Origin of the sequence: Lentzea jiangxiensis (assembly GCF_900104175.1) — a bacterium.
GTDB classification, from domain to species: domain Bacteria; phylum Actinomycetota; class Actinomycetes; order Mycobacteriales; family Pseudonocardiaceae; genus Lentzea; species Lentzea jiangxiensis.
The window spans coordinates 1-57,671 of the sequence record NZ_FNIX01000027.1 but is presented as its reverse complement, the minus strand read 5'-3'; the positions used below and the strand labels follow the sequence as shown (position 1 = coordinate 57,671).

The following is a 57,671-nucleotide window of genomic DNA, read 5'->3' as shown; positions in this document are numbered from 1 at the left end:
GTGCGAGGACGCGTCAGGCGAGGCCGCCGGGGCGTCCACCTGGTTCAGCACCTGAGCCGACGAGAAGAGAACCGTGGAACTCAACAGCTCCGGGTCGTGCAGCGACTGCACCGACCACCCGCGAATGTCCGGCTACACCGGTCCGGTGCAGCGGAGTCAAACGCACCTGGGGTTGACGAAAGCTGCTCCCGGGTAATGGAAACCCATGGAAGCCGACGCGTCCAAGGACTTCGACAACCGGTCGCCCTTCACCTGGAGAGCTACGACAACGGCGGCGATGTCCCTCATATCGGCGATAACAGGCATCAGCATCGTCACCTCCAGCGGTGAGGGAATCGGGTGGTTGTTCCTGGCGCTTGCACTGGTCGGCGCTCTGATCGCCGCCTTGATCTTCCGCCTCGCCCGGAAGTCCCGTCAGGTGCGGAGCGGAGCCAACGGGCTCTGAGCTCGACTCGGTCGGTGATCTTGATTTCGCCCAGTCGGCCGCAGTCCGCGCGCTGCCGTTCTGGTCGGTCTGTCCGACCGGCAGGCTGCCGAGGCGGTGCGCTGTCGCGCCGACGACGAGGGCCGGCTGCCATCCTCGTCCCGCGCGATCATCCCTCCCCACGACCCCACCGCCCGCTGCGCACGCCGGGGACGGAACACCCGCGCCAAGGATCGCCGAACTCAGCGCGGCCAGCAGATTCGTCGCGACGTCATTGCGATCCTCGCGCTCCGAGACTGGATCACGTGGGCCAGGCCCGAGCACGACACGGACCACGGGATCGCCGCTGAGCCGCCCCGGTTGCCCGTGGCTGGGACGACCACCGCGTTGGGCTTGCTACGGTGAAATGATCTAGGTCGAATCCAGGTGGAGGCGAGGGCCCGGCATGTCCAACTTCCTGGTGGGCGGTGACTTGCGTGCGCGTGAACACCATCGGATCGAGGACGCTGCGCGCGAAGCAGGCCCGCTGCACGCGGTGACGTTGCCCAACGGCGTGAGGATGCAGGTGCTCACGGTCGGGCTTGACCTCAGCCGTCAGTTCCTCGCCGACCAGCGGCTCTCCAAGGACAGCGCGCGGCTGCAGCGCGAGATCAAGCGGCAGCTCGCGGAGCTTGGCCGCGCGCAGGAGAACCTGGGCGGCTTGCTCGGGCCGAGCATGATCAACAGCGACAACCCGCAGCACGCGCGGCTCAGGGCGCTTGCGGTGAAGGCGTTCAACGGCAGGGCGGTGCAGCAGCTGGCGCCGCGCATCGAGGAGATCAGTGCCGAACTGGTCGCCCGGCTGCCCGAGGGCGTGGAGGTCGACCTCGTCCGGGAGTTGGCCGTGCCGATGACCCTGCACGTCATCGGCGAGGTTCTCGGGTTGCCGGTGCAGGATCGCGCACGGGTCCGTGCGTTGATCGAGGCGATGATGTCGATGGAACCCGAGGTGTCGCAGCCGGCCAGCGACGAGTTGGGTGGCTACTTCCACGCGTTGCTCACGAGCGGCGGTCTCGACCCGCGGTCGTTGTTCGGTGCGCTGGCCGCGGTCGACGAGGCGGATGGCCTGAGCCGCGACGAGCTGATGGCCATGGCGTTCCTGCTCGTGGTCGCGGGTCATGAGACTTCGGCCGGACTCATCGCGAACGTGCTGCACGACGCGTTGGACAACGACCTGTGGGCGAAGGCCGCCGAGGATCCCGGGCTCGCGCCCCTGCTCGTCGAGGAGACGTTGCGGCACAACTCGCCGGTTCGCAGCGCCACGTACCGCATCACGACCGAGGCGGTCGAGATCGGTGGGGTGACCGTGCCCGAGGACACGCTGCTGCTGATCAACCTCGGTGCCGCGGGGCGTTGTCCGCAGGCGCACGAGAAGGCCGGCGAGTACCGGCTTGACCGCAAGACCACCGGTCACGCGACTTTCGGGCACGGTCCGCACTTCTGCCTCGGTTCCGCGCTTGCCCGGCTGGAGACCGAAACCGTGCTGCGGCAGCTGACGCGCCGGTTCCCGCGCGCGGTCTACGCGGGTCAGGAGCAGCCCGAGGTGACGCACCACGACGTCATGGCCAGCCTGAAGTCGCTGCCTGTGGTGCTCGGGCGCTGACGGCGACCGCGGCCGAACACGGCCTGCCCACGGAGCCGAAGGCGCTCAACGCCGTGGCGGATGCCGTGAACGCCTTCCGCGCCGCCGACGCGTGGATCGACGAGCACGCCACCCTGGTCGCGACGCGTCGCGAAGCCGACCGGACCGCCGAACAGGCACAGCGTTCTCGGCTCACCGCCGAGCAGCGGGAGGACGAGGCGGACGAAGCCGCAGCGTGCTCGGTGCCCTGCTGGTCGAGCTCGACCAGCTCAAGCAGCGAGCGGGCAGGACACGCAAGAAAGGCGAGCCACGTCCAAGGCGCACACCGGCATTCGGCCGTACCTCGCTCGCCGAGCACAACCGGCCATCGGTTACAGCGCGTTGTCCACTTCGACTCACCCACGTCCGGTTGTCGCAGCCTCAGCACTGGATCGGAGCTAGACCTCGTCGCCGGGCTCCGCGAGACTCTGAATCGTTCGTTCCCTAACGATATCTTCAGGGAGTTCGCATTGAGCAAGCTGCGCGACATTGCTCTTGGGATCGCCGTACTCGGCGTATCGGCTCTTGGCGGGACCGCGCCCGCTCAAGCGCTTCCCGCCGGCGAGCAGGTGGCAGGTCCCGTAGGCGCGCAATGCACCCAGGTCTGGCAGTACGTCGTCATGGACTACGGCGACATGACCAACGCGGAACGCGACGGTTCCTTCGTCGGCTGGGCCGACCCCGGCCACACGTTCAACGTTCGAATCCAGGGCAACCCCCGCTACTACGGGTTCAACGTCTCGAACGGGAAATGGGGATGGATCCTTTCCAGCAAACTGCAGTACACCGGCAACACGTGGTGCGCGTGATCTGACGAACACCCGCGTCTCCAGGCCGGAGGCCCGGAATCAGGAATGGTTCCGGGCCTCCGGCTTCGCCGTGCCTCAAGACCTCGGCAGCCAGCCCTGACCACTTCGGGGCAGCACCGTTGCTCTGTCCGGACCATTTGCGGGCCGAGTGGAACCTGTCCGCGCGGCGCTGCGTCATCCTGTGGACCGAGTACGTACCGCTGCGTTCGGGGGAAGGACGGCACGGTGCCCGAGGACATCGCCGGTTCGGCGTCGAGGATCTCCGGCCGGGGTCGCGCCAGGCCTTGTCGAGTGGTGGCCGGGAACGTCGCCGAGACCTTCGGAGGCAAGTGATGTCGAACCCCCTGGTGGTCCAGCCCGACGCCGCGCCGTCCGGGTTCGTGAACGCCGGCACCGGTGACAACGGCTGGATGACGGGCATCTCCATCGCCGAGTCGGCGATGGACACGTACAACGGCATCAAGGACGGCAACTGGGTCGAGGGCGGCCTGGGCATGGTGGGGCTGGTCGCGGACGCCGCTTCCATGGCGATCGACCCCTTCGGGACGCTGTTGTCGTCCGCGGCTTCGTTCCTGATGGAGCACATGCAGCCGCTCAAGGAGGCGCTCGACTGGCTGGCGGGGGACCCGCCGGTGATCGAGTCGTACTCGGCCACGTGGAACAAGGTGTCCGAGGAGCTCGGCAAGATCGCCCAGGACTACCAGCAGGCGGTCCAGCAGGGCACCGCGCAGTGGGAAGGTGCCGCGGGCGACGCCTACCGGGCCGCCGCCGGCGCCCAGGGCGACGCGCTCGCCGGTGCGGCCTCCACCGCCGGATCCGTCGGCACCGTCGTGGGTGTCATGGGCATGGTCGTCGCGTTCGTGCGCGAGATGGTGCGCGACCTGATCGCCGACCTGGTGGGGAAGCTGATCGCGTGGGTGCTGGAGGCCGTGTTCACGCTCGGTTTCGGCACGCCGGTGATCGTGGCGCAGGCCGTGACGGCGATCTCGAAGTGGGCCACGCGGATCGGTGAGCTGATCCAGAAGCTCATCAAGACCATCAAGAAGGTCTCGCCGCTGCTCGGCAAGATCGTCGAGGTCTTCACGAAGATCATGAAGGTCGTCGGCAAGCTGGTCGGCAAGGTCACCGGGCTCGACGTGATCTCGACGAGCTCCATCAAGCCCGGTGGGTTGTTCCACCGCACCGACGCACCGGACATCTCGCCCTCCGGTGGGCGTGGCACGCCTTCGTCGCCCGACTCGTCACCGTCGAGCCCGGACTCCTCGCCGTCCTCGTCCTCGCCGTCCTCGCCTTCCCCTTCACCGTCCTCACCGGACGGTCCCAGCCCCACTTCTCCTTCTGCGGGCTCGCCGTCGGCTTCGCCGCCGTCCTCGTCCTCGCCTCCCTCCGCGCCGAGCGGGCCTTCGCCGTCGCCTTCCTCGAACGGGCCTTCGCCTTCGTCGTCGCCGGGTCCGGACGGGCCTGGTTCGCCGAGCGCGCCGTCGCCCGGGTCGCCGTCGTCGCCTTCGGCCGGGTCGCCGTCGAGCGGCGGGCCTTCCGGCGGGCCGCCTGCGGGTGGGCCATCGGCTCCGAGTGCGAACGGGCCGGGATCGACGCCGGACGCCCCGGCGGTGCCGCGCAACACCGGTCAGACGAGCCAGGCGGGTGTGGCCACGCCGGAGGCTCCGACGCAGCACGCGCCTTCCGCACCGCGTGACGGTGGCCCGTCGACCGGCTCTCCGTCCACCGCGCAGCAGGGGCCGATGGGTGGTCCCTCGGGAGCGCCCGGCGGAGGCGCGCCGGGCGGTCAGCCGGCTGGTGGCGGTGCGCGTCCCGGGGCCGGTGGCGGGTGGACCGGTACGCCGGGCTCGCGCGGTGACCTCGGGTCGGGCCTGCCGTCGCAGCGCACGCCGGACGTGTCGCCCTCGTCGGCTCGGCCGTCGGCGCCGTCGCAGCCCGGTTTCGGGCCGTCCGGGTCGCCGAACGCTCCCAGCGCACCTCACGGTGGGCCGTCCGGACCGAATCCGCCTCACAGCCCGAGCGGGCCGTCCGCGCCTAACGCGCCGCATGGCGGTCCAGGTGCACCGCACAGCCCGAGTGCGCCGCACGGCGGTCCCAGCGCACCGCACGCGCCGTCCGGGTCCCACACGCCGCACGGTCCCGGTGGGGGTGCCCCGCACTCTCCTGACGGGCCGCACGGCCCTGGCACGACTTCGCCGGCGGGCCGGACGGACGCGCCCACGCGTCCGCAGTCGACCACATCCCCCACTCACGCGGACGGCCCGTCCGCGCCGCACACGAGTCCGAACGCGCCCAACGCTCCCGGCTCGCCGCACGTGCCGCAGCAGCCCGGCTTCACGCCGAGTCCGGGTGGTCCCGGCGCACCGCACGCGCCGGGTGGTCACGGTCCCGGCGGGCGTCCTGACGCGCCAGGGCACAGGCCCGACGGACCGGGCTCGCGTCCTGACGGCCGGCCCGACGCCTCGCGGCCCCGCACGGACGCGCCCGGCGGGCACCCCGGTGGTCCGAGCCGGCCCGACGCCGTCCACCACAGGCCCGATGCGGACGGTGCCCGCCCGCGCGGCGCGGACAGCCCCACCACGCACCCCGGTCAGCGCCCCGACGCGCCCGGCCAGCCGCACCACCGCCCCGACGGCTCGCGGCCCGACACGGCTCGCCCCGACAGCACCAGGCCAGACAGCACCAGGCCGGACAGCAGCAGGCCCGACAGCAGCAGGCCCGACGCACCCGGCACGCACCGCGACCCCGACGGTCCCGGCCGCCACGACGCCGACGGCCGCACGGACGGCGACACCCCGGACAACCCGAACACCCACGCGGACGAGCGCCCGTCGCCGGAGCAGGCCCACGAACGGCACGCCGAGCAGACGCCCGCCGGTGTGTCGCACCACGGTGGCGACCCCGACATGGGCGACCTGCCGCACCGCGTGCCGGACGACCCGCGGTTCTTCACCGCCGACGTGCACGTCACGCCGGACGGCCGGGCGCGCGTCGGCGGGCACCACTACACGCCGGCCGAGTACGCGGACATGTTGCGCCGCAGCGGGTACGACGGCAGCAGGCCGGTTCGGCTGATCGGGTGCGACGCGGGCAGCAACGACTTCGCGCAGCAGCTGGCGCGGAACCTCGACGCACCGGTCGTGGCGCCGAACAGGCCCGCGTGGACGGACAGCAGCGGGCGTGTCTTCGCCAGTGACGCGGAAATCGGCCCGGACGGCACGCGCTCGCCGCGGATCCCCCCGAACGGCGAGTGGGAGACGCACCACCCGGACGGGTCGAGGACCAGGGCCGGCGAGGACGGGTACGCGCCCGGCAGCGACCGGAACACCGACGGCGACGGCGCCAGGGACCGCGGGGACTCCGACGGCCCGGAGAACAGCGACGCGGAGAACAGCGGCGCGCCGGAGAACCAGGACACCCCGCGCAGGCCGGATCCCGAGCACACGCCGCTCCCGAAGGACCGGGTCATCGAGCCGGACGACCCGACCTACAACGACCGGTTCGTCGAGTACGACCGGCCGACGCACCAGCCGGCCGACCCGGGCAACCCAGACGCCCCGCCGCGACCGCTCAACCGGAACGAGGAGATCTACGCGCCGCACCGCGACCGGGAGACCGTTCCGGACGGCAACACCCAGCCCGACCGGCTGCAGCCGGTCGAGGCCCCCGACCCGGTTCCGGCACCGCTGCGCGACCACCAGCCGCTGCAGCCGTGGACCGAGTACCCGGTGCGCAACGAGAACGGCACGCGCACGACGTTCATCACCGACGGCGACGGCAACGTCAAGTGGGTCGAGGCGACACCCGGCCGCCAGGACATGTCGATCGACGGCAAGGGCAAGTGGTCCGGGTTCAACCCCGACCTCAGCCACCCGTTGCTGCCGGACGCGCAGTACCAGGTGCCGAACACCCACAACCCGGACAAGGTGCTCTCGTTCCACACGAACGAGCACGGCCAGACCGACGCGATGACCGGCGAGGTCGAGGCGAAGGGGCAGAACGCGACGTACCGCGACGACGATCCCGGCAAGGGATCCCAGCAGCGCGCTTACCAGGAGGGCGAGGCCGCGTACCCGAGCAATCCGCCGGATCGCGAGCTCACCCCGCAGGAGCTGGAGAACTCGCGCGTCAAGTGGGCCGGTGGTCACCTGCTCGCCAACGAGCTCGGCGGCCTCGGCGAGTACATCAACATGCACCCGCAGATGGCCGCGTCCAACTCCGGCAACATCCGCGACGGCTGGGTGCACGCCGCGTCGTGGCGGGAGAAGGAGAGCTACCTCGTCGAGTTCGCCTCCAAGGACCACCAGGACGTCCAGAACTACCAGGTGCGGGCCACCCGCGGCGCCGACGGCGTGCCGGACGAGGTGACCATGCGCTGGCAGGAGGTCACGTACGAGGTCGACGCGAACGGCAAGCCGAAGCTGGACGCGGACGGCAATAAGATCGTGGAGAACGTGGTGACCAAGGAACGGGTCTTCCCGAACCGTCCGGAGGTGAACTATGGACCCACGAACCGATACGCGAAGCGCTGAGATCTGCGCGCTGCTGGAGGCGGGGGCCCCGCCCGGGTGGAACCGCGTGACGCTGGACGTCTGGGCGAACGTCCACGCGTACGAGCTGGCCGCGTCGGCGAAGACCGCGGAGGGCAGGTTCGCGGGTGAGGTGCGGCTGGCGGACATGGTCGAGCGGCTGCAGGACCTCCGCGAGCAGATGTACCGGGAGGACCGCGGCGCGTGGTTGTCGGCGCGGTTCGTGCTGCACCGCGAGGCCGCGCCCGAGGTGACGTTCAACTACGACGAGAACCCGCGGTGGTCGCCGGACCTGCACCCGATGATGTTCGTGCGCGACCTGGAGGCCTTCCCGAGGGCGGACGAGCACGTCCCGGACTGGTTGCGCGAAATGGTCGAACGCGGTGAGGAGCTCCAGCGCGAGCAGGAGGCGAGCCCGGCCGATCAGTAGGCTGGCCGGGTCCGACCGCGATCTAGGAGGAAGCGACACCATGGCGAACTGGCCGGCGCTCAGCCCGACCGAGCAGCAGGAGAAGCTCGCGGAGATCACGCAGGAGATCCTGCCGACTCTGCCGCACGGCTGGGTGCGCCTGGTGGTGCGCGTCAAGATGATCGGCATGCACAGCGAGGCGGACACGGGCGTGAAGATGCCCGACGGCACCGTGCGCGGCTGGTCGTTCACGCCGGACGCCTGGCGGAAGTTCCAGCAGCTGCGCAAGGGCATGTACGCCGAAGGGCTCGGCTCCTGGATCGGCTTCGAGTACGTCCTCGACCCGCCCGGCAGGTACAGCATCACCTACAACCGCGACGAGGCCCCGAAGTTCGACGAGACGCCGTCGGCGGAGGACTTCGCGACCGAGCAGGACTGGTTCCCGCGGTCCGAGGAGCAGATGCCGGAGTGGTTCCGCCGCGGGCTCACGGGCGCCGGAGCCTGACTCGACGACCGGTGGGCGGTGTGTGCCGCCCATGCCCGTGGCGGGGGCGATCCCTTTTTCCCACGGGCTGCACCGTCAACGGCGTGCCCTGCGGCGGCACCACGCCGGGTCTGCCGAACGGGCGCGGGAACACCTGGCGCGCCAACCGTTCGAACCTCGGCGGCGTGGGCCGGTACGCCGTCCACGTCACCTCGGTGTCGAAGTGCTCGGCGCTGCCCAACGTCGTGCACGCGTCGAACACGGTGACCGGCGCGGTCGGGGGACTGACCAACGCGCCGGTCACACCATGACCCGATGAGCACCCGGCAGCCCGCGAAGGCCGCCGGGCCTCAGCTCGCGGTGCTCTGCCGCTGCTCGGCGCGGTCGGCGTTGTCGACGTCGACCAGGCTCAGCAACGACTCGACCTGACCGCCGCGGAACGCGGTGCGCTGGCGGTCCGCGCCGCCGCCCTGCGTGTCGAGCAGGTGCAGGCCTCGTTGCACGGCAGGCAGGTCACCGTTCGCCTCGAAGATCGGGGTCAGCCGCCGCACCAGGTCGTCGAGCTGCTGCCGCACGGGCCTCGGCTCGCCGGCCAGCACGTCGAGGACGGTGCCGCGCAGGCCTTCGTTGGCCGCGCTCCAGCACGCCTGGCGCAGCGTCTCCTGGGGAACCGGCTCCGCCTCGACGCCGCGCCCGACGTCGACGACGGCCTGGGCCACCAGAGCGCGCACCAACGCGGCCAGCAGCACCGCTTCGTCCACGGTCGCCGCGACGTCCGAGACCCGCACCTCGACGGTGGGCAGCTCGGTGGCGGGGCGGACGTCCCAGTAGACCATCGCGCGGTCCAGGGCCGTGCCCGCCGTGATCATGGTGTCGCAGAGCTCTTCGTAGTGCTGCCACGACTCGAAGACCGGCGGCGGCCCGGACACCGGCCAGCGCGACCAGACCGTCGAACGCCAGCTCGCGAAACCCGTGTCCTCGCCGCCGGAGAACGGCGAGTTCGCGGTCACGGCGGCCAGCACGGGAAGCCACGGGCGCATGTGGTTGCACACCTGCACCGCGGTCTCCCGGTCGGGGACGGCGACGTGCACGTGACAACCGCAGATCAGCTGCTGCTCGGCCAGAGCACCGAACTCGCGGGCGATGCGCTGGTAGCGCCGGCTGTCCGTGACCTCGCCGATCGCCTCACCGAGCGGAGGCGCCCCGACGGCGACGGCGCGGCACCCGGCCATCCGCGCGGCCTGCGCGACCAGGCGACGTGTGTCCAGGAGCTCCTGCCGGGCCTGCTCGACGTCGCGGCAGATCGTCGTGTTGATCTCCACCTGCGCGCCGGTCAGCTCGTGCTCGAGCTCCAGACCGAGCTCCTCGCGCGCGATGGTGACGACCTCGTCCGCCAGGTTCACCGGCGCACCCGTCTCCGGGTCCACCAGGAGGAACTCCTCCTCCACACCTACCGTCGGACTCCACGCGTCCTTCGAGGGCGCCTTTTCCACGTCTCACCGTCCTGCTCGGGGCGCCGACACGCCGCGGATGTTCGGGGAACCGGCGAATACCCGTTCCGCGCAAGGAGAAACACCGTCTGCGTTCCGATCCGGTAGCCGCCTGGTCACTGTCCGGCGTTCTTCCACCACAACCGGAATTGTCAGACCCCGTTGCTAGCGTCCTGACCAGCTGATCAACACGAGGGGGAAGACCGTGGCCGCCACCACGTACCTGGAGCTGTCCGAGACCGGTGGGAGCGCCCACAAGTTCTACGAGGTGGTCGTCGACGGCACGACGGTGACCATCACGTTCGGCCGCATCGGAGAGCGGGGTTCCACGCGCGAGTCGACGTTCGCCGACGAGACCAAGGCCGTGCAGGCCGCCCAGAAGAAGATCGGCGAGAAGGTGCGCAAGGGCTACGCGCCCGCCGTGAAGGGCGAACGGCAGCGGCGCCCCGTCACCCGGCGCGAGATCACGAGCGTCCGGTCGACGGCGCGGCAGGCCCCCGTGCTGTGGCGCTTCCACTCGGGCGCGCCCGCGTTCGGCATCTTCATCGGCGAGGACGAGGCCTGGGTCGGCAACGAGCGCGGCGACGTCTTCACCCTCGCGCACGACGGCCGGGTGACCGGGCGCTACGGCCTGCCGGACGGCGTGAAGTGCATCGTGGCCGACGACTTCTGGATCTACGCGGGCTGCGACGACGGCCGCGTGTACGACCTCGGCGGCAAGGTCCCGCGCGTGGCTTACGAAATCGCGAGCGACGTCGACATCTACTGGCTCGACATCGACGACGGCGTGCTCGGCGTGTCCGACCGGCAGGGCGGCATCACGCTGGTCGACCACGAGGACGAGTTCCAGTGGTCGCGCCGCAGCACCGGCGACAGCGCCTGGATGGTGCGCTGCGCACCGGAAGGCGTGTTCCACGGCCATTCGCGGGGCGTGACGCACTACGCGGCCCGCAGCGGCGATCCCGTGTGGCACACCGACACCGTGGGCGCGGTGCTGTTCGGCTGGCAGGAGCCGGCGGAGGTGTTCGCCGGCACGAGCCGCGGCTACGTGCACCGCCTGTCGCGCGCCACCGGCGCCGAGACGGCCCGCTACCGCTGCGACGCGGCGGTCTTCTCGTGCGCCACCTCCCCGGACGGCGACTACGTCTTCGCGGGCGACAACCACTCGTCGGTGTACTGCTTCGCCGCCGACGGCACCCGCCTGTGGAAGCTCGGCACGGGCTGCGGTTCCGCGTACTCCATGCAGCACCGCGACGAACGCCTCTACATCGTCACCACCGACGGCTCCCTGGCGTGCGTCGACGCGAGCCCGGCCGCGATCCACGCCGCCGAGCAGGGCGAGCTGCCGAAGCCCAGCGACATCAAGGCCGACCACTGGCAGCGCGTCGAGGCCACCACCGAGGTGGAAACCGTTGTGGCGAGCGCGGTTCCGCCGAGCGGCGGCGTGGTCGTCGAGTGCGTGCAGGAGAACGGGCGCCTGCGGGTGCACGTGGTCTCCGAGGGGTACGACCGGGCGCGGGCGGTGCAGTTCCCGAAGAACATCCGGGTGCCGGGGGCGCGGTACCTGGTGACGGAGGTCCACACCTCGGCCGGCGGCGGGTTCTACCGGGCCCGCGGTGAGATCAAGCGGTTGCTGTGACGCCGGTCCGGTCCTGAGTGGACACCCGCGGTGGAAGGCGGGCGGGCGAGATCCCGCTCGCCCGCCACCGGCGGTTGCCTCCCGGTGACGCGGGTCAGCCGGTCGCCACGGGCACCCCCGCCACCGCACCACGGGGCGGCACCGCCCGGCGGGCACCCGCCTTGCGGCGCTCCAGGATCCAGTCCGTGAGCAGCAGCAGGAGCAGAGGGCTGAGCCAGACGCCGATGCTCGTCGCGGTGTTGCGCATCAACACCTCGTTGCCGCCGAACGCCGTGTCCACCTGAGGCGTGAGCACGATCATGGCCGGGACGTTGATGACCCGGCTCAGCGCGATCGACATGGCGAGCGCGAAGCTGCGCGACATCCACCTGCGGTGCTCGTCGTAGCGGCGCCTGCGGGCCATCCAGAGCCCGGTGGCCGTGGTCACCACCCACAGCGCCGATCCCACGAGGTTGGCCACCAGCACCGACGGGCCCGCCGTCGTGTGCCAGCCGATGTAGAGGCCGAGCACGCCCGCCGGCAACGCGCCGGCGTAGACGTAGACGCGGCCGGTGATGCGGTGCCCGGTCCGGTGGCGTGCGCGGAACGCCGGCCAGACCTGGAAGCAGGCGGTCGCCATGGCGACGGTGCCGCAGAGGACGTGCGCGACCAGCAGCGGGTAGTAGAGGTCGTTGCCCGGCGGCGGTTCCAGCCGCGAGTGGGCCGGGTCGAGGGTCAGGTAGGGCGGCACGGAGAACGCCAGGAACGCCGCGACCACCATCATCAGCGGCGCGATCCAGGGGCGGCGCCACCAGGTCTTCTGGCGGGGCGGAGCAGTCGAGGTCATGGAAGTCCGTTCGTCGGAAAGAAACTACGTACACCATACATAAAAACGTATGTTGTACGTAGTTTTATGATGGCATCCAGCTGACGAACGGGATGGCGGATGACGGCACGGCAAGAGAAGGACCCCGACCTGCAACGGAGCCTCGCGCTGCTGTGGGCGGGACGGCGCAGGGGCAGCCGGGGACCCCGGCCCAAGCTCAGCGTCGAGCAGATCGCGCAGGCCGCCGTGCGGGTCGCGGACGCCGACGGGCTGGAGGCGCTGTCGATGCAGCGGGTGGCCACCGAGCTCGGCTTTTCCACGATGTCGCTCTACAACCACGTTCCCGGCAAGGACCTGCTGCTGGAGGTGGCCGCCGACGTCGCGGCGGGCCCGCCTCCCGACCTCGCCGGCGCCGAGGACTTCCGGCAGGCGGTCCGGCTCTGGGCCGGCGCGCTGTGGGCCGGTCTCCGGAGCCGCCCCTGGCTGCTGCGCGTCCCGCTCGACCACGCGCCCGCGGGCCCCAACCAGCTCGCGTGGCTCGACCGCCTGCTCCGCCCGCTGCTGGCGGCCGGGCTGGTGGGCGGCGAGGCCAGGAGCGCGGCCCTGCACCTCACCGCCGTCGTGCGCGGCACGGCGCAGATCAGCCTCAGCACGAGCAGCGAGCGCAAACGTGCGGACGGACTCCCGCACGCCGGTCTCACGCACGCCGTCACCGAGTTCCTCGACGAGGAGGAATACCCGGCGCTGACGGCGGTGCACGCCGCCGAAACCGGCGATCAGCAAAGCCCGGACGGGGACGGGCTGCCGTTCGAGCTGAGCTTCGGCGTGGACCGGTTCCTCGACGGCATCGAGGGCTGGGTGGCCGCGCGCACGAGCTCCGGCTGAACGGACCGGCCGCACCTCGACCGGCCACTGTGGACGATCACCAGCGTTCGGAGTGGCCGATCTTCACCCGCTGCGCGCCCCGATCGGCGGTCTACCGCGGGCCGCTGGTCGTGGTAATACTCCAGCGCCCCCAACGACGGGGAGTGGGAGCGCGGGCGACACGGGGTGGTGAGCGCGGGCGATGCTGCAGGAGAGCGGAGAACCTCCCGTGGTCAACCCGTTCCTCGTTCCAGGTTGGGAGGAATCTCCGCTGCGGCCGTTGTGCCCGTGGCGGCACCAGGCGCACGACAAGCTGTACGTCGACGTCAACCACACGCTCGCGGCGTTCCAGAAGTACACGCGGCGGATGACCGCGGTGGAGAACCTGCGCGAGGACGGGCGGCTGGTGCTCGTCACCGGCGAGTCCGGGTGCGGCAAGACCGCTCTGATCAACCGGTGCGCGCACTGGACGCGCGACCAGCTGGCCGGGCACGGGGTGCGCGGGGAGATCGTGGACCTCACCAGGGACGGGTCGCAGCAGTCGGTCGAGGAGCGCATGGGGCTCGTCGCCGAACGGCTCGTGGACGAGCTGGCGCACAACGGGGTGCTGCCGCCCGCGGTGCACGAAGGGGTCCGCGGGTTGCCGCCGAGCCGGTTGTACGCCGGGCTCGGCAACGCGCTGCCCGACGACGTGGTGCTGATCGTGCTGCTGCCGCCGGCGGAGGTGGTGCGGGAGGTCGTCGCCTACGCGGCGCTGGCGCGCAGGAGGTTGCTGTTCTTCGCCGAGTCGTCGTACTTCGACCGCGCGCAGATCTCGCGGGTGCGGGAGTCGTCGCCGGAGCCGCCGGTCCTGCTGTCGGTCGGGCCGCTCAACCCCGGTGACGTCCGGCGGTTCATCGAGGACCGGCTCGACCGCAACCGGCGGCGCGGGCGCTACCCTCGGATCAGCGTCGAGACGATGGACCGGGCGGCCGGGCCGTTGCGGTCGATCGCGCAGCTCCAGCGGATCCTCTCCGAGGTGTACGAAGAGCGGGGCAGGCAGGACAGCGGGTACACCGACAGCGACTGGGTCACCTACGAGGACATCACCCGGCTGTTCTACGAGAAGTTCCTCGACGACCTCAGGATCCGCTGATGACCGTGAACCCGTTCAACGCCATGGCGGTCACGCAGATACCGGACACGACGAGCCCCGGTGTCGAGACGGACCCCATCCGCGCGGCCAAGGCGTACCTGGACGACTACATCGCCGCACCGAGCACGGGCAACGTCATCGCGGTCGTCGGCGACTACGGCACCGGCAAGACCCACCTGGCGGGCGAGCTGCTCAAGCACGCGCACGGCCGGTGCGAGCAGATCTACGTCGAGGCCACGCCGAACGCGATCGCGGAGCCCCGCAACAGGTTCACCGGCCTGTACCGGCGGTTCGTGGAGGCGCAGGCGGACGAGAAGGTGTTCGCACGGCTCACGGAGGTGTACGCGGGGATCGTCGCGGACCACCTGCACTCGACCGGGGCCTCGCCGCAGACCGTCCAGTGGTTGCGCGACGGCGCCCTCGACCCGCAGGTGGTGGTCGAGAAGATGCAGCTGCAGTCGTCGAGCCTGCTGGGGCGGCTGAAGACGAGGCTGCTGGAGATCACGCGGCACCAGGCGTTCAGCACGGCGCTGACCCTGCTGCTGCGCGAGGAGCTCAAGGACTTCGTCTGGGGCTGGCTGCGGGGCGGCGCGCCGCAGCAGGTGCTGGTGGACCGCGGCATCGAGGTGCCGCTGACCACCGACGACGCCGCGCTGGCGGTGATGGGGGCGTTCGTGCGGCTCCACGCGCACGGCGACCGGCGGTTCCTGCTGGTGATCGACGAGCTGCACAAGACCGTGGCCGGCGGGCCCGACGACGTCGGCATGAGCGCGTTCCAGACGTTGCTGCAGCAGTTCGACTCGGCGGGCGCGTTCCTGGTGCTGACCGGGTTGCCGGAGCTCACCACGGTGCTGCGCAGGGACGTCCGCCAGCGGATCACCCACGAGATCGGCATGTCCCGCTTCGGCGCCGGCCACGTGCGCCAGTACATCGAGACCGCGCAGGGCGGTGCGGGGCTGGAGCCGTTCAGCACCGACGTCGTCGACTACCTCGTCTCGCTCGCGAACGGCACGCCGCGCACGGTGATCAGGCTCTGCCACCACCTCTACCGCCGCTGGGCGGCCGACGGCACGCCGATCACCCACGACCTCGTCCGGGAGGTCGCCCGCGACGTCGGGCTGTCCAGTTTCGACGACGTGGAGGCGGCGACGACGCGGCTGCTCGACGCCGAGAACTTCAGCCACCTGCGGCACCACTTCCTCGGCCAGGGCGTGGACACCCGCGTCGACTTCTGGGTCACGTTCGCGGAGGGCACGGCCGGCTGCGCGATCGTGCTGACGGACTCGGTGCTCGACACCCGGGACGCGGAACGGCTGACCGCGCAGGTGCTGGCGCTGCGCAAGATCGTGCTGAACTGCCGGGTGCTGCTGGTCGTGAACGGCGTGCTGGCCGCGGAGCCGGAGGACCGGCTCGCCGGTGTGCTGAGCCGTCCTCCCCTGGTCTACGAACGGCTCTCCTACGCCGATCACATGACGGCGTTGCTGCGCGCCATCGAGAACGAGGTGCGCGCGGGTTCCGGGCACGACCCGATGACGCTGCTGCAGCAGGCGATGGAGCAGCTCACCCGGCAGCAGGCGGGCATCCACGGCTTCATCGAACGGGTCGCCGCCCAGCTCGACGAGGTAAGGTCCATTTCGGACGGACGACTGGACGCGCTGCAGGCGCAGCTCGACGACATCGCGGGCGACCTGCGGACCCTGCGCGACGGCGGCCTGGCCGGGGGTGGCGAACGGCCGGTGCGGCTGCCCCCGCTGGTGGAGAAGGAGTTCACCAGGGCGCTGGACCGGCTGACCGAGGTGCTCGACGTCGACGCCGCGCTCGCCGGCGACTTCGCCGAGGGCGCCACGGGTCAGCGGCTGCCGATGTTCCTGCGCCAGGGCCTCGAGTCGACCGCGGTCGCGATCGTGCTGCGCCCGGTCGTGCTGGAGTTCCGCGGCGCCGTCAGCGCCTGGTACACCGCGGAGGTGCTGGCCGCGTCGGGGCCGGTGCCGCAGCGGGCCTACGACCGCCTCGACGAGCTGTGCCACACGTTCGACCGGATCACCGAGCAGGTCCCGATCGCGCGGCTCGAGGAGCTGGCCGCCGGCAGGAAGCTCGACCTCGTGCGGACCTTCTACAACCTCAGCGTCAACGTCCGCCACGGTTTCCGCTGACGACCGGGCCCCACGTCCCCGAGCACCCTTGCGGCACGGGGCAGGACCCGCCGAGCTCGAACCCCGGCGGCCACGCGCGGGTCGCGTCGGCCGGCACGTCGATCCGGGCGGTGACCTCGTCGAACCTCAGGTCCGCGCACCGGATCCCGTCGAACACCACCTCCCCCGCGAAGCACGCCCCGGTGAACCTCGCCTGCTGCGCGAACCCGACGCCGTCGAACGACGCCAACCGCCGGAAGACCGCACGGGAGAACCGGGTGTCGCGGTGGAAGACCGCCGCGTCGAACGACACGTCCCCGCCGAAGTCGACGCCGACGAACACCGCCTGGCCCGTGCACTCCAGGCGGTCGAACCGCGCCCTGCCGCGCAGGACCGCGCCCTCGAACATGGCCGCGCCGGCGAACCTCGTGCGCTGCCAGGACGACTCGCCGTCCACCACGAGCTCGTCGAACCACACCTCGTCGGCGACCACGGCCTCGTCGAACGTGATGTCCGTGAACGAGGCCTGCCGGAACGTCGTCCTGCCGGTCAGGTGGCCGCCCCGGAAGACGGCGTGCCGCACGACGCACCCGCTGAGGTCCAGCTCCGTCAGCCGCGCGCCGCCGAGGTCGAGGTCCGTGTCCTCCCAGAACAACGCTCCGGCACCCGGCCGCAGGTGCTTGGTGAGGATCGCCTGCGCCGTGGTGCGGACCTGCGTTTCCGTTCCGTCGTCGGCCGGCGGCATCCTCAGGTACGCGCACAGCACGTTGACGATGGTCTGCCGCTGCTCCGGCATGGTCTGCGCCAGGCGTTCCAGGGCGAACATGCCTCCCATGCGCACCGCGGGCTTGTCCGACCCCAGCTGTTCCACGGCCTTGCCGTACAGCTCGGTCAGCAGCCGTTCCACCGCGTCGGCGCGGTTGTTCTCGGCGGTCTGCTCGTTGAGCCGGTGGGTCCTGTCGATCTGCGACTGGTCGTGCTCCTTCTGCCGCAACGAGATCTCGGTGGTGCGCTGGCGGCGCGCGGCGAGCCACAGCGCCCCCGCTCCCCCGGCGCCGACGACGAGGGTGCCGGCGGTCCTGATCGCGTCGAGCTTGTTGCGCTCGGCGTCGGTTCCCCCGCCGTACGCCCAGACCAGCAGCACCGCGAGCCCCACGCCGGCCACCAGCAGGACCACGCCCGCGATCGTGATCGCGCGCGGGGACAGCACCGTGTACCGCGGTCTCTCATCCGCCATCGGCGCACACCTGGCGGATGAGCGCGGCCATGTGCAGGTCGGCGTGCATCACGCGGCTCTGGTCCAGCGTGACACCGATGAGGTACCGGCCCGCGTCCAGCCGGTAGTAGTAGATCGCGCCCTGTTCGACGTCGAGGACGAAGCGCAGCATCCGGCCACCGGGAACCGGGGTCATGACGCGGCTCAGCGACGTGGCGGACGCGGCCAGCTCCCTGCTCAGCGAGAGGTAGAAGCGGCGTCGCGCGTCCACGGCGATCTGGGTGAAGAACGCGTCCAGCTCCGGTGCGGCGAACGTGTCGCCGGACACCGCGATCTGCCCGTCCACCTGGTACGCGACGAAGTGGAGCTCCCTGTCCCGCAACGCTCCGTCCACCAGTTCCGCCGCCCGCTTCACGCCGCGGGCACCCGGCACCCGCACCAGGAGGTGCGGGTGCACGGCGGCGCCGATCAGAGGCTCGCTGCCGTCGGCCGTCTCCCAGCCACCGGGGTTGTACGACGCCTGCCGCAGATGTGCGCGCAAGCGGTTGGCGAGCGTCGCCACGGCGATGTCCGCGGACTGCACGGAGGACGTGCCCGGTGGCTCGTCCGCGTCCACCGGGGCGAGGACGACGCCGACGAGCAGGTCGCCCGGCTGCACGGAGGCGCAGATCGCCGCACCCTCCTCCGACTGCACGACCACCCGGACCAGCAGCCCGGTGCGGACGTCGAGCACGGCTCGTTCGAAAGCGGCGTGCCGCAGGGACAGGGTGCGGCCGAGCGCCACGAACTCGTCGCGCCGCCGTTCCTCCCCGCCCAGCCGGTCGACGGAGAAGTTGTGCAACCCGTGGCTGTAGTGCGCCAGGTGCACGAGTTCGGGAGCACGGGTCAACGCGCTCCCGCACTCGCGGATCATCACCCGGAACAGGCCGCCGACGTGGTCGGCGACACGGGTGGTGATCGGGTGCTCGTTCGCCACGGTGCCGCCTTCACGTCTGCGGGACGTCGATGTCGAGGGGCTGCGGCGCACCGTCCTCCAGGTCCCTGCGGGTTATCCCGGTGTACGGGTGGGACGGGCCGAGGTACTCGACGCAGTCCTCGTGCAGTTCGGCGACGAGCGCGCGTCCGCGCTCGGGATCGCCCTGCGCCCGCACCACCGCCGTCTGGTGGTACCGGGCCGCCAGCGTCCACGGGTGCGCTTGACCGAGTTGGGCGAGCTCGTCGCGCCCGTCCCGCAGGAGCTCCTCCGCGGTCTCGACGTCGCCCTCGTCCAGCCGGATGCGCCCGAGCGCCAGGCGGCACACCACGACGAACGGGTGGTGGCCGTCCAGGCCGACGTCGCCGGTGAAGCCCGCCAGGCACGCCGTGGCGTGCCGGGCGGCGCTCTCCAGGACGCCGAGCCGGCGCAGGTCGTGCGCGAGGCTCAACCGGCAGCCCAGCGTCCAGGGGTGCTCGGGCCCGAGCCATTCCGCGTAGTCCGCGAGCGTTTCCCGGTTGCGGTCGGCGGCGACCGACACCCTGCCGGTCTGCCGGTAGGTGATGGCCTGGTTCCACCGGATCCGCAGCTCCAGCAGGTTGGTCTCGGGCCGCAGCGACAGCACGTGCTCGCGGGCCGAGCGCAGTGCCTCCAGGGCGTCCTCGAACCGGCCGAGCTCCCTCAGGTACGTGCCGATGCTGCACATCGACCACCACGTCTGCAGCTCGTTCGGCCCGAACAGCCGCATGCGGCGGTTGTAGTTGTCGCGTTCCACGCGCAACGCGGCGGAGGGCTCGCCGGCGAGGTAGTGGGACAGGGCGAGGTTGTTGGCGGCGGTGCGGGTGTGCGGGTGGTCCTCGCCGAGCGAGCGCCGCAACCCGGTGTAGGTCACCTGGTCCTCCAGCACGGCCTCCGCGAACTGCCCGAGGCCGCGCAGGTCGGCGGCACGGCCGCGGGCGGTGATCAGCGCCTGCGGGTGCGACGGGGACAGCAGCCTGCGCTGGCGGGCGAGCACGGCGTCGTCGAGGGCCAGCGCGGAGTGGTTGTCCCCCAGGATCCGGTGCAGGTTCGCGACCTGGCCCCGCAGCCGCAGCAGCAGGCCGTCGTCCTGGCCGAACTCGGCCGACCACCGCTCGATGAGCCGGCCGGCCACGTCCAGGGCCACGCGCCACCGCCCGGTGTTGCCGTCGTGGTAGGTGTGCCTGACCTGGCTGACGAGCCAGCGGCGCACCCGGTCGTCGCTCGACTCCAGCGCTCCCGAGAACACGACGTGCTTCTGCAGCTCCGCGTACCGCCGCACGCCCGAGGTGTAGTCGTTGTCCACATCGGACGGTGCGTACGCGGCGAGGGCGGCGAGCAGCTGGCGGCGGCGTTCGGCCCGTTCCTCCTCCGGCATGAGGTCGCGCAGCACGGCCTGGACCACCCGGTGCATGCGCACCAGCGGCCGGCGCCCCCAGTCGACGTCGAGCAGCCCGTACCGCGCACCCATCCACAGCACCAGGTCCAGCTCGTCCGCCCCGCCCTCGAGCAGCGCGGCGTCGTCGCCCGCCGCGGCGACCAGCGCCTGCCAGACCGCGCTCGCGCGCAGCATCCTGATGTCGGCGCCCTCCGGGGACAGGAAGGCGCACATCTCGGCGAGCAGGACGGTCACCCTGCCGAGCGCCGTGGTGCGCAACGTGGTCACGAGCAGCCCGACGACCTGCTCGTCCACGGCGGCCTCGTGGTCCGGTGGTTCGTCGGCGAGCTTGCCCAGCAGTTCGCGCACGGCCCACGCCGTCTCGCCACCGGTCTGCACCACCTGGCTGAGCCACGCCCCGACCAGCTCGACCGCGAGCGGCTGGTGCCGCACCGCGTCGGCGACCGAACGGGCCTCCTCGGCGGACAGCGCGCGGACGTGCCGGCTCAGCAGCAGCGTGCTCTCGCCCGACGAGAGCTCGGTCAGCGTCAGTTCCTCGCCCGCCAGCGGGTGCAGGCGCGTGGTGGTGACGATGACGTGGCCCGCGCCGACCGCCCCCGCCATGCTGTCGATCACGGCGGGGTCGTCGGCGTTGTCGTAGACGACGAGCCACCGGTTGGCCGGGTCCGCCGCGAGGGCACCGAGGACGTCGCCGCCGCGCACGCCGACCACCTCGCGCACCCGCGCGGTCAGGTTGCCCATGTCGTCCGACAACGCTTCCTGGTCGTGCGCCGCGACCCAGTGGACGAGGTCGTAGTCGTGCGCGAAGCGGTGCGCGAACTCGCGGGCGAACTCGCTCTTGCCGATCCCGGGTGGCCCGGTCACCTGCACCTGGGCGCTCTGGCCCGGCCGGAGCCGGTCGCGGAGGTGTTCGAGCTCGCGGTCGCGGCCGACGAAGTCCTGGTTGCGCGGGGGGAGCACCCGCACGCGGGTGTTGCTGCCGGGGTAACGGCTGCCGCCGAGGTCGATCGCCTCGTCCGGGCCCACGAGGCCGAAGCGGTTGAGCAGGCGCAGCCGGGCCCGCATCTCGCTGATGTCGGCGAGCGACAACGTGAACGCCTCGTCCTCGGCCTCGCTGTCCGAGTCGCTCGTGACCAGCAGCCTGGTCACCTCGACCACGGCGTCGCGGCCGGCCGCTCCGGCCAGAACCTCGTCCAGCGCCGCGTGCACCCGCGGGTCCGGACCGCCGTCGGTCTCGACGTACGCGATCTGCAGGACCTCCTGGTCGTCCTCCGGCGCCGCCAGGACGCGCATGCCCGCGACCTCGACCTGGCCGCGGATCCAGTCCGCCCAGGCCCGTCCCCGCGAGTCGTGCAGCAGCACCAGCGGAGGTGGCTCGACGCCCTGGTCCAGGCCGAACAACCGGCGGCGGCGTGAGGCGACCAGCGGCGTGACGCGCGGAACGGCCACGACCGCCTGATCCGTCACGGCCGCCACCAGCTCGCCGTAGGCGGAGTGCAGGCGCGACTCGGGTGACGGCCGTTCGACGAGCACCGTGAGCAGCGGCTGGAACGACGAGAACTCCACGTACGGGATGGCGACGGCGCCGCGGGGCACCAGCCGGCGTCGCTGGTCCAGCAACAGGTCCGCGAACGAGGCACGAATGGGACCGAGTGTGTGTTCGGCCTGGTAGAAGCTCTGCTCCCCGTGGACCGTGACCACGAGGACGAAGTCGACGTGCCGCGGTGACCGCCGCCGCACCGCCTGTCCGAGCTCGGCGGCCTTCTGCGGCACACCGGGCCGCACCGGGAAGCAGAACACGACGACGTCGCACAACGCCGCCATCGCGGCCGGGACGGCGTCGTGGTGCGTCGGCGTCGGCGCGTCGATCAGGATCTCGTCGTAGTCCGTGCCCAGCAGCAGTTCGCGCAGCCTGTCCGCCGTGCTCCCGTTCTGCGGGGCGGGGTGCGCGTCGACCTTGAGCACGTCGACGACACCGGAGGGTTCCGACAGCGCGTACCGCTCGACGCTCGCGTCGGGCAGCTGCCCCAGGTTCGCCGCCAGGGCCGCCACGAGCCGCGAGCCGAGCACCTCGTCCAGCGGCAGGTAGTCGGCGAGCAGCGGCCTGAGGTACGCGGACGTGCGCGGGAGGTCCGGCACCCAGTCGATGACGAGGACGCGCCTGCCCGACCCGGCGAGCACCACGGCGAGGTTGGCCAGCGTGCCGGTCTGCCCCGCGCCCACGCCGGGGGAGAGGAAGGCGACGACAGTGCTCATCACGGCTCCCCCGCGAGTTCCTGTGGTGGCAGGAAGGGCGGTTCACGCTACTTCGCCCGGGACCTCCGGTGGATCTGCTGAACAGGTGAAGATAAATGGTCACAAACGGTTCTGGAACGCCGCGTACTGCCCCGGTGTCGACGGGTCCTCGGCGAGCACGCGCCGCAGCGCCCGCCGCAGCACCGACTCCGGCATCGCGTCGAGCCGCTCGAAGTCGATCCCCGAGAGGTCGACGAGCTCTGACCTGAGCTCGGGATCGTCAGCCACGTCGTGCTCCTCGCCCGGCAGTCGGGAACGCGTGCCGCGCAATCATAGTCGCGCAGGCAGTGGGCAGAGCCCGAATCCCCCTACCGGTGGACTTACCGGTGCGCGGTCCGCGTGCCACGATCTCCGAGCCGACCGGACGGAGCACAGATGGAGCACCCACCGCCCCCGTGCGCGCGGGAGTTCGTGGTGAAGGTCCACAGCCGCTGCAACCTCGCGTGCGACTACTGCTACGTCTACGAGATGGCGGACCAGCGGTGGCGGGACAGGCCGGTGCGGATGTCGGCCGAGACCTTCGAGCGGACAGCGTTCCGCCTCGGCGAACACGTGCGAACCCACTCCCTCGACCGCGTGGACGTCGTGCTGCACGGCGGTGAACCGCTCCTCGCCGGCGTCGAGGCGATCCGCGGGTTCGTCGCGGCGTGCCGGGCCGCCACCGGCGGTGTCGCGCGCTTTTCCTTGCAGACCAACGGACTGCTGCTCTCCGAAGAGGTCCTCCAAGTGCTGCTCGACCTGGACGTCCGGGTGGGCGTGAGCCTCGACGGCACGGCCCCGGACCACGACCGGCACCGCACCCGGCGGTCCGGCAGGGGCAGTCACGCCGCTGTCGCACGCGGGCTGGAAGTGCTGTCACAGCCCCGTTTCCGGCCGATCTACGGCGGCCTGCTCTGCACGGTCGACCTCGCCAGCGACCCGGTGGCGACCTACGAGGCGCTCGTCGCGTTCGCTCCACCGGTCGTCGACTTCCTCCTGCCGCACGGGAACTGGACGTCGCCGCCGCCCGGTGTCGGTGACTACGCCGACTGGTTGATCACCGTGTTCGACCGCTGGTACCGCGCCGCGGAGCCGGAGACGTCGGTCAGGATGTTCAGCGAGATCATGAACGTGCTGCTGGGCGGGACCTCGGCCCTCGAGGGCATCGGCACCACCCCGACCGCGATGGTGGTCGTGGAGACCGACGGCGCCATCGAGGGGCCGGACCAGCTCGCGTCGGCGTTCCACGGCGCGGCGGTGACGGGCCTGCACGTGGCGAGCGCGTCGTTCGACGACGCGGCCGCGCTGCTCGCGCCCGCCGGGCTGCCGCTGCCGTGCCACGACTGCGAGATCCGCTCGGTGTGCGGCGGCGGGCTGCCCGCGCACCGCTACCGCGCCGGTGCGGGGTTCGGGAACAGGACGATCTACTGCGCCGACATGTTCCGGCTGATCCAGCACGTCCGGCAGCGACTGCGCTCCGACATCGCGGCCCTCGCCGGGCGCTCATGACGGCACACGGCATGTCCTGGGAGCTCTTCCGCGCGCTGGCCCGCGGAGGCGGTGGCGCGGAGGCGGTCCGGCTGCTGTCGTCGGCGCGGCGCAGCAGGACCCTGATGATGATCTCGCTGGTCGCCCGGCGGGCCGCACCGGACGTCGTGGCGGCGTACCAGGCGTTGAAGGAGGTGTCGGCGGCTGCTCCGGAGACCGCCGACCTCGTCCTGGCGCACCCGATGACCGGCGTCGTGGTCAGCCGGGCCTGCCGGGCACCGGGCACCGTGCGGCCGGACCTGTTCGCCGGTCTCGCGTTGGCCGTGGGGTTGCGGGCGGGCCTCGACCTCACCGTCGAGGCGCCGTGCGAGGAGCTGTTCCTGCCCGGCGTGGGGCATGTCCGCGGCGGCACGGAGTATTCCGTCTCGGGTGGGCTGTTGCGCGTGGAGGGCGTGCCGCACCGGCCGCGCCGTCCCACCCGGCTGGCGCTGGGACCGCTGCGGCTCGAGCTCGACACCGACGTGGACGTGCCCCGCTGGCAGGACGTGATGGCCGCCGGGTGGGACGAGCTGGTGCGCCACCACCCCGAGGTGGCGCAGGAGTGCGCGGCGGCGATCACCGTGCTGTCTCCGATGCCGACGCCCCCGAGCGGCATGGCGAGCGCGACGCTCGCGGACGCCTTCGGGTGCGTCCACCTCTCGCTGCCACCGGACGCGCGCACCGCCGCGCTGACCCTGACCCACGAGCTGCAGCACGCCAAGCTGGCCGTGCTGCTCGACCTGTTCGAACTGACGGCGGCTCACCCCGGCGAGCTGTTCTACGCCCCGTGGCGCGACGACCCGCGCCCGCTGGTCGGTTTGCTGCACGGCACGTACGCCCACCTCGGCGTCGCTTCCTTCTGGCGCCGGTACGACGACGAGCACGCCCAGGTCGAACACGCCCACTGGCGCACGGCCTCCCGCCGCGCCGCGACCACGATGCTGGAGAGCGGCAGGCTGACCGAGCTCGGCACGACGTTCGTCACGGAGATCGCCGGCGTGCTGGAGGGCTGGGACGACCGCGTGTCCCCCGCCGCCCGGGCCGCCGCCGAGGCCGCCCTCACCCGGCACCGCGCGCTGTGGGAGGGCGCCCACCACGTCCACCCGGGCTGACCGGCCGCACCCCGGCGGCCGCCGCTGCCGGTGGTCAGTCGCGGTGCAGCGGGTTCGGGCAGTCGACGTACCGGCTCGCCGCCCCCTCCGCGCGCGTCCAGCGCAGCAGAAGGTTCGCCTTGGCGGGCACGAACCGGTTCTCCAGCAACGACAAGACCTGCTCGGCTCCGTGCTCCCGCGCACAGGCGGCGAACACGGTGCGCGCCTCGGCCCACACGTCCAGTCCGGGGTGGCGGTCCAGCACCGCGCCGGCGATCTCGACGAGGTGGTTGACGACCAGGCAGTACTGCAGCCGCTCCCAGCCCTTCGCCTCGGTGACGCCGCGCGCCGACCCGGGACCGTCCATCGAGGACAGCAGCGGGGCGTGCCGCGGCAGCAGGCGCATGCCCTCGGGATCGCGGTGGATCGCCTGCACCGGCACACCGGAAGCGTCGACGCCCACCAGGACGTTCTGCAGGTGGCACTCCATCACGACGCCGTGCGCGAAGAACGCGTGCAGCACCGGGGGAACGACGACCGACACGTACCGGCGGAACCAGTGCAGCGCCGCCCCGGCGTCCAGGCCGTCCAGCGGGTTGCCCTCGAAGCCCTCGCTGATCCCGGCCGCCAGCAACGGGGTGACGCCGGGCAGCAGGTGCCTGCGCAGGCCGTCGCGCACCACGACGGCCAGGCCCTCGAACTCCTGCGGCGACGTCCGGTAGCCGCGGTCGACCAGGAAGGCCGTTCCCGGGAACACCGAGGCGATGTCGTCGAACACCGGCTCGAGCAGCGCCGCGAGCGGCGGGATCCAGCGCAGGTCGTGCGCCCACAGCCGCCGCACGTCGTTGGTGATCCGCACGTCCAAGCTGAACTTGTAGAACAGGTCGGCCACCGGGTCGTGGACCGTGCGCACCGACGACGTCGGCCACACCTCGGGGCCTGCGGCGTTGCCCTCCCTGCCCAGCAACGAGAGCTGCCACGGGTGCGCGGGCAGGACACCGGCGGGCAGCGGCACCTCGCCGTCGTCGACGAACTCGCCCTCCAGGCGGGCCAGGGAGAAGGTGGCGTGCACCTCCGGCGAGTACGGCAGCCACTGCGACGGGGGCAGGCCGCCGCGGTCCTTCGGCGCGGGGTGGTAGCGGTGGCCCGCGACCAGCGCCTGTTCGGAGCGCCGGTAGAGGTCGGCGGGCGGGGCGGGGCGGGCGTCGAGGATGGCGGCGACGGCCGACCGCGACGCCGCGATCTCGTCGAAGAAGCCGGCCGGGGGGTCGCCGAGCTCCTGGGCGACGAGCACGGCGAGCTCGTGCCACGCCAGCGGCTGCCACGACCCGGTGAACACCTCGGGGTCCGACAGCCAGCGCCCCTCCCGCGCCCGCAGCACGACGCCGGTGCGGGGCAGCCGCAGCGTGCCGTCCGGACCCCGTTCCCCGACCTCGCGGCGCAGGCAGTTGAGCAGCGCCGTCGACGTGACGCCGTCGGGGTCCGTGATCGCTTCCACCGGTGTCCGCTTCCCTCGGGCGATGTGTCAGGATCGGATCATTCTGACGCACACACCGGTCGAGTCCGAGTTCCTCGCCGCTCTGGGTGAAAGCCGCGCCGAAAGGTTCACCGCGGCGTTGCCCGGCGCTCGTGCGGCCGTGCTCGCGCGCCTGCGCCGAGCCCTGGCCGTCGAGCCGTTGCCGCAGGTCGACGTCGATCCGTCCGCGTACGAGCACCCCGTCGACCTCCTCACCGCGCTGCGCTGGCCGGGCTCTGAGAGCCTCGTCACGGAGGTCGCCCACAGCGTGGCGGGACTGGCCCTGTCGCGCACGACGAGCCCGCTCACGACCCCGTTCGCGGACAGGTCGCTGGAGGAGCACGAGCAGAGCGTCGTCGACGGCCACCCGTTGCACCCGTGCTGCCGCAACCGCACCGGTTTCACCGCCCTCGACCACCTGGCGTACGGCCCCGAGCACCGCCCGGTCGTCCGGCTCCGGCTGCACCCGGCGGCGAGCCACGTGGTGTTCGGCGACTGGCCCGACGAGCTGCGCGACGGCGAGCGGATCCTGCTGCCCGTGCACCCGTGGCAGGCCGACCGGCTCGGCGTGACCGGCGCGGGCACCCTGGACGCGAGCCCGCTCATGGCGCTGCGCACGCTCTCGGCCGGCGCCTGGCACGTCAAGACGACGCTGAGCGCCCAGATCACCTCGGCCGTGCGGGACATCTCCGGCGGCTCGATCGCGACCGCGACGACGATCTCCGACTTCCTCGGCTCGGTCGTCGAGGGCATCGAGCTGCAGCACAACCGGGCGTCGGCGGCCGTGCTCACCGACGGCGAGCCGGATCGCCGGCTCGGGGTGGTCCTGCGCGACAGACCCGTCCCGCACGACGGCGAGAACCTCCTGCCCCTGGCCGCGCTGGGCGCTTGGCGAATCCCCGACCCGGTCGGGTGGTTCAGGGAGTTCGCCGAGCTGACCGTGCCGCCGCTGATGACGTTGCTGGCGCGCGGTGTCGCGTTGGAGGCGCACGAGCAGAACCTGCTGATCGGCCTCGTGAACGGCAGGCCGCACCGGGTGGTCTACCGCGACCTGGCCGACATCCGCGTCAGCCCGCGCGCCGGGCTGCCCACGCGGCTGCACGCGAGTCCGGAGGCGTTGCGCGCCAAGACGTTCGCCACGTTCTTCGCCACGGCGCTGACCGGGTTGATCGGTACCCTCGACGCCCCGGACGCCGAGCTCTGGGACGTGGTGGCCCAAGCCCTCCCGGACACGCCGGACCGGCACGCGTTGCTGCACGACCCGTTGCCCGCCAAGCCCCTCACGCTGATGCGGATCGACCCCGGCACGACGGCCTGGGCGCACCTGCCGAACCCGTTCCGGAGCTGAGCAGCGAGACCACCCTCACCCCGGCTGCGCGAACAACTCCGCCAGGTCCTGCCGGGAACTGATCGCGAGCTTGCGGTAGGCGGCGGCGAGGTGGCTCTCGACCGTGCGCACCGACAGCACCAGCGTCTCGGCGATGGCCCGGTCCGTCATCCCGGTGGCCGCGTGCCGCACCACCTCGAGCTCCCGCCGGGTCAGCCCGAACGTCCGCCCGTGGGCCAGCGACTCGAACTTCTCCGCCTCGGCGCGCAGCCCGGCCTCCCGGTGGGCCCGCGCGGCAGCCAGCAGGTCCGGGCCGGAGCGCGACGCACGGGCACGGATCCCGGCAGCGCGGGCACGGGCCTCCGGCGCCTCGAACGTACGGTCCCCGAGCGCGCGAACGGCTTCGGCGGCGGCACCGTGCTCGGCCGCGGCGGCGAGGTAGTAGACCGTGCACCGCACCGAACCGACGTCCGCGGCTTCGCGGGCCGCGGCCAGGTACAGCTCCGACGAGGGTTCACCGCGGGCGGCGCGAGCGGCGGCGGCCACCCACGTCCTCAACGCGGGCAGGACGGCCACGTCGTCCGGCTCGTGGCTGCTCGGCAGGCCCGCCGCGGCCTCGGTCACGGCCAGGGTGGCCGCGGCCTCGGACCGGAACGCTCCCCTGCCGGTGGTCTGCGCCAGGTGCGCCTCGCGCAGCACGGCGAGGTCCGGGGCGTCGGAGTCCGGCCGGAGCAGGCTCGCCACGGAACGCGCCAGCCCCTGGTAGTACGGCGACACGTCGGTGGAGGAGGTCAGGCGTGCCATCGCCTCGGCGGCCTCGTGCGGGCGGTCGGCCATCACCAGGGCCGCCACGCTCACCAGCGTCGCCCTGCCCCACGCGGTCGGCGGCGGATCGGCGGCGAGGACCCTTTCCGCCCGCCGCAACGCATCCGCGGGACGCGCCGAGAACAGGACCGCGACCGCGGCGGCCGATTCCACGTCGGCTGCGAAACGCACCGGCAGATGGGCTTCCTCCAGCAGCTCGACCGCCTTGGACGGCGTGCGGTCGCACCAGATCGTCAGCGAGGCCTGCGCGAGCAGCACGGCCAGCCGGTCCTCGTCATCGCGAACGCGTTGCGAGGCAACGCTGTGAGCACGCCACGCCTCGGCGACGGCGCCCAGCTCCGCGTGGGCGTCGGCGAGCACCAGCGCCGCGTGCGGCCCGGGATCGGCGGGCAGCGCGCGTTCGGCGAGCTGCACGGCCAGCTCCGGCCGCTCCAGCACAACGGCGCGCGCGGCCGCCACGAGCACGTCGGGATCGGTGACGGCCGAGTCGAGCAGGAGATGAGGGCGGACCACGTCCGCGGCGAGGAGGCGGTCCGCGAGCCTGCGTCGGCGCAACGGCGTGAGGTGCGGCGCGGCGGCCGCGGCCAGCATGGGGTGCGCGAGCCGGACGGTGCCCGCGGTTCCGGTGACCAGGCCGCGTTCCTCCACCTCGGCGAAGCCCTCCGGCGACACCACGCGGGTCAACGCGTCCACGGACACCGGTTCGGCCAGCACCAGCGCGCACAACGCCTCCGCGCCCGCCGCCGACAGGCCGCTGACGGGCTGGGCCGCCGTGGGCGGGACGGCGGTGTCACCACGCCACGTCCACACGCCGTCGAGCTGGTCGAACGAACCGTGCGCCATGCCGTGCTGCACGAGGTCGGTCAGGGCGCGGGCGTTGCCGCGGCTCCACCGCCACAGCAGCTCGGCGGTGGCGGGGGCGACCGGTCCGCCGATTCCCTGCGCCAACGCCCCGGCGGCGTCCTCGCGGCCGAACGGCCGCAGGGTCAGCAGGTCGAGGAACCCGTCCTTGGCGAGCGCGAGCACCGCGTCCGGCACGGGGCCGGTGAGCTGGGCGGTGACGAGCAGCCGCGGGAAGCCGGAGGCGAGCGCCAGCACCGTCGTCGCGGAGGCCTCGTCGAGCAGGTGGGCGTCGTCGACGACGAGCAGCGTGCGCGGGCCGAGGCCGCGGCGCAGGGCGGCGAGCACGGTGATCGGGTGCAGCTCGGTCAGGTCGGGCGGCAGCAACGCCGTCAGCGCGCCGAACGGGATCGACCGGCTCGTCTCCGTCGCGACGACCCAGCGGACCTCGAACCCCGACAGCGCGGCCACCACCCGCGCGAGCCACGTCCTGCCGACGCCCGGCTCGCCGGTGACCAGGACCCCGCGCCGGCCCATCCGGTCGAGCGCGAAGGTGATCTGCGGTTTCCGCCACCGCTGCCCGGCGATGGGGGAAGCCGTCGTCGGGCAGCCGCTCAGGGCCCGCTCCTCGGCAAGGGTCATGCGCGAGATGGTGACAGCCCGGAAGATCCTCAGCGAATGAATTCACGCCCGCCGACCAGTCCTCAGTGGAGCCCAGAACCCCTTGGGGCCTCTGGGCTCCGCCGGGTTCTGGGCTCCGCTGGGTTCTGGGCTAAACCGCTCAGTTAGCGCAGATCTGCCAGTTGTTCAGGCCCCACGAGTTCGTGGTGCCGTCGTCGTCCTCCAGCGCGCCGATGGAGACCTCCTCGCGCAGGACGTTCTGCGGCAGCAGGGACAGCATGTGCGCCTGGCCGAGCGATCCGGTCAGGTCGAACATGGGACCGAGCACCTTCTTGCCCGCCGGGCACTCCAGCGTGGTGATCTTGCCGCTCGAGTGCACCGGGCCCGCCTTGTTCACGATCTGCCAGCCGGCCGGCTGGAACGCGCAGACCGCGTAGGCGTCGAGGAACCAGTTCTTCGTGGTGCCGTTCTTGCCCTCGAACGCCTTCGTCGAGACGGTGCTCGTGCCCGGCAGCAGCTCGTCGACCACCACGTCGCCCGTGGCGCCGCTCAGCGCGAAGCCGCCCCCCATGACGGACTTGCCCGGCGAGCAGGTCGCGACCGCCGTCTTCTCGTGCTCCGAACCGATGACGGCGCTGCGGCCGAGCTTGATCTCGTAGCCCGGCAACGGGTTCGCGCACACCGCGAAGACCGTGACACCCCAGTTCTTCGAAGTGCCGTCGGCGTCCTCGTAGGCCGTGCCGCTCACGAAGGTGTCCCCCATGAGCAGCTCGTCCATGACGACCGACCCGTCGTTGCCGACGCCGGTCGCCGTGCTGAACCCGCCCCCGGTGACGACCATGCCCGCCGGGCAGTTCGCGGTCGCGCTCTTCGGTTCGTTCGAGTCGATCTCACTCACGGCCTTGACGTGCACCGTGGTCACGGCCTGCACGGACACCGGCGCGGCCTGGGCCGGCACGACCTGGCCGGTGGCGGCGACCATCGCGGTCGCGGCGAACGCGGTGCCGAGCAGAGCGGTGAACTTCCGCATCTGAATCCCCCTCGGATCTGAAATGTGACTTCGCCATTCCAGCCGCGGGAAGGGGGTGCGGACATCCGTGGAGCGGTACGGAGATTTGCGGGAGAAGGTACGGAGGCGGCACGACGCCCCCGGAGGAAGCCGGATGACCGGACCCGCCCAGGGCCCGGTCTCCGCTGCTGTGAGGGTGTCAGGCCCGCCAGCGCCGTGACGCCTGCACGACTTCGCCGACCGCGCGGGCCAGGCTCCCGTCCGCGTCCACGTGGCTCTCGTGGTGCGCCGGAAGCGGCTGGGCCACCTCGGGCGGCGCCTCGAAGCGGTCGTCGTCCTCCCAGCGCAGCCTGCGCGCCGCCTTCACGAACGCGACCGCCGCGGCCAGCAGCACCACCCCGAGCACGACGGGCCACAGGACCCTCTCCGCGATCGCGATGGCGAACTGGACTTGGGCCACCACGACGAACACGACGGTCAACCCGACCACCGGCCACGGGGCCGATCTACCGTCATGTCTGCGCTTGGCGGCACCGGTTGCCCCCATTGGCGTCACCTCCACCGATGTTGCCGTGGACATCGGCGATTGATCGCAAGGAGTTACACCACCAAGCGTACTCTCCGATCGTTTGGTTGCGACCGTGCCGTTGCGCCCTTCAGCCGACCGGGGGCCTACTTGTGCGCGATTCACCCGGTGGTGTGATCATCGGCGGGTGTCAGCTCAGCACGCGGGCGACCCCGCGACCTTCGCCGCCGACGTCCTCGACGAGGGTCCGGCCGAACTCGAGCACGAGCCGGGAGTGGCGTCGAGGCGTGCCGTGAAGACGTCCGCCGGTGGCGCCCTGATCCGCGACTCGCGGGGACGCGTGCTGTTCGTCGTGCCGGGTTACAAGGCCGTGCTCGACATCCCCGGCGGCATGACCGAGGACGACGAGTCCCCGAGAGCGGCGGCCCTGCGCGAGATCCGCGAGGAGCTCGGCCTCACCCTCCCGCTGGGACCGCTGCTGGTCGTCGACTGGACGCCGCGCAACGGCGTGTGGCACGACTGCCACCAGTTCGTGTTCGACGGCGGTGTCGTGGACGACGCCGTGGCGTGCGATCCGGAACTGGAAGGCGTGGTGTACCTGGCGCTGGACGAGGCCCGGCCGCGGATCCACCCGTCGCTGCACCGGCGGCTCACCCTCGCCCTCGCCGCTCTGGAGAGCGGTGCCCCGCGGTACGCCGAGTTCGGCCGGGAGGTCTGACGGGAGTCGTCTCGCTGCTTCCCGCCGGAACGCACCCTCCCGGGAGGGAGGCGGTTAAGCTCGCCCCGTGGATCTGAGCGCGTTCCCCCGAGTCGCCCTGGGCAGCTGGCCGACCCCGCTCGACGAGGCCCCCAGGCTCGCGGCCGCCCTCGGCGCGCCCCGGGTCCTGATCAAGCGCGACGACGTCAACGGCCTCGGCGCGGGCGGCAACAAGCTGCGCAAGCTCGAGTTCCTGCTCGGCCGGGCGGTCGAGCAGGGCGCGGACACGATCATCACGTTCGGCGCGCTGCAGACCAACCACGGCCGGCAGACCGCGGCGGCGTGCGCGAAGCTCGGCCTGCGGTGCGAGCTCGTGCTCACGGCCAAGGTGCCGATGAAGGGCGACGCGTACGAGAAGTCCGGCAACGTCGTGCTGGACCACATGTTCGGCGCGAACGTCCACGTCTGCGCCGACGCCGACGAGACCGTGAAGGCCTACGAGAGCGTCAACCACGACAAGGCCGTCACACTCCCCGTCGGCGGCTCGAACGGCCTGGGCGCCCTCGGCTACGTCAACGCCGCCGCCGAGCTCGTCGGCCAGCTCACCGAGCGCGGCATCGGCACCGCGACCGTGGTCGTGCCGGACGGCAGCGGCGCCACGGCCGCGGGGCTCGCGCTCGGCATCGAACTGCTCGGCTGGCCGGGCACCGTCCACGCCGCGAGCGTCTCGCACCCCGCGGCGGAAGCCGGGCGGGAGCTGCACGCCCTCGCCGCCGAAGCCGCCGCGCTGCTCGGTGAGCCCGCCCCCGAGCTCGCCCGCGTCACCGTCACCGACGACACGATCGGGCCTGGTTACGGCGTGCCGACGCCGGAGATGTGGAGCGTGCTGAAGCTGTTCGCCGAGACCGAGGGCGTGGTCCTCGACCCGGTGTACACCGGCAAGGCGGCGGTGAAGTTCCGGGAGATCGCGTCGCAGAGCGACGTGCCGGTCGTGTTCCTGCACACGGGTGGCCTTCCCGGTTTCTACGGCTACGCGCCGGAGGCCGTCGCCCAGTTCTGAGCGCGTCCCCCCGTCGGCGGATCCCGTCCGGGCCTCCCCGGGCGAGCAGCCGTGACCGGTGTCGCTGCGCGTGACCGCCTCCGAGGCGTGGCGCGCGTGATCAGTACGCTGGAGTCGTGACCGACTTGGCCGACGACCTGAGCCTGCTGCGCGACCTCGAGCGGCGCCTGCTCGTCCACAAGTTCGCGATCGAGGAGCTCATGACGAAGCTCCGCATCCTCAGCGAGGAGTTCGACTCGGTCCACCGGCACGACCCGATCGAGCACATCACCAACCGGGTGAAGAAGCCCGAGGGCATCCTGGAGAAGCTGCGGCGCAAGGGCTTCCCGCTCGACCTCGACTCGATCGGCGACTGGCTCGACGACATCGCGGGTGTGCGGGTGATCTGCCCGTTCGTCTCGGACGTCTACCGGGTCAAGGAGATGCTGGCGCGGCAGCACGACGTGGAGATCCTGCGCACCAAGGACTACATCGCCTCGCCGAAGCCGAACGGCTACCGCAGTCTTCACCTGATCGTGCGAATTCCGGTGTTCCTGTCGAACCGCGTCGAGCACGTGAAGGTCGAGGTGCAGCTGCGCACCATCGCGATGGACTTCTGGGCCACCCTCGAGCACAAGCTGTTCTACAAGTACGACGACAACCCGCCGGCGGACTTCGTGGGCGAGCTGATGTCGACGGCGATGATCGCGGCACAGCTCGACGAACGGATGGAGTCGCTGCACCGCCGCATCCACCGGGACGACGTGTGAGAACCGTCCTGCCGCTGTGCGCGGCGGGGTTCGTCACGGCGTTCGGCGCCCACAGCGTCGCCTCCGGGCTGGGTTTCCCGCAGACGAACCTGCTCGCGCTCGGCCTGCTGCTGGCGGTCCACGACGGCGCCGAGGTCGTGCTCAAGCCGGTCTTCGGCTCCCTCGCCGACCGCGCCGGTCCCGCCCGGTGCTGGTCGGCGGCCTGCTCGCGTTCGCGGTGGGGTCCAGCGCGTTCGTGCTCGTCGACAACGTCGCCGTGGCCCGCTTCGGCCAGGGCGTGGCCGCGGCGGCGTTCTCCCCCGCGGCCGGCGCCCTGGTCGCCCGCCTGACCCCGGATTCGGCGCGCGGCAGGGCTTTCGGCCGTTACGGCGCCTGAAAGGGCATCGGCTACACCGCCGGCCCGCTCCTGGGCGGCGTGCTGGTCCACCTCGGCGGTTTCGACCTGTTGTTCCTCACGATGGCCGTGCTCGCCGCGGTCGTCGTCGTGTGGTGCCTCGCGGTTCCGCGGCTCGATCCCCTTCCACGCCAACGGCAAACCGTCCGGGACCTCGTGAAGCGCCTGTCCCGCAGCGACTTCCTGAGGCCCACCGCGGCACTCGCCGCCTCCACCGCCGCGTTGGCCACCGCGATCGGGTTCCTGCCGGTGAAGGCCGCCGAGCGCTGGCCCGGTCCACTCCGCAGGAGCGGACGGGTCAGACGACGGGCAGCGCCGAGGCCGGCCGCGAGCTCGGTGACGCGGGCAGCCCGCTCCTGGTGGGCGGGCTCGCCGTCGTCGCCTCGCTGCCGTTCGGCCTGCTCGGGCTGGCCGCCGTCATCGCCCTCGCGGCTTGGTGATCTCCAGTTGCAGCTCGGTCACCCAGTCCGACGGGTCGCCCACGCCGTAGTTCAGGTACACCTCGCGGGCGAACCCGTTCTGCCTGTACCCGTGCGCCTCGATCCACGCCGCGACGGCCTGGTACGACGTGTCGACGTCGTCCATCGTCCCCCGGTGCACGAGGGTCGCCGCCTCGGCCAGCGCCGGCAGGTCCACGACCTCGAAGTCGTGGCCCGGCGAGGGGTCGACGGCCACCTCGACTCCGGCGTGCACGACGACCTCGTCGCCCCCGGCGGGTTCGTAGGTCGCGATCCCGCAGCCGGACGACTCGACGCCGGCACGCTCCAGCCGTGCGAAGAGCTGCGGGTACAGCGGCTGGATCACCGGGCCGACGTCCTCGGGCCCGTAGGACGCGGCGGTCGCCGTCAGCCGGGCGACGCGGACGGCGGGGACGGTTTTCACAACGATGTCGTCGGTCGGCATGGCGCCTTCCCTCTCGATGGCGCGGAGACGTGCCTCCACCCGGCGCAGCCGGGACTCGTCGGCGAGGATCTGCTGTCTGAGCTCGGCGCGCCGCAACGACAACATGCCGTGCAGCTGCTCGACGGACAGCTCGTCGTCGAGCACCACGCGGACCTGGTCGAGCGTGAGTCCGAGGTCCTTCAGCGCGACCAGACGGTTGAGCCGCTGCAGCTGGGCGGCGGTGTAGAAGCGGTAGCCGCTGGACGGGTCGACGTGCGCCGGCGGCAGCAGCCCGACCGCGTCGTAGTGGCGCAGCATCCGCACCGACACGCGCCCCAGGTGGGCGAAGTCTCCGATGGTGAACATGACTGCTCCTGTGTAGGGGCTGACACGGTGTCAGGGTCAAGAAATGATGGGTTTGAGCAACGCCCGGCGAGCGCATCCTGGGATGTTGACGAGAGGTGGCACATGACGTTCGCACATCCGGCGCTGTTCTACTCCGACGAGGACTCCTACATCGACGGAACCGTGCCGTTCGTCGTGGAAGGTCTCGCCGGCGCCGAGCCCGTCGCCGTGGCGGTTCCCAGCAGGAACCTCCAGCTGCTCAGGGAGGCGCTGAGCGGGTTCGCCCACCTCGTCACGTTCATCGACATCGCCGAGACTGGCCGCAACCCCGGCCGGATCATCCCGGACCTCCGCTCGTTCGCCGACCGGCACCGCGGAGCCGTCCGGATCATCAGCGAACCCGTGTGGGACCTGCGCACCGAGGTCGAGTACCCGGCCTGCGCGCTGCACGAGGCGCTCGTCAACTACGCGTTCGACGGCCGCGACCTCAGCATCCTGTGCCCGTACGACACCTCGGCGCTCCGCCACGACGTGCTGGCCGACGCCGAGAAGACGCACCCGGTCGTGATCGACGCGGGCGGCCACCGCCCCAGCGACCACTTCCACCCGGCACGGGTGGTCGTCGCGGCGCACTCGCTGCCACTGCAGATCCCGGCGGACGCGGTGAGCACCTCGGCCGAGGCGGGGGCGATGGCGGCGGTCCGGGCGTTCGCTCGCGAGCAGGCCGTGCAGCTCGGTCTGGCACCGGAGCGCCTCGACGACTTCGCGCTCGCGGTCACCGAGCTCGCGACGAACAGCGTCCGGCACGGCGGGGGCGAGAGCACGGTCCGCATGTGGGCGGAAAGCAGAAGTATTGTTTGCCAAGTCAACGACAACGGTCACATCACCGATGTTCTGGCCGGACGCACTCCCGTTCACGCAAACGAACCAGGCGGTCGCGGTCTGTTGCTTGTCAACCGTTTGGCGGACCTCGTGCGCACCCAAACGACGTCGTCGGGCACCGCGATCCAGGTCAGATTCGATCTGGGTGACAAAAAGACAACGTGATCGACATACATTTGGGCGACTTCGTTATAGCTTGGGCACGTGCACGACGAAGGAGCGACGGAAATCGGTTACACGGGAGCCCGATTCGGGTCTCCCGCGACCCGTAGACGGCTTCGCGCCGACGAAAGCAGTGGAAACTTCAACGGCGCCGAGACGCAACAACTGCCCCTTCAGCAACCGTTGCGCCAACGCCCACCGGAACCGCCGCCGGAGTGGCCGATGCAGGAAGAAGAACCCCACGTCCCCGCGCGGGACAGCTCGCTCATCCGCCCCTACGCCCGCACCGGCGGCCGGACGGCGGCCCGCCACGACCTGCGCCTGGAGACGCTGCTCTCGACCGACGAGGAGCGGCTGCACCGGGCGACGAACGACCAGGCGGCGATGATGCGGCTGTGCCTGCAGCCCCGGTCGGTCGCCGAGATCTCGGCGCTGATGAAGATCCCGCTGGGCGTCACGCGGGTGCTGCTGAGCGACCTGATCACGCTGAACCTGGTCGCCGTGCACGAGCCGGGCGACAAGCCGAACATGGCGCTGCTCGAACGCGTGCTGTCCGGCCTGCGGAGGTTGTAGGCACCCGTTCGCCAACGCGCGCTATCAGGCGGGGTCGCCGATAATCTTCCTGTGGCGACCTCCAGCGACGAGACCCCGAAGACGCCGGTCACGGACCCGATCCCGGCCGCACCGCCGTCCGCCCTCGCACCCGCTCCCGATCCTGCTCCCGCCCCGGCGGCCGCGGCGAAGAAGCCGCGGCCGACCCGGACCAGCGGCGCCTGGATCGCCGTGCTGGTCGCGATCGTCGTGCTGGTCTTCCTGCTGGTGTTCATCCTGCAGAACGGCGAGAACACGACGATCCACTTCCTGTGGGGCCAGTTCAGCCTGCCCCTCGGGGTGGCGATGCTGTTCGGCGCGATCGGTGGCGCGGTGCTGGTCGCGGTGGTCGGAGCGGCCCGCATCCTGCAGCTGCGCCGGCAGGCCAAGCGGGCCACGACCCCTAATGGTCCCTCGACCTCATCACCAGCTCCACGCGAGAGCTGATCCCGAGCTTGCGGAAGATCTTGCGCAGGTGGAAGTTCACCGTGTGCGGTGACATGAACAGCTGCGTGGAGATCTGCCGGTTCGTCTGGCCCTTCGCCACCAGGTTCGCGATGGCCCGTTCGGTGTCGTCCAGACCGGACCACCCGGACGCGGGCCGCGCCGGTGCCGCCCTGCGACGCCGGCCGAGCTTGCGCAACCGTCCCAGCACGCGGGCGCTGTCGCGGGACGCGCCGATCTCCCGGTACAGCCCGAGCGCGTTCTCCAGTGCCTTCACCGACTCCGCGCGGCCTTCGGGCCCGCCCGCGAGCAGCACGCCGAGGTCCTCGGCCGCGTTCGCCCGCGCCCACAGGTCGCGGTGCTGCTGCGAGGCCAGCTCCAGCAGCTCCGCGTCGCCGTCGACCAGGCCACGCGCGTGCAGGGCGGCCGCCGCGACCGCCCGGAACGCGGGGTGGTCCCCGGCGAGGCGTTCCACCCGGTCCACCACGTCCCGTGCGAGCCGCTCGTCCCCCGCTTCCAGGGCCCGGCGCACGAACCACCCCGCCGCACGGGGTTCCTCCGCGAACAGCCCCGACGCCACGAGCCCCGGGTACTGCCCGGTGAGCAGCGCCATCGCCTCGTCCAGCCCGGATCCGACGTGGGTGACCAGCACGTCGGCCCACTGGTAGTAGGCGCGGGAGAACACGAGCCCGTCGACCGCGGCCCGCCCGCGGTAGCGCTCGACGTGCTCGACCGCGGCCGGCAGGTCGCCGGTGTGGACGGCGACCATCGCGAGCACGGCCAGCGCGGGCGCCACGAGCGTCTCGTGTCCGGTCTCCTCCGCCACGGCCAGTGCGCCGCGCGCCTCGATCGACGCCTCCTCGATCCGCCCTGCCTGCAACAGCATCCGCGCCTGCACGACCGAGGTCATGGTCTCCCTGGTGACCACGGCGGACGGTCCGCCGCGCACCCGCCGCACCACGCTGTCGGCCTCGGCGAACTCGCGCAGCCCCGAGAGCAGGGTCGCGAGCAGCAGCTGCGGGTAGGCGCTCAGGTCGTGGGACGTACCGGACCGCGCGGCCTCGCGGGCCAGTTCCAGTGCGGCGCCGGGCTGTCCCGCGTCGCGCGCGATCGCCGCCAGCACCGCGAGAGCCGTGGCCAGCACGTCGTCCGGCGAGCCCTGGTGGGTGCGCACGACGGACTCGGCGAGCTCCTCCGCCCGGCGCCGGTCGTGACCGAGCAGCGCCATCATCCTGGTGATCTCCACCCACCCCACGAGTTCCGGACGCAGGTCCGGCTCCCGCAGCAACGCCTCGGAGATCTCCACGGACTCGGCGTGCCGCGCGGTCAGCAGCGTCGTCGTCGCGACGCAGTGCCGCAGCTTGGCCGCGGCGTCCGGGGCGACCTGGCGCGACAACGCCTCCTGCGCGAGCGCCTGCGCCGCCGCGAGCTTCCCGGCCGCGGTCAGCGCGCGCACCGCGATCACCGTGCGGTGCAGCAGCGAAGCAGACGCTTGGTCGGTGAGTTCCAGCGCCCGCACGGCGAGCTCCGCCGCGGCCTCGGGTGCGTTCCACAGCAGGGCTTTCGCCGCCGAGACCAGTCCGTCGATCGACCGCACGTCACCGCGCTGGGCGCCGTGCAGCAGGTGCTTCGCCGCGATGACGGCGGAGTCCCCGCGCGCCAGCAGCATCTCCCCCGCCTCGCGGTGCAGCGCGCGGCGCACGGGCGGCGGCACGGAGTCGGCGACGAGCCGCCAGAGGATCTCGTGCCGGAACGCCAGCCTGTCCTCGAGCGACATCACGACGCCCGCGCCGATGACCTCGTCCAGTGCGGGCAGCAGGATCGCGGTGCTCGACGCCAGCATCTCCGCCACGTCACCGGGTTCGAAGCGCTGGCCGAGCACCGAGGCGACCTGCAGCAGGTGCCTCGCCGTGCCGCTGAGCGATCCGACGAGGTCGCCCAGCAACGCCTCGGTGCGCCGCGGCAGGCGGTCGGTGCGCAGGGAGGCGTTGCCCGCGGCGAGCTCCAGCTGGCCGTCGCGCTCCAGCGCGTCGAAGAGACCGATCAGCGCGGCGGGGTTCCCCCCGGCGGTGGACGCCAGGGCGCGCAGGTCGTGGTCGGGCACACCACCGGCGAGGTCGGTGACGAGCTCCACGACCTCCTGCTCCGGCAACGGCCGCAGGTCGATCCGCACGGCTCCGCGGTGCGCGGCGGCGGCGAAGAGGCGGTCCGCGCCCTCGCCGCGGCGGCGCGCGAGCAGCCACACCACCTTGGCGTCGCCGGAGGCGGGCAGCAACGCGCGCAGGGCGGCCAGGGTGCCCGGCTCGGCCAGGTGGAGGTCGTCGAGCACGACGAGCGTCGGGCCGTCCGGTTCGCGTTCCGCCAGGCGTGCCAGGAGGAACGGCTGGTCGAGCTCGTCCTGGGCGGTCGCGACGTCGAACCCGCGGCGTGCGGCGACCGCGGCGACCTCGGCCAGCAGGCGCGTCTTGCCGGTGCCCGCGGCCCCGTCGACCAGCACCACACCGGTGCCCGCGTCCAGCACACCGTTCAGGAGCTCCCGTTCTCCCTCACGGCCGCGGAACACCCCGTCACGATTCCCGGACACCATTTTTCCTTTCACTCCGCGACGGCGGAGAACAAGTGTTGCAATACCACAGCGACCGGCGCCCCGACCAGCCCCGAAGTGCCCCCTCTGGACCGTTGGGATGACCGCCGCGCGCCGCCGCCCGGCTGCCGCTACCCATTCGGGTAGTTGCCCGCGGGATCATACGTGCAGCCCTCCTGTTGAGACGCCGTCCGGAGGAAGAACCTTTACCTGGGCAAGTGGCGCACTTTCTCCTAGCATCAATTCCGCTGATCTTTCAGCGGCGGATTGTGGAGAGATCTTGGAAAACCGGCTGAAAGCCTGGTGTGCCGGAATCAGCGGTCAGGTGACGCCGGGCACGACGACCGTCGTGGAAGGCGCTCCCGGCACGGGCAAGACGACGGTGCTGGACGACCTCGCCGCCCGCTGGGAGTCCGTCGGCGGACGGGTCGTGCGGGCGCGTGGCAGCGCGCTGGTGGGCGACCTGCCGTTCGGGGTCGTGGCCCAGCTCTTCGACCTGGTCGACCCGGATCTCGTTCCCGCGGAGGCGATCGGCGCCCTGAGCCTCACCGCCACCTCCGCCGGCTTCCCGGTGCTGCACGGCGTCTACCGGCTGGCCGCCGCTCTCGCCGGGCGGGAAGGTCTGCTGGTCGTCGTGGACGACGCCCACTGGGCGGACGCGGCTTCGCTGCGGTGGCTCGCCTACCTGGCGCTGAGGGTGCGGCGACTGCCGATCGCCGTCGTGCTGGCCGTGGGGCTGGGCGAGCGCTGCGACGACCCCTCGTACGGCGAGATCATGGCCGCGTGCCGGCGCGTGACGCTGACCGACCTGACGCGGGAAGAGACAGGTCGTCTCGTCTCGGCCGCCCTGGGAACCGCGGCACCGGGGTTCGTGACGGCCTGCTTCGACGCGACCGGCGGCAACCCGCTCGCGGTGACGCGTCTGCTCACCGCGCTGGCGGAGGACGGCGTGCCGCCGACCGCCGAGGCCGCGTGGCGGGTCGTCCAGCGCGGTGCCGAGGTGTCCGGCGAGATCGTGGCGGCCCGGCTGCGCCGCAGTCCGGCCTCGGTCGTGACCGCGGCGCAGTGCCTCGCCGTGCTCGGCCCGTCCCCGCACCCCGGCGTGCTGGCCGAGCTGGCGGGGTCGAGCCCGGTCGAGCTGGCCGACGCCGTCCGGACCGCCGAGCTGCTCGGCCTGACCGGGCCCGCCGTCCTCGACGACATGCCCGCCGGCGCACGGGCGACGCTGCACCTGCGGGCGGCGCGGTGCCTGCGGGCGCACGGGGCGGCGGACCGCGCCGTGGCCGAGCACCTGCTGGAGACCGCGCCGGGCCTGGAACCGTGGGCGGGCGAGGTGCTCGACCGGGCCGCGCAGGAGGCGGTGACCCGGGGCGACACCGCCGGCGCCGCACGACTGCTGTGGCGGGCGCTGCGCGAACCGGTCGCGAACCCGTCCCGGGCGTTGCGGCTGCTGGGGATCGCCGAGCTGGTCGGCAACCTGCCCGGTGCCACGACCCGGCTGCGCGAAGCCTTCCAGTCCGATGTGGACGACGTCGACTCCGCGGTGGCCCTGTCCTACGCCCTGCACGCCGACGGCACCCCGGCCGAGATCCCCCCGGTGCTGTCGGGCGGTTCCCCCTGGGCCGCGGCACACCTGGCCGTGCACGGACTGGTGTGGCGGGAGGCCGTGCCGTCGTCGGTGCCGCTCGACACCCCGGCGGGCGTGCTGCACCACGTCATGGTCGGGGACATCGGCGCGGCGCAGGCGGTCGCGCTCGTGTCGACCTCGGACATGCTGTCCGCGCTCACGTCCGCGATGACGCTGAACCTCGCCGACTCCCTGGACGAAGCGCTCGCCGTGCTGGACGAGGTCGACCGCGCGCAGGCACCGGCGTTGCGCGCGCTGACGAACGTGATGCGCGCGAACGTCCAGCGCCGCAAGGGAGATCTCGTCTCCGCCCGCGCCGATCTCGCCGTGGCGGCCGACCACCTGCGCCAGGACCGGCGCTGGCACGCCGTGACGACCTGGCACGCCGCGCTGCTGGCCGACATCCTGCTGGAGGAGGGCCGTCTGGACGAGGCCGCCGAGGTGATCGCGGAGGCCACGACGGACGAGGCGCGGCGCACCTGGTCGTTCGGCGGCGTGCTGACCGTGCGAGGCCGCATGCTGACCGCCCGGGGTGACGACCACGAGGCCCTGGAGGCCTTCCTGGCCGCCGAACGGCACTGCGCGGCCTGGCCGTACCGCAACCCGGCGGCGCTGGCGTGGCGTTCGGGCGCCGCCGTGGCGTGCGCGGCGATGGGCGACGGCGAACGGGCTCGCGAGCTCGCCCAGGAGGAGGTCGACCTGGCCCGGGTCTGGGGCGCCCCCAGGGCGTTGGGCATGGCGTTGCGCGCGGCCGGCCGGGTGACCGCGGGTGCCGCCGGGCGAAGCCTGCTCGAAGAGGCCGTGCGGGTGCTGCGCGGTTCCCCCGCCCGCCTGGAACTGGCGCGCGCGTTGGTGGACCTGGGCGTGGTGCTGCGACGGCAGGGCGAGACCTCCGGCGCGCGCACCTGCCTGCGTGACGCGCTGGACCTCGCCCAGAAGTGCGGCTCCACCGCGATGGCCGCCCGCGCGTACTCCGAACTGGTGGCGACGAGCGCCGGACCTCGGCGGATGCGCCAGACCGGGCCGACCGCGCTCACCCCGACGGAGCACCGGGTGGCGGAACTGGCGGCACGCGGCCGGTCCGACGGGGAGATCGCGTCCACGCTGCTCATGCCCGCGGACTCCGTCGAAGTGGTGCTGTCCGGCATCTACCGCAAGCTCGGCGTGCCGGGCCGTTCGCAGCTGTCCGATGCCCTGTTCGTGGACTAGTTCGGCCCGTTCGGCCGATAGTGGGCGTTGCGGCGTTCGGCCTATCGTCCTGCTCATGGCGAGCGACTTCCAGCGCAGCAAGGTGGACCTGGTCTTCGGTGCGATGGACACCACGGGCGACGGCTATCTGACCGAGGAGGACTTCGAGCTCCTCGCCGCGCGCTGGGCGGGACTGCGCGGCGGCGACGAGGAGCTGCTGACCAGGGTCATGCTCGGCTGGTGGGAGGCGCTGCGGTCCGCCGCCGGGGGCGCGAGCCGCGTGACGCTCGACGACGTGCTCGAGGTCGTGGACGTCCTGCCCGCCTCCATCGAGGCGGTGCACGGCACGGCGGACGCGATGTTCGGTGCCGTGGACTCCGACAACGACGACTACGTGTCCGAGGACGAGTACCGGGTGATGATCAACGCCTGGCTCGGCACCGGGGGCGACCCCGACTTCGCGCGGCTCGACCTCGACGGCGACGGCAGGTTGTCGCGCGCCGAGTTCGCCTCGCTGTGGGCGGAGTTCTGGGCGGGCGACGACGCGGAGGCGCCCGGCTCCTACGTGTTCGGGCCGGTCTGACGCAGCACCGCGAGCCGTCCGGTGACGAGCACGCCGTCGTGGTGCCACCAGCCGGTGACGACGCCGGCCGCGTCGCCCGGCTCGTCCCGGACGATCCGGCGGTCCAGGTCGATCGTGATCGTCTCCGGCGTGAACGGCACCGGGCGCAGTGCCCGCCCGCGCGCCTCGGCCGGGCCGATCGGGCCTCGGCTCGCGAAGTCCGAGACCCCGTTGCGCGCCACCAGGTCCAGGACCGCGGCGATCCAGACCGGATCGGTGACCGCGTCGTGGATCCACCTCGTGCCCAGCACGCTGTGCTCCGCCCGCGCGACGAGCACTCCCCCGGCGAGCGGCGCGGGGCGGTAGGTCAGCGGGACCTGGTAGACGTCCTGGCCGTCGTGCAGCAGGTGCGTCTCCACCCCGACCTCGCCCGCCGGGTCCTCGAACCGGAAGAACCCGGTGGGCCGCAACGCCTCCGGTGGCGCGGCGCACCACGGTTGCGCCGCCACCCAGGCGGGCAGGAACTCGCGGAAGTGCGGCGTGAGCGTGGCCCCGGCGTGGATCTTCCCCATGTACCGCAGGCTACGCGTGCACGAGGGTGAAGAACCGAGGTCCTGAACCGGCGCGCGTACGAGTGGGGCTCGGACCTGGCCGCGCGGGCGTCCGGCGACGTGGCGGAGGCGTTGGCGGACCTCGGTTTCGAACCCCGGGCCGAGGACGGATCGATCCTGCTGGGCAACTGCCCGTTCCACAGCCTCGCGCAGCGGCCTGCTGGACGGGGCGAGGCGGACGGCGTGTCCGCCCGCCTCGCCCCGTCACCGGGTCACTGCTGCGTGCGGCTGGATCAGACGCCGTCCTCCAGGTCGCCCTCGGTCTCCAGGTAGGCCGACCGCAGCGCGTCCAAAGTGGACTCCTCCGGGTGCTCCCACATCTTGCGCTCGGCCGCCTCCAGCAGGCGCTCGGCGATGCCGTGCAGCGCCCAAGGGTTCGACGTCTGCAAGAACTTGCGGGTCTCCGGGTCGAGCACGTAGGTCTCGGTCAGCTTCTCGTACATCCAGTCCGCGACCACGCCGGTCGTGGCGTCGTAGCCGAACAGGTACTCGACCGTCGCCTGCAGCTCGAACGCACCCTTGTAACCGTGGTTGCGCATCGCCCCGACCCAGCGCGGGTTCACCACGCGGGCGCGGAAGATCCGCGACGTCTCCTCGGTCAGGGTGCGCGTGCGGACCGCCTCCGGCCGCGTGCTGTCTCCGACGTACGCGGCCGGTGCCTTGCCCGTCAGCGCCTTGACCATCGTGACCATGCCGCCGTGGTACTGGAAGTAGTCGTCCGAGTCGGCGATGTCGTGCTCGCGGGTGTCGATGTTCTTGGCCGCCACCGCGATCCGCCGGTACGCGGACTCCATGTCCTCGCGCGCGGCGACGCCGTCGACGCCGCGGCCGTACGCGTACCCGCCCCACACCGCGTAGACCTCGGCGATGTCCGACGAGTCGCGCCAGTTGCGGCTGTCGATCAGCGGCAGCACGCCCGCTCCGTACGCGCCCGGCTTGGATCCGAAGACGCGCAACGTGGCCCGGCGCTGGTCGCCGTGCTCTTCCAGGTCCTTCACCACGTGCGCGCGGACGAAGTTGTGCTCCGCCGGCTCGTCCAGGTGCGCGACCAGCTGCACGGCGTCGTCCAAAAGGGACACGACGTGCGGGAAGGCGTCCCGGAAGAAGCCGGAGATCCGGACGGTCACGTCGATGCGCGGCCTTCCCAGCTCCTCCAGCGGAACCACCTCGAGGCCCGTGACGCGGCGCGACTGGTCGTCCCACACCGGCCGCACGCCGAGCAGCGAGAACACCTCGGCGATGTCGTCGCCGGCGGTGCGCATCGCGGACGTTCCCCAGACCGACAGGCCGACCGAGGGCGGCCACTCGCCGTCGTTCTCGTCGCGGTAGCGGGCGAGCAGCGAGTCGGCCATCGCCTGGCCGGTCTCCCACGCGAGGCGCGACGGGATGGCCTTCGGGTCGACCGAGTAGAAGTTGCGGCCGGTCGGCAGCACGTTCACCAGGCCGCGCAGCGGGGAACCGGACGGACCGGCCGGGATGTAGCCGCCGTCCAGCGCGTGCAGGACGTTCGTCATCTCGTCCGTGGTGCGTGCGAGCCGGGGCACGACCTCGTCCGCCGCGAACTCCAGGATCTTCCGCACGTCCTCGGACTCGTGCAGGCCCGCTGCGGCGGAACGGTCCCAGCCCGCGTCCTCCATCGCCTGGACGAGCACGCGAGCCTGTTCCTCCACGGCGTCGACGTCTTCCCGGCCCGTGGTGGTGAGGCCGAGTGCCTCGCGCAGGCCGGGCAGCGCGGCGACCTGACCGCCCCACATCTGCCGCGCCTGCAGCATCGCGAGCACGAGGTTGACGCGGACGCTGCCGGTCGGCGCCTCGCCGAGGACGTGCAGGCCGTCGCGGATCTGGACGTCCTTGACCTCGCACAGCCAGCCGTCGACGTGCAGGATGAACTCGTCGAACTCCGCGTCGTGGGGCCGGTCGTCGAGTCCCAGGTCGTGGTCGAGCTTCGCGGCCTTGATCAGCGTCCAGATCTGCGCGCGGATCGCCGGAACCTTGGCCGGGTCCATCGCGGAAATGTTCCCGTACTCGTCGAGCAGCTGCTCCAGCCGTGCGATGTCGCCGTAGCTGTCGGCACGGGCCATCGGCGGCACGAGGTGGTCGACCAGCGTGGCGTGCGCGCGCCGCTTCGCCTGCGTGCCCTCACCGGGGTCGTTGACGAGGAACGGGTAGATCAGCGGCAGGTCGCCCAGCGCCGCGTCCGTGCCGCAGGAGGCCGACATGCCGACGGTCTTGCCGGGCAGCCATTCCAGGTTGCCGTGCTTGCCGACGTGCACCACGGCGTCCGCGCCGAAGTTCGACTCGATCCACCGGTACGCCGCGAGGTAGTGGTGCGACGGCGGCAGGTCCGGGTCGTGGTAGATCGCGATCGGGTTCTCGCCGAACCCGCGCGGCGGCTGGACGATCACCGCGACGTTGCCCGACCGCAGCGCGGCCAGCACGATCTCGCCGTCCTTCGACCTGCTGTGGTCGACGAACAGCGTGCCCGGCGCGTCGCCCCAGTGCTCCTGCATCGACTCGCGGAAGTCGTCCGGCAGCGTCTCGTAGAACTCGCGGTAGTCGGCCGCGGCGATGCGGATCGGGTTGCTCTCGAACTGCTCCTGCGTGAGCCAGTCGGCGTCCTGGCCACCGGCGGCGATCAGCGCGTGGATCAGCTTGTCGCCGTCGAGCTCGTCGACGCCCGGCAGCTCGTCGCCGATGTCGTAGCCGTGCTCTTTCATGGCCTTGAGCAGCCGGACGGTCGACGCGGGCGTGTCGAGCCCGACGGCGTTGCCGATGCGCGAGTGCTTCGTCGGGTACGCCGACAGCATCACGACGATCTTGCGGTCCTGGGCCGGGATGTGCCTCAACCGGCCGTGGCGGACCGCGATGCCCGCGACTCGCAGCGCCCGCTCCGGGTCGGCCACGTAGACCGTGAGGCCGTCGGAGTCGATCTCCTTGAAGGAGAACGGGACCGTGATGATCCGGCCGTCGAACTCCGGGATGGCGACCTGGGTCGCGGTGTCCAAAGGAGACAGTCCGTCGTCGTTGGAGTCCCACGACTCGCGGCTCGACGTGAGGCACAGGCCCTGGAGGATCGGCACGTCGAGCGCCGCCAGCGCACCGACGTCCCACGCCTCGTCGTCGCCCCCGGCCGACGCCTTCGCCGGGTTCGTGCCACCGGCCGCGAGCACCGTCACGACCAGGGCGTCCGCCGCGCGCAGCGTGTCGAGCAGCTCGGGCTCCGCGGTGCGCAGCGAGGAGCAGTAGACGGGCAGCGCCCTGCCGCCCTTGGCCTCGATCGCGTCGCACAGCGCGTGCACGAACGCCGTGTTCCCGGCCACGTGGTGCGCGCGGTAGTAGAGGACCGCGACCGTCGGGCCTTCCGCCGGGGTGTTCTCCCGTTCCAGCACGCCCCAGCTCGGCGTGGCGGCGGGCGCCTGGAAGCCGTGGCCGGTCAGCAGCACCGTGTCCGACAGGAACTTGTGCAGCTCGGTGAGGTTCGCCGGACCGCCGTGGGCGAGGTAGAGGTGCGCCTCCGCGCAGACGCCGCCGGGCACCGTCGACAGCTCCATGAGCGCCGCGTCGGGCTGCATCTCACCGCCGAGCACCACGACCGGCAGTCCGCTGGCGAGGAGCCAGTCGAGACCTTCCTCCCACATCCGGCGCCCACCGAGGATGCGCACGAGCACCAGCTCGACGCCCTCGACGAGCGCGGGCAGGTCCTCGGCCGTGAGTCGCGCAGGGTTGCCGAGCCGGTACTCGGCACCGCTCGCACGCGCCGACAGCAGGTCGGTGTCGGAAGTCGACAGCAGCAGGATCACGCAGGCTCCATCCCTCGTGGGGTCCTCGCCCCAGGTTGCGGGTGACAGGCGAAGCGGAGTTCCTGACTCCCAGCGTGTCCGCTGGTCACAGTGGCGGGACCGCGCCGGATTCACACCGGCTTCCTCCTGTGCTTCGCCGTTCGGGCTCACCCTAACCGGCGGGTTACAGTCCGACCTATGCGTAGTCACCCGGACGCCTGCCCCGGCGCCGTCGAGCTGCACCCCGCGGCCGACGGCGGGCTGGCGCGCATCCGGGTGCCGGGCGGCACCCTTTCCGCTGCTCAGTGGGACGTCGTGCGGGTCGCGGCCGCCGAGCTCGGCTCGGGTTCGATCGAGCTGACCTCGCGGGCGAACCTCCAGATCAGGGGCCTCGCGGACGGGGCGGAGCTCGGCTCCCGGCTGCGTGCCGCCGGCCTGCTGCCCTCGTGGTCGCACGAACGGATGCGCAACATCATCGCGGCGCCGCTGGAGGACAACCAGGCGCTGGTCGACGAGCTCGACGCCGCCCTGTGCGCGGACCCGTCGCTGGCCTCGCTGCCCGGCCGCTTCCTGGTCACGGTCGGCGCCTCGGTGAGCGGCCTGGGTGGCGACTTCGGCCTGGTCAGCCAGGGCGACGGCGGGACGGTCCTGCTCCTCGCGGGCCGCGACACCGGCGTCCGCGTGACCGATCCAGTCGACGCCGTGGCGACCGCGGCCCGCTTCTTCCAGTCGATGCGCGGCCCCGCGTGGCGCCTGTCCGAAGTGGACGGCGGTGTGCGGAAGATCACCGATCACTTCGGCGTCTCCCCCGGCGATCGGTTCACCCCGGTTGTGACTCCTGTCGCACCTTCACCTTTGACGCCGGGGGTTCCGCTCGGCCGGCTCTCCGCCGAGCAGCTCCCCGGCATGCCGCTGCGGCTGACGCCGTGGCGCAGCCTGGTGGTGCCCGCCGGGACCGACACGTCGGGGTTGATCATCGACCCCGCCTCGCCGTGGCACGGCGTCAGCGCCTGCACCGGCCGGCCCGGCTGCGCCAAGTCGCTGTCCGACGTCCGCGCCGATGCGCGCGCTTGGCTCGGAACCCCGCACGACCGGCCGGTTCACTGGTCGGGCTGTGCACGCCGTTGCGGTCGCCCCGCCGGCGATGTGATCGAGTTCGTCGCGACCGGCGACGGCTACGAGGAGATCCGTTGACGCAGTACATCAAGGACGGCGCGGAGATCTACCGCCAGTCCTTCGCCACCATCCGCGCGGAGTCGGACCTCACCAGGTTCCCCGGCGACGTCGCGAAAGTGGTCGTCCGCATGATCCACGCCTGCGGCATGACCGACCTCCCCGACGACGTCGCGTTCTCGCCGAACGTCGTCCGCGACGCCCGCGAGGCGCTGAACAACGGCGCCCCGATCCTCTGCGACGCCAACATGGTCGCCTCGGGTGTCACGCGCCGCCGCCTGCCGAAGGACAACGAGGTCCTCTGCTACCTGCAGGACCCGCGCACGCCGCACAAGGCGCAGGAGATCGGCAACACCCGCAGTGCCGCGGCGCTCGAGCTGCTCGCGGACCGCTTCGAGGGCGCCGTGATCGCGATCGGCAACGCCCCCACCGCGCTCTTCCACCTCCTCGACCTCATCGGCCGGGGCGCGCCGAGGCCCGCCGTGGTGCTCGGCATCCCGGTCGGGTTCATCGGGGCGGCGGAGTCCAAGGAAGCCCTGGCCGCAACGGACCTGGAGCACCTCGTGGTGCTCGGCCGGCGCGGCGGGAGCGCCATGACGGCGGCGGCCATCAACGCGATTGCGAGCGAAGAAGAATGACGGGCAAGCTCTACGGTGTCGGCCTCGGTCCCGGCGACCCGGAACTCGTGACGGTCAAGGCCGCGCGGCTCATCGGCGAGGCCGACGTGGTGGCGTTCCACAGCGCCCGGCACGGCAGGTCGATCGCGAAGACCATCGCGGCGCCGTACCTCCGCGAGGGCCAGATCCTGGAACAGCTCGTCTACCCGGTCACGACCGAGGAGTCGGACGACTACCAGGGCGAGATCGACGCCTTCTACGAGGAGGCCGCGGGCAGGCTGGCCGCGCACCTCGACGCCGGGCGCACCGTGGTCGTGCTCGCGGCAGGCGACCCGTTCTTCTACGGCTCGTACATGCACATGCACAAGCGGCTGGCCGGCCGCTACGAGTGGGAGGTCGTCCCGGGCGTCACGTCGGTGAGCGGTGCGAGCGCCGTCCTCGGCACGCCGCTGGTCGAACGCGACGAGGTCCTCACGATCCTGCCCGGCACGCTGCCGCCCGCCGAGCTCGCGGCCCGTCTCGCCGACACCGACTGCGCCGCGATCCTCAAGCTGGGCCGCACCTTCGGCAACGTCAAGCAGGCGCTCCAGGACGCGGGCAGGCTCGACGGCGCCTGGTACGTCGAACGCGCCACGAGCAAGCGCCAGAGGATGTCGCCGCTGGCGGACGTCGACCCCGACACGGTTCCGTACTTCTCCATCGCCGTGCTGCCCAGCCAGTCCAGGCCGCCGAAGCCGAAGGGCGAGGTCGTGGTCGTGGGCCTCGGTCCCGGTTCACGCGACTGGCTCACGCCCGAGGCCCGTCAGGAGCTCGAGGCCGCCGACGAGCTGGTCGGCTACAGCACCTACCTCAACCGCGTTCCGGAGCGTCCCGGCCAGCGGCGGCACCTCTCCCACAACCAGGTCGAGTCCGAACGCGCGGCCTTCGCCCTGGACCTGGCGCGCAAGGGCGCGCGGGTCGCGGTCGTGTCGTCCGGTGACCCCGGCGTCTTCGCGATGGCGACGGCGGTCCTGGAGGTCGCGGCGGAGACCGGGGACGTGCCGGTGCGGATCGTCCCTGGCGTCACGGCGGCGAACGCCGTGGCGGCCAAGGCCGGTGCGCCGCTCGGCCACGACTACGCGGTGATCTCGCTGAGCGACCGGCTCAAGCCGTGGGACGTCATCGCCGAACGCCTCGCCGCCACCGCGAAGGCCGACCTGGTGATCGCGATCTACAACCCGGCGTCCAAGGCCCGCACGCACCAGGTCGCGGACATGCGCGATCTGCTGCTGGAGCACCGCGGCCCCGGGACCCCGGTCGTCGTGGGACGGGACGTCGGCGGCCCGGAGGAGGAGATCCGGGTGCTCACGCTCGGCACCCTCGACCCGGCCACGATCGACATGCGCTGCCTGCTGATCATCGGTTCGTCGCAGACAGTGGTGACGGACGCGGGCGTCGTCTTCACGCCCCGGCGGTACCCGACCACCTGACGGCGGCGTCGACGTCGGCCACCACCTCCGCGGGCGGGAGCGGTGGCCGGCGCACGACCACGACGGGAACTCCCAGCCGCCGCGCGGCTTCGAGCTTGGCCGAGGTCATCGAGCCACCGCTGTCCTTGGTCACCAGGAGGTCGACCGACCGCGACCGCATCAGCTCCAGCTCACCGTCCACTGTGAACGGACCGCGCGACAGCAGCACCTCGACGCGCCGCGGCATCGGCGGTTGCGGCGGCTCGACCATCCGCGCCAGGAACCACTGCGGGCAGTCGGCGAACTCCGCCAGGTCCTGCCGCCCGGTCGTGAGGAACACCCGCGACCCCGGCAGGTCCCGCGCGGCCTCGGCGACGCTGTCCACCCACCGCCAGCCGGGCTGGGGCGTGAAGCCGGGCCGCCGCAGGACGAGCAGCGGCACGCCGGCCTGAGCGCAGGCCTCGAAGGCGTTGGCGGTGATCTGCCGCGCGAAGGGGTGGGTGGCGTCGACGACGGCGCGCACGTCGTTGTCCCGCAGCCACCGGGCCAGCCCGGCGACTCCGCCGAAGCCCCCGACCCGGACCTCGCCGGCGGGCAGGGCGGGGTTGCTCACCCGCCCGGCGAGGGACGAGACGACCCGGCGGTGCGCGGACCCCGCCGTCAGCCGCCGCGCGAGCTCGCGCGCCTCCCCCGTGCCGCCGAGGATCAGGATCATCGGACGCGCGTGGGCGAGTACAGGTGGCTGTCCGGGAACTGCGTGGCCCCGAGCACCTGCCCGACGATGATCACCGCGGTCCGCTTGATGCCCGCGGCCTCGACCTGCGCGGCGATGTCGTCCAGCGTCCCGCGCAGCACGACCTCGTCCTTGCGGGAGGCGTAGGCGACGACCGCCACCGGGCAGTCCGGGCCGTAGTTGGGCACCAGTTCGGCGACGACCTCGGAGATCCGCTGCACGGCCAGGTGCAGCACCAGGGTCGCGTGGCTGCGCCCCAGCGTGTCCAGGTCCTCGCCGGGAGGCATCGGCGTCGCCCGCTGCGAGGTGCGCGTGAGGATCACCGTCTGCCCGACACCGGGCACGGTCAGCTCGCGCCGCAACGACGCCGCGGCGGCCGCGAACGCCGGCACACCGGGCGTCACGTCGTAGTCGATCCCCAGTGCGTCCAGCCGGCGCATCTGCTCGGCCACGGCGCTGAACACCGCCGGGTCGCCGGAGTGCAGCCGGGCCACGTCCAGCCCCTGTTCCGTCGCCGCGACCAACTCGGCGACGATCTCGTCCAGCGTCAGCGAGGCCGTGTCGACCCTGCGGGCACCAGGAGGGCAGAAGTCCAGCAGCTCCACCGGCACCAGCGCGCCCGCGTACAGGCACACCGGCGACGACTCGATCAACGACCGGCCCCGCACCGTGATCAGGTCGGCGGCGCCGGGTCCCGCCCCGATGAAGTGCACGGTCACTTCGTCACGCTCCACGTCGTCACGGGCATGTGCGGCCGCCAGCCGGTGAACCTGCCGACCGACGACCCGCGGTTCACCGCGATCCGCACCAGGTCACCGCCGAGCCGCGCGTACCACTGCGCCACCACGGCCTCGGACTCGAGCGTCACGGCGTTCACCACGAGCCGCCCGCCCGACGCCAGCGCGTCCCAGCACTCCTGCACCACGCCCGGCACGGTGAGCCCGCCGCCGATGAAGATCGCGTCGGGCTTCTCCAGCCCCGCCAGCGCCTCCGGAGCGCGTCCGATGTGGACCTCCACCGCGGGCACCCCCAGCGACGCGGCGTTGCGCACGATCCGCTCCGCGCGTTCGGCGGACTGCTCGACGGCGATGGCGCGGCACGTCGGATGCGTGCGCGCCCACTCGATCGCGATGGACCCCGTCCCGGACCCGACGTCCCACAGCAGCTGCCCCGGCAGCGGCGCCAATCTCGACAGAGAAATCGCCCGCACCTCTCGCTTCGTCAGCTGGCCATCGGTCTCGTACGCGTCGTCAGGCAATCCGGGCACCCGCGAGTGAGCACTCCCGCGGTACTCGATCGCGATCACGCACAACGGATCGGCGTCCTGTCCGGACCAAGGGTAGACCCGCTCGGCCGGGCCACCTAGCTGTTCGAGGACCGTGATCGGCCCGGCAATCTCCGCGACCACCGCCGGGTCGCCGCCCAGGACGAGCACGCGCCGTCCCGGCGTCAGCACGGGGCGCAGCAGGTCGGCGGACCGGGCCACCAGCGACACGACCTCGACCTCGTTCAACGCCCACCCGAGCCGGGCGCAGGCCAGCGACACCGACGACGGGTGCGGCACGACCGTCACCCGATCTCCCAGCAACCGCACCAAGGTGGTGCCGATGCCGTGGAACATCGGGTCGCCGGACGCCAGAACGCACACGTCCGAGTACTTCTCGAACAACTCGGGCAACGCCGGCACCAGCGGTGACGGCCACGCGACCCGGTGGAACTCCCCCGGCACCAGGTCGAGCTGCCGCCGCGAGCCCATCAGCACGCGGGAGCGGGTCACCGCCTGCCGGGCTGCCGGTGACAGTCCTTCCCACCCGTCGGCGCCGATGCCGACGACAACGACGTCAGACCGAGCCGCTGACACGCCGCACCTGGATCTCGATCACGACGCGCTCCGGGTTGACCCGGGGCTCCCGGTAGCGCACCGCGTACCGCCGCTCGGCTTCCCGGACCGATTCCACGTCGTCGCGCACGACGGCGGGACCCTCCACCGTGGACCAGCGGCGTCCGTCCACCTGGCACACCGCCGCGTACCCGGCCGCGCGCACGTGCTTGACCTTCCACGACGCGCCGTGCGTGATGATCCGCGCGACACCGGCCTCGGCGTCGAGGGTGACCCCGACGGGCACGACGTGCGGGGTCCCGTCACGACGGACGGTGGACAACGTGCACAGGTGCCGTTCAGCCCAGAACTCGGCGAACTCGGGGCCACGCTCGATCGACATGCAACGCATCATGCAATGCCACGCGCGTGAAACGAAATCCGCTGGTCAGCGGGCTGAACGACCGGACATGGGCACGGCCCGCCACCTCGGTGACGGGCCGTGCTCCCCGATGTGGCTACGGGTAACTGACGACGTTCACCGGCACCGTGCCCGGTGGCGTCACACCGCCGACGTTGTTGACGACGTGCGTGATCGTTCCCTGGTAGTTGAGCGACACGGTCAGCAGGTTGTGCAGCCTCACGCCGGACCGGTTGGGCACCTCGAACGCGTTCTCGGCGCGCACCGACGGGTTGACGTTGAAGAAGCAGTAGCTGCCGAGCCCCCACGCCTCGTGCGTGGTGACGTGGTCGCCGACCTTGTAGGCCGCGTACCCGGCCTGGCCGTTCGGCCTGTTCCAGACCGCCTGGCTCGGCACGTCGTACGGCATCTCGTTCTGGTAGAAGATGGTCCGCCCGCCGTTGCCGTTCCAGATCACCTGGTACTTCTGGTAGTGCTCGACGAACAGGCCGGTGGCCAGCACGTTGTCACCGTTGACGACGACGCCGGTGTCCCCGATCGCCTCGTCCCAGCCCCAGGTGCCCGCGTTGCCGTGGTCGGCGCGCCAGACCCAGGTGTGGTCGATGATCACGTTGTGGCTGTTGACGACGAGGCTGTTGGTCGCCTTGCCCGCGATGGCCCCGCCGACGCGGAAGAACACGTCCTGCAACGTCGTCGGGTTGCTCGCGTGCGACGCCGACGAGCCGGCCGGGCCGACGGTCAGCAGCGAGTTCGACAGGGTCGTGCCCGCGTCGAACAGGATTCCCTTGATCCGCACGCCGTCGACGTCGGCGACCTGCATGGCCGTGACGCCGTTCTGCGGCACGATCGTCGCGTAGCCGATGCCCAGCACGACGGTGTTGGGCCGCGTGATGTTGATCGTCTGGTCGACGTTGTAGATGCCAGGCGTGAAGAACAGGTTGCAGCCCTGGCCCAGCGCCGCGTTGATCGTGGCGGCCGTGTCGCCGGCCTTCACGACGTAGAACTGGCTCATCGGCAGCGACGTGCCGGGCGTGCCACCGTTGATCCACGAAGCGCCGGATGCGTTGGTGCGCAACGAGGGCAGGAACACCCGGTAGGCGTTGTTCTCGAAGTACAGGTACGGCACGTCGCGCGAGATCGGCGTCGTCGCGAGGTTCGTCGACGGCGGGTTCGGGAACGTGGTGGGCGGAGCGCCGGGCGTTCCGGAGAACACCATGTTCCACACGCCGCCGTTCCAGCTGCCGTAGTTCGAGTCACGCGTGTACCACTGCTGCTGCGAGACCGACGCCGTCTGCCCGGACACACGCGTGTCGGCCGTGTAGCCACCACTCGCGAAGCCGTAGCTGGCCGGGTAGAGCGCCAGGTTGCCGCGGACGTCCATGCGGCGGAACGGCGCGGCCTGCGCGACGGCCCACCGGTTGGTGCCGGTGCTCGGGACGACCGCCATGTTCTCGGCGGAGCGCCAGAAGTTCTGCAGCGCCACGCCCTTGTCGGACTCGTTGAACGCGTCCACGGTGATGTCGCCGTTGATCACGACGTCACCGGGGTTCTTGCCGAGGCCGGCGACCGACGTGTAGTAGCCGACGTCGTCGTGGATGCCGTTGTAGGTTCCGGGCTTGAACAGGTGCGCGACCCGCCGCGGCGCCATCTGCGCGGTCAGCGTGTCCTTCTGGTTGTTGAAGTCGATGTCGAGCTGCGTCTGGATGCTCGTCGCCGACATGCTCGGGTCGAACACGCGCGTGTTGGGCCCGAAGCCCGGGTTGTCCGACTGGACGCACCCCTGCTGCGTGCCGATCGTGTACGTCGCGCTGGCCACGGCCGAGTTCGCGAGGCCCGACTTGATGCCGATCGCGTTGACGGTCCTGTTGCCGGAGACGGAGATCGGCCCGCTGTAGACCGGCGAGCTGCTGGTCGGCGTCGACCCGTCCGTGGTGTACCGGATCGTCGCGCCGGACGTGGAGGTCGAGATCGTCACCGTCTGCGCGGACGCGTAGGCACCGCCCGGCGGGCTGAACGTCGGCGTCGCGACCGGCGTGCCGATCACGTACGACGCGCTGCCGACCGCCGAGTTCGGCTGCCCCGACTTGAGGCCGATCGCCTTGACGGTCCTGTTGGCGGACACGGAGATCGGCCCGCTGTAGACCGGCGAGCTGCTCGTGGGCGTCGAGCCGTCCGTGGTGTACCGGATCGTCGCGCCGGATGTGGAAGTCGAGATCGTCACCGTCTGCGCCGTCGCGTACGTGCCGCCCGGCGGGCTGAACGTCGGCGTGGCCACCGGCTGCGCCGCACCCTGGTGGGTGTAGCTGAAGTGCGGGGTGTCGTACTGCGGGCCGCTCTTCTCGTAGGTGAACCAGTACTCGACCACCGTGCCGGAGGACAGCGACCCCACGGTCTTCTGCCAGGTCCCGGCGTTGTTGGTCATGCGGAAGTTCTGCTGCGAGGTGCCGGAGATCAGGTAGTGCACGTCGACGTAGGCAGCAGGGGTCGTCGGCGTGAAGTTGATCCTGGCTTGAGTCGCGTCGATCGCGGTCACGTTCTGCGTGTAGTCGTCGGCCGCGTACGCGGCCTCGACCGTCGCCAATGACGACAGGGCAATCGCTGCGGCGGCAAGTCCACGCCGCCATCTCACCTTTGAGAGCGCTCTCACACCTGGAACGGTAAAGCGGAGATGACGGTTGCGGAAGATGAAAGTTTCACGAAAGCTTCGAGCCCTGAGTTCGTTTTCACCCGAACGAGCACCTGCTTGAAGTGAACACAACCCATAGCGTCGACCCATGACTCCCTCCACCGCCTACAGCAGGGACCTGGGCGACGAGCTCCGGCGCCTGCGCGAGACGTGCACCGGGTTGAGCGGGAACAAGCTCGCCGTGAAGCTCGGCTGGGACCCGAGCAAGGTCTCCACCGTCGAGCACGGCAAGGCGCGCGCCAGCGAGATCGACCTCATCCAGTACCTGTCCATGTGCGGCAAGGACATCGACTTCGTCAACGACTTCAAGCGCCGCTACCGGTACGCGTTCGACGAGTACCGGGTGCAGGTGTCCGGCAACCTCCGCACGATGACGATGGCCGAGTCGACCGCCACGAGGATCACCAGCTACGACGTGTTGGCGATGCCCGGCCTGTTGCAAGAGCCGGAGTACTCCGAGGGCATCTACCGGATGACGGGCTTGGTCGCAGAGGAGCGCATTCCGGACCTCGTCCAGTACCGAACCGAGCGCCAGGCCATCCTGCGCCGACACGATCGGCCGACTTGCTTGTTCTACGTTCATGAGCATGCGCTGCAGCTGCAAGTCGGCAACAAGCAGGTCATGGAAGATCAGTACGCGAGGCTCTTGTTCAACACGCATACGATCCGGATCGT

Annotated in this window: 46 protein-coding genes and 1 riboswitch; of the genes, 27 read left to right on the top strand and 19 right to left on the bottom strand. The window is 71.9% G+C overall.

All coding sequences use genetic code 11. The annotated features are described in order from the left end of the window. Positions 1-205: 205 nt before the first annotated feature. The 7 genes from BLQ91_RS36855 (at position 206) to BLQ91_RS36810 (ending at position 8,626) form a co-directional block, all read left to right on the top strand. On the top strand, positions 206-445 hold the full coding sequence (locus tag BLQ91_RS36855; protein ID WP_090104752.1) for a hypothetical protein: 240 nt from the start codon (positions 206-208) through the stop codon (positions 443-445). A gap of 424 nt (positions 446-869) precedes the next feature. After that, on the top strand, positions 870-2,066 hold the full coding sequence (locus BLQ91_RS36845) for a cytochrome P450 (RefSeq protein ID WP_090104750.1): 1,197 nt from the start codon (positions 870-872) through the stop codon (positions 2,064-2,066). Between the two features lie 53 nt (positions 2,067-2,119). Beyond that, entirely contained in the window at positions 2,120-2,893 is a 774-nt protein-coding gene (locus BLQ91_RS41895; protein ID WP_218130553.1) for a hypothetical protein, read from the top strand. Positions 2,894-3,225: 332 nt separating this feature from the next. Beyond that, the gene (locus BLQ91_RS41890; protein WP_176960159.1) at positions 3,226-7,425 is read left to right on the top strand and encodes a hypothetical protein; all 4,200 of its coding nucleotides are present in this window, start codon (positions 3,226-3,228) and stop codon (positions 7,423-7,425) included. Positions 7,426-7,471: 46 nt separating this feature from the next. Further along, positions 7,472-7,852 (top strand): hypothetical protein, encoded by a 381-nt coding sequence (locus tag BLQ91_RS36820; RefSeq protein WP_090104745.1) that lies wholly within the window; start codon positions 7,472-7,474, stop codon positions 7,850-7,852. Between the two features lie 40 nt (positions 7,853-7,892). Next, positions 7,893-8,336 (top strand): PDC sensor domain-containing protein, encoded by a 444-nt coding sequence (locus tag BLQ91_RS36815; protein ID WP_090104743.1) that lies wholly within the window; start codon positions 7,893-7,895, stop codon positions 8,334-8,336. Between the two features lie 83 nt (positions 8,337-8,419). Then, on the top strand, positions 8,420-8,626 hold the full coding sequence (locus BLQ91_RS36810; RefSeq protein WP_245734211.1) for a hypothetical protein: 207 nt from the start codon (positions 8,420-8,422) through the stop codon (positions 8,624-8,626). Between the two features lie 39 nt (positions 8,627-8,665). Here the strand turns inward: BLQ91_RS36810 and BLQ91_RS36805 are convergent, their stop codons facing one another. After that, the gene (locus tag BLQ91_RS36805; RefSeq protein WP_090104741.1) at positions 8,666-9,808 is read right to left on the bottom strand and encodes a carboxylate-amine ligase; all 1,143 of its coding nucleotides are present in this window, start codon (positions 9,806-9,808) and stop codon (positions 8,666-8,668) included. Between the two features lie 202 nt (positions 9,809-10,010). Between BLQ91_RS36805 and BLQ91_RS36800 the strand changes: the two genes are divergently transcribed. Then, on the top strand, positions 10,011-11,444 hold the full coding sequence (locus BLQ91_RS36800) for a WGR domain-containing protein (RefSeq protein ID WP_090104739.1): 1,434 nt from the start codon (positions 10,011-10,013) through the stop codon (positions 11,442-11,444). A 94-nt stretch (positions 11,445-11,538) separates the two neighbouring features. Here the strand turns inward: BLQ91_RS36800 and BLQ91_RS36795 are convergent, their stop codons facing one another. Beyond that, positions 11,539-12,270 (bottom strand): DUF2306 domain-containing protein, encoded by a 732-nt coding sequence (locus BLQ91_RS36795; protein ID WP_245734209.1) that lies wholly within the window; start codon positions 12,268-12,270, stop codon positions 11,539-11,541. Positions 12,271-12,369: 99 nt separating this feature from the next. Here BLQ91_RS36795 and BLQ91_RS36790 point away from each other — a divergent pair, with 99 nt between their 5' ends. From BLQ91_RS36790 to BLQ91_RS36780, 3 genes are all read left to right on the top strand, one after another. Beyond that, positions 12,370-13,134, top strand: a complete 765-nt coding sequence (locus BLQ91_RS36790; RefSeq protein ID WP_090104737.1) for a TetR/AcrR family transcriptional regulator — start codon at positions 12,370-12,372, stop codon at positions 13,132-13,134. A gap of 181 nt (positions 13,135-13,315) precedes the next feature. Continuing rightward, positions 13,316-14,248, top strand: coding sequence for a P-loop NTPase family protein (locus BLQ91_RS36785; protein WP_090104734.1), 933 nt, complete (start codon positions 13,316-13,318; stop codon positions 14,246-14,248). Next, the gene (locus tag BLQ91_RS36780; RefSeq protein WP_090104732.1) at positions 14,248-16,401 is read left to right on the top strand and encodes an AAA family ATPase; all 2,154 of its coding nucleotides are present in this window, start codon (positions 14,248-14,250) and stop codon (positions 16,399-16,401) included. Before BLQ91_RS36785 ends, BLQ91_RS36780 begins: the two co-directional genes overlap by 1 nt. Here BLQ91_RS36780 and BLQ91_RS36775 read toward each other — a convergent pair. The 4 genes from BLQ91_RS36775 to fxsA all read right to left on the bottom strand — a co-directional run bounded on the left by BLQ91_RS36775 (position 16,376) and on the right by fxsA (position 22,509). Further along, complete coding sequence (locus BLQ91_RS36775) at positions 16,376-17,617, bottom strand: pentapeptide repeat-containing protein (protein ID WP_143023012.1); 1,242 nt, start codon at positions 17,615-17,617, stop codon at positions 16,376-16,378. The genes BLQ91_RS36780 and BLQ91_RS36775 overlap by 26 nt on opposite strands. Further along, on the bottom strand, positions 17,607-18,572 hold the full coding sequence (locus tag BLQ91_RS36770) for a hypothetical protein (RefSeq protein WP_090104728.1): 966 nt from the start codon (positions 18,570-18,572) through the stop codon (positions 17,607-17,609). Before BLQ91_RS36770 ends, BLQ91_RS36775 begins: the two co-directional genes overlap by 11 nt. Before the next feature lie 10 nt (positions 18,573-18,582). After that, positions 18,583-22,242, bottom strand: a complete 3,660-nt coding sequence (gene fxsT / locus BLQ91_RS36765; RefSeq protein WP_143023011.1) for an FxSxx-COOH system tetratricopeptide repeat protein — start codon at positions 22,240-22,242, stop codon at positions 18,583-18,585. Between the two features lie 99 nt (positions 22,243-22,341). Next, positions 22,342-22,509: an FxSxx-COOH cyclophane-containing RiPP peptide gene (gene fxsA, locus BLQ91_RS36760; protein ID WP_090104724.1), complete on the bottom strand. Its 168-nt coding sequence runs from the start codon at positions 22,507-22,509 to the stop codon at positions 22,342-22,344. A gap of 147 nt (positions 22,510-22,656) precedes the next feature. On the opposite strand from fxsA, the gene BLQ91_RS36755 reads away from it, so the two are divergent. After that, positions 22,657-23,769 (top strand): FxsB family cyclophane-forming radical SAM/SPASM peptide maturase, encoded by a 1,113-nt coding sequence (locus tag BLQ91_RS36755; RefSeq protein WP_090104722.1) that lies wholly within the window; start codon positions 22,657-22,659, stop codon positions 23,767-23,769. Positions 23,770-23,780: 11 nt separating this feature from the next. Further along, the gene (locus tag BLQ91_RS36750; protein WP_176960158.1) at positions 23,781-24,899 is read left to right on the top strand and encodes an aKG-HExxH-type peptide beta-hydroxylase; all 1,119 of its coding nucleotides are present in this window, start codon (positions 23,781-23,783) and stop codon (positions 24,897-24,899) included. 34 nt (positions 24,900-24,933) lie between these two features. Here BLQ91_RS36750 and BLQ91_RS36745 read toward each other — a convergent pair whose 3' ends face one another. After that, positions 24,934-26,376, bottom strand: coding sequence for an IucA/IucC family C-terminal-domain containing protein (locus BLQ91_RS36745; RefSeq protein ID WP_218130552.1), 1,443 nt, complete (start codon positions 26,374-26,376; stop codon positions 24,934-24,936). 22 nt (positions 26,377-26,398) lie between these two features. Here BLQ91_RS36745 and BLQ91_RS36740 point away from each other — a divergent pair, with 22 nt between their 5' ends. Next, positions 26,399-27,742, top strand: coding sequence for an IucA/IucC family protein (locus tag BLQ91_RS36740; RefSeq protein WP_143023010.1), 1,344 nt, complete (start codon positions 26,399-26,401; stop codon positions 27,740-27,742). A 15-nt stretch (positions 27,743-27,757) separates the two neighbouring features. On the opposite strand, the gene BLQ91_RS36735 is transcribed toward BLQ91_RS36740, so the two are convergent. The 3 genes from BLQ91_RS36735 to BLQ91_RS36725 all read right to left on the bottom strand — a co-directional run bounded on the left by BLQ91_RS36735 (position 27,758) and on the right by BLQ91_RS36725 (position 31,563). Beyond that, entirely contained in the window at positions 27,758-30,028 is a 2,271-nt protein-coding gene (locus BLQ91_RS36735) for a LuxR C-terminal-related transcriptional regulator (protein WP_090104716.1), read from the bottom strand. Between the two features lie 139 nt (positions 30,029-30,167). After that, a complete protein-coding gene (locus tag BLQ91_RS36730) occupies positions 30,168-31,037 on the bottom strand; it encodes a lamin tail domain-containing protein (protein ID WP_090104713.1) in 870 nt (289 codons plus the stop codon). A gap of 178 nt (positions 31,038-31,215) precedes the next feature. After that, complete coding sequence (locus BLQ91_RS36725; protein WP_143023009.1) at positions 31,216-31,563, bottom strand: hypothetical protein; 348 nt, start codon at positions 31,561-31,563, stop codon at positions 31,216-31,218. Between the two features lie 166 nt (positions 31,564-31,729). On the opposite strand from BLQ91_RS36725, the gene BLQ91_RS36720 reads away from it, so the two are divergent. The 4 genes from BLQ91_RS36720 to BLQ91_RS43680 all read left to right on the top strand — a co-directional run bounded on the left by BLQ91_RS36720 (position 31,730) and on the right by BLQ91_RS43680 (position 34,424). Further along, entirely contained in the window at positions 31,730-32,260 is a 531-nt protein-coding gene (locus BLQ91_RS36720; RefSeq protein WP_090104710.1) for an NUDIX domain-containing protein, read from the top strand. Positions 32,261-32,327: 67 nt separating this feature from the next. Then, positions 32,328-33,299 carry a D-cysteine desulfhydrase family protein gene (locus BLQ91_RS36715; RefSeq protein ID WP_090104708.1) on the top strand — a complete coding sequence of 324 codons (972 nt, stop codon included), beginning with the start codon at positions 32,328-32,330 and terminating at the stop codon, positions 33,297-33,299. A gap of 116 nt (positions 33,300-33,415) precedes the next feature. After that, positions 33,416-34,048: a GTP pyrophosphokinase gene (locus BLQ91_RS36710; RefSeq protein WP_245734207.1), complete on the top strand. Its 633-nt coding sequence runs from the start codon at positions 33,416-33,418 to the stop codon at positions 34,046-34,048. Positions 34,049-34,235: 187 nt separating this feature from the next. Beyond that, positions 34,236-34,424 carry an MFS transporter gene (locus tag BLQ91_RS43680; RefSeq protein ID WP_342670693.1) on the top strand — a complete coding sequence of 63 codons (189 nt, stop codon included), beginning with the start codon at positions 34,236-34,238 and terminating at the stop codon, positions 34,422-34,424. A gap of 435 nt (positions 34,425-34,859) precedes the next feature. Here BLQ91_RS43680 and BLQ91_RS36700 read toward each other — a convergent pair whose 3' ends face one another. Continuing rightward, positions 34,860-35,690 carry a MerR family transcriptional regulator gene (locus BLQ91_RS36700; RefSeq protein WP_090104706.1) on the bottom strand — a complete coding sequence of 277 codons (831 nt, stop codon included), beginning with the start codon at positions 35,688-35,690 and terminating at the stop codon, positions 34,860-34,862. 102 nt (positions 35,691-35,792) lie between these two features. Here BLQ91_RS36700 and BLQ91_RS36695 point away from each other — a divergent pair, with 102 nt between their 5' ends. The 3 genes from BLQ91_RS36695 (at position 35,793) to BLQ91_RS36685 (ending at position 37,751) form a co-directional block, all read left to right on the top strand. Then, positions 35,793-36,716, top strand: coding sequence for a sensor histidine kinase (locus BLQ91_RS36695; RefSeq protein ID WP_090104704.1), 924 nt, complete (start codon positions 35,793-35,795; stop codon positions 36,714-36,716). Between the two features lie 219 nt (positions 36,717-36,935). Beyond that, complete coding sequence (locus BLQ91_RS36690) at positions 36,936-37,286, top strand: DUF742 domain-containing protein (RefSeq protein ID WP_090104702.1); 351 nt, start codon at positions 36,936-36,938, stop codon at positions 37,284-37,286. Positions 37,287-37,337: 51 nt separating this feature from the next. Beyond that, positions 37,338-37,751 (top strand): lipopolysaccharide assembly protein LapA domain-containing protein, encoded by a 414-nt coding sequence (locus BLQ91_RS36685; RefSeq protein WP_245734205.1) that lies wholly within the window; start codon positions 37,338-37,340, stop codon positions 37,749-37,751. On the opposite strand, the gene BLQ91_RS36680 is transcribed toward BLQ91_RS36685, so the two are convergent. Then, on the bottom strand, positions 37,708-40,332 hold the full coding sequence (locus BLQ91_RS36680) for a helix-turn-helix transcriptional regulator (protein WP_143023008.1): 2,625 nt from the start codon (positions 40,330-40,332) through the stop codon (positions 37,708-37,710). The genes BLQ91_RS36685 and BLQ91_RS36680 overlap by 44 nt on opposite strands. A gap of 280 nt (positions 40,333-40,612) precedes the next feature. Between BLQ91_RS36680 and BLQ91_RS36675 the strand changes: the two genes are divergently transcribed. Further along, the gene (locus tag BLQ91_RS36675; RefSeq protein ID WP_176960157.1) at positions 40,613-43,168 is read left to right on the top strand and encodes a helix-turn-helix transcriptional regulator; all 2,556 of its coding nucleotides are present in this window, start codon (positions 40,613-40,615) and stop codon (positions 43,166-43,168) included. Between the two features lie 55 nt (positions 43,169-43,223). Next, entirely contained in the window at positions 43,224-43,730 is a 507-nt protein-coding gene (locus tag BLQ91_RS36670; RefSeq protein ID WP_090104696.1) for an EF-hand domain-containing protein, read from the top strand. On the opposite strand, the gene BLQ91_RS36665 is transcribed toward BLQ91_RS36670, so the two are convergent. Together BLQ91_RS36665 and cobN are read right to left on the bottom strand one after the other, a co-directional pair. Next, a complete protein-coding gene (locus BLQ91_RS36665; protein WP_090104694.1) occupies positions 43,709-44,281 on the bottom strand; it encodes a maltokinase N-terminal cap-like domain-containing protein in 573 nt (190 codons plus the stop codon). The genes BLQ91_RS36670 and BLQ91_RS36665 overlap by 22 nt on opposite strands. 272 nt (positions 44,282-44,553) lie before the next feature. After that, positions 44,554-48,120, bottom strand: coding sequence for a cobaltochelatase subunit CobN (gene cobN / locus BLQ91_RS36660; protein ID WP_090104691.1), 3,567 nt, complete (start codon positions 48,118-48,120; stop codon positions 44,554-44,556). Positions 48,121-48,155: 35 nt separating this feature from the next. After that, a riboswitch (cobalamin riboswitch) is annotated at positions 48,156-48,289 on the bottom strand. An 8-nt stretch (positions 48,290-48,297) separates the two neighbouring features. On the opposite strand from cobN, the gene BLQ91_RS36655 reads away from it, so the two are divergent. From BLQ91_RS36655 to BLQ91_RS36645, 3 genes are read left to right on the top strand one after another with little or no spacing between them, the layout of a single operon-like run. Further along, positions 48,298-49,293 (top strand): hypothetical protein, encoded by a 996-nt coding sequence (locus BLQ91_RS36655; RefSeq protein WP_090104688.1) that lies wholly within the window; start codon positions 48,298-48,300, stop codon positions 49,291-49,293. Continuing rightward, positions 49,290-49,910, top strand: coding sequence for a precorrin-8X methylmutase (locus BLQ91_RS36650; protein ID WP_090104686.1), 621 nt, complete (start codon positions 49,290-49,292; stop codon positions 49,908-49,910). Before BLQ91_RS36655 ends, BLQ91_RS36650 begins: the two co-directional genes overlap by 4 nt. Beyond that, a complete protein-coding gene (locus BLQ91_RS36645) occupies positions 49,907-51,358 on the top strand; it encodes a precorrin-2 C(20)-methyltransferase (RefSeq protein WP_090104684.1) in 1,452 nt (483 codons plus the stop codon). Before BLQ91_RS36650 ends, BLQ91_RS36645 begins: the two co-directional genes overlap by 4 nt. Here the strand turns inward: BLQ91_RS36645 and BLQ91_RS36640 are convergent. The 5 genes from BLQ91_RS36640 to BLQ91_RS36620 all read right to left on the bottom strand — a co-directional run bounded on the left by BLQ91_RS36640 (position 51,330) and on the right by BLQ91_RS36620 (position 56,843). Next, the gene (locus BLQ91_RS36640; protein ID WP_176960156.1) at positions 51,330-52,052 is read right to left on the bottom strand and encodes a cobalt-precorrin-6A reductase; all 723 of its coding nucleotides are present in this window, start codon (positions 52,050-52,052) and stop codon (positions 51,330-51,332) included. The genes BLQ91_RS36645 and BLQ91_RS36640 overlap by 29 nt on opposite strands. After that, a complete protein-coding gene (cobM, locus tag BLQ91_RS36635; protein WP_090104777.1) occupies positions 52,049-52,789 on the bottom strand; it encodes a precorrin-4 C(11)-methyltransferase in 741 nt (246 codons plus the stop codon). Before cobM ends, BLQ91_RS36640 begins: the two co-directional genes overlap by 4 nt. After that, positions 52,786-53,931 (bottom strand): precorrin-6y C5,15-methyltransferase (decarboxylating) subunit CbiE, encoded by a 1,146-nt coding sequence (gene cbiE / locus BLQ91_RS36630; protein WP_090104682.1) that lies wholly within the window; start codon positions 53,929-53,931, stop codon positions 52,786-52,788. The genes cobM and cbiE overlap by 4 nt, the downstream gene beginning before the upstream one ends. After that, entirely contained in the window at positions 53,912-54,301 is a 390-nt protein-coding gene (locus tag BLQ91_RS36625; protein WP_090104778.1) for a TIGR03618 family F420-dependent PPOX class oxidoreductase, read from the bottom strand. The genes cbiE and BLQ91_RS36625 overlap by 20 nt, the downstream gene beginning before the upstream one ends. 106 nt (positions 54,302-54,407) lie before the next feature. Then, positions 54,408-56,843: a chitobiase/beta-hexosaminidase C-terminal domain-containing protein gene (locus tag BLQ91_RS36620; RefSeq protein WP_425412577.1), complete on the bottom strand. Its 2,436-nt coding sequence runs from the start codon at positions 56,841-56,843 to the stop codon at positions 54,408-54,410. Between the two features lie 241 nt (positions 56,844-57,084). Here BLQ91_RS36620 and BLQ91_RS40800 point away from each other — a divergent pair. Continuing rightward, positions 57,085-57,671: helix-turn-helix domain-containing protein (locus BLQ91_RS40800; RefSeq protein ID WP_143023006.1), on the top strand; the 587-nt coding region annotated here is incomplete at its 3' end.

Bases quoted from the DNA above. Each gene is read 5' to 3' on its own strand.
- BLQ91_RS36670 (WP_090104696.1), top strand. From the start codon at position 43,224: ATGGCGAGCGACTTCCAGCGCAGCAAGGTGGACCTGGTCTTCGGTGCG.
- BLQ91_RS36780 (WP_090104732.1), top strand. From the start codon at position 14,248: ATGACCGTGAACCCGTTCAACGCCATGGCGGTCACGCAGATACCGGAC.
- BLQ91_RS36665 (WP_090104694.1), bottom strand. From the start codon at position 44,281: ATGGGGAAGATCCACGCCGGGGCCACGCTCACGCCGCACTTCCGCGAG.
- BLQ91_RS36775 (WP_143023012.1), bottom strand. From the start codon at position 17,617: ATGGCGGATGAGAGACCGCGGTACACGGTGCTGTCCCCGCGCGCGATC.
- BLQ91_RS36785 (WP_090104734.1), top strand. From the start codon at position 13,316: ATGCTGCAGGAGAGCGGAGAACCTCCCGTGGTCAACCCGTTCCTCGTT.
- BLQ91_RS36725 (WP_143023009.1), bottom strand. From the start codon at position 31,563: ATGGGGGCAACCGGTGCCGCCAAGCGCAGACATGACGGTAGATCGGCC.
- BLQ91_RS36700 (WP_090104706.1), bottom strand. From the start codon at position 35,690: ATGTTCACCATCGGAGACTTCGCCCACCTGGGGCGCGTGTCGGTGCGG.
- BLQ91_RS36730 (WP_090104713.1), bottom strand. From the start codon at position 31,037: ATGCGGAAGTTCACCGCTCTGCTCGGCACCGCGTTCGCCGCGACCGCG.
- BLQ91_RS36640 (WP_176960156.1), bottom strand. From the start codon at position 52,052: ATGATCCTGATCCTCGGCGGCACGGGGGAGGCGCGCGAGCTCGCGCGG.
- BLQ91_RS36695 (WP_090104704.1), top strand. From the start codon at position 35,793: ATGACGTTCGCACATCCGGCGCTGTTCTACTCCGACGAGGACTCCTAC.
- BLQ91_RS36690 (WP_090104702.1), top strand. From the start codon at position 36,936: ATGCAGGAAGAAGAACCCCACGTCCCCGCGCGGGACAGCTCGCTCATC.
- fxsT (WP_143023011.1), bottom strand. From the start codon at position 22,242: ATGAGCACTGTCGTCGCCTTCCTCTCCCCCGGCGTGGGCGCGGGGCAG.
- BLQ91_RS36625 (WP_090104778.1), bottom strand. From the start codon at position 54,301: ATGCGTTGCATGTCGATCGAGCGTGGCCCCGAGTTCGCCGAGTTCTGG.
- BLQ91_RS36740 (WP_143023010.1), top strand. From the start codon at position 26,399: ATGTGTCAGGATCGGATCATTCTGACGCACACACCGGTCGAGTCCGAG.
- BLQ91_RS36755 (WP_090104722.1), top strand. From the start codon at position 22,657: ATGGAGCACCCACCGCCCCCGTGCGCGCGGGAGTTCGTGGTGAAGGTC.
- BLQ91_RS36655 (WP_090104688.1), top strand. From the start codon at position 48,298: ATGCGTAGTCACCCGGACGCCTGCCCCGGCGCCGTCGAGCTGCACCCC.
- BLQ91_RS36795 (WP_245734209.1), bottom strand. From the start codon at position 12,270: ATGACCTCGACTGCTCCGCCCCGCCAGAAGACCTGGTGGCGCCGCCCC.
- BLQ91_RS36790 (WP_090104737.1), top strand. From the start codon at position 12,370: ATGACGGCACGGCAAGAGAAGGACCCCGACCTGCAACGGAGCCTCGCG.
- BLQ91_RS36815 (WP_090104743.1), top strand. From the start codon at position 7,893: ATGGCGAACTGGCCGGCGCTCAGCCCGACCGAGCAGCAGGAGAAGCTC.
- BLQ91_RS36750 (WP_176960158.1), top strand. From the start codon at position 23,781: ATGTCCTGGGAGCTCTTCCGCGCGCTGGCCCGCGGAGGCGGTGGCGCG.
- BLQ91_RS41890 (WP_176960159.1), top strand. From the start codon at position 3,226: ATGTCGAACCCCCTGGTGGTCCAGCCCGACGCCGCGCCGTCCGGGTTC.
- BLQ91_RS36735 (WP_090104716.1), bottom strand. From the start codon at position 30,028: ATGACCCTTGCCGAGGAGCGGGCCCTGAGCGGCTGCCCGACGACGGCT.
- BLQ91_RS36845 (WP_090104750.1), top strand. From the start codon at position 870: ATGTCCAACTTCCTGGTGGGCGGTGACTTGCGTGCGCGTGAACACCAT.
- BLQ91_RS36645 (WP_090104684.1), top strand. From the start codon at position 49,907: ATGACGGGCAAGCTCTACGGTGTCGGCCTCGGTCCCGGCGACCCGGAA.
- BLQ91_RS36855 (WP_090104752.1), top strand. From the start codon at position 206: ATGGAAGCCGACGCGTCCAAGGACTTCGACAACCGGTCGCCCTTCACC.